The following is a 56096-nucleotide window of genomic DNA, read 5'->3' on the forward strand; positions in this document are numbered from 1 at the left end:
ACGCCTCCTGAGGCTCACCCTGAACCCAGTCCCTTCCCCGCCAGGGGAAGGGACGATGCCCCGGAGCTTGCTGATGTCTGAACATGCTTCCAAAGCGGTAGAGCCGGCCCGGCCGATACTGTCGGTCAACAACATCGAGGTGATCTATGATCACGTCATCCTGGTCCTCAAGGGCGTGTCTCTTGATGTGCCGCAAGGCGGCATCGTCGCCATCCTCGGTGCCAACGGCGCCGGCAAGACGACGACGCTGAAGGCGATCTCAAATCTTCTGCATGCGGAACGCGGCGAGGTGACCAAGGGCTCGATCGAGTTCGACGGTGACCGTGTCGACCGGCTCAGCCCGAACGAATTGGTGCGGCGCGGCTGCATCCAGGTGATGGAGGGGCGGCACTGCTTCGGCCACCTCAGCATCGAGGAAAACCTGCTCACCGGTGCCTTCACGCGGCGCGATGGCAACCGTGCCATCCGCGCCGACCTGGACATGATCTACGACTATTTCCCCCGGCTGAGGCAGCGCCGGTCGTCGATGGCCGGCTACACCTCCGGCGGCGAGCAGCAGATGTGCGCCATCGGCCGCGCGATGATGAGCCGCCCGAAGATGATCCTGCTCGACGAACCGTCGATGGGGCTGGCGCCGCAGGTCGTCGACGAGATCTTCGAGATCGTCAAGGACCTGAACAATAAGCAAGGCGTGTCGTTCCTGGTGGCCGAGCAGAACACCAACATGGCGCTGAAATATGCCACCTACGGCTACATCATGGAAACCGGCCGCATCGTCATGGATGGCGACGCCGCTTCATTGCGCGACAACGAGGACGTCAAGGAATTCTACCTCGGCATCGGCGGCGAAGGCCGCAAGTCGTTCCGCGAGGTCAAGAGCTACAAGCGCCGCAAGCGCTGGCTGGCGTGAAGCGCCTCATTCGCAGGGCCGGGCGCGGTCACACCCGACACGTGAGCCCCATTGTCGAGAACTTAGGTGAACCATGGTCACGAACGCACATTACGATGCCGGGGAAACCCAGGATCCGGCCGCCCGCGAGGCAGCGCTTTTTGCCCGGCTGCGTTCGCTTCTCGAGAGCGCACAGGCCGGCGCGCCGGCGCTGCGGCAGCAGCTCGAGGGCGTTGCCATAGACAGCCTCATCGACCGTGCGGCGCTGCAGCAGGCTCCTGTCATCCGCAAGGGCGACCTGTTGGCTCTCCAGGCCCAGAACCCGCCTTTCGCCGGTTTGTCGCCCGTCAAATCAGGCGCGCTGAAACGCCTGCTTGTTTCGCCAGGGCCGATCTTCGATCCCGAGGGCCGCGCCGAGGACTGGTGGGGGGCGGCGCGCGCCCTGTTCGCAGCCGGGATGCGCAAGGAAGACATTGTCCACAATGCCTTCAGCTACCACCTGACGCCGGGCGGGCACATGATGGAATCGGGTGCGCATGCGCTTGGCTGCGCGGTCATCCCCGCAGGGGTCGGCAACACCGACCAGCAGGTCGAGGCGATCACGGTGCTGAAGCCATCAGGCTATATCGGCACGCCGGATTTCCTCAAGATCCTGCTCGACCGCATGGTCGCCACGGGCGCCGCCAGCCCCTTCCGCCACGCCCTGGTTTCGGGCGCAGCGTTCCCGGCCTCGCTGCAGCAGGCGCTCGCCAGCGCCGGCATCGATGCCTATCAGGCCTACGCGACGGCCGAACTCGGTGTCGCCGCCTATGAGACTTCGGCGCGCTCGGGCCTTGTCGTCAATGAGGGGCTGATCGTCGAGATCGTGCGACCCGGCACAGGTGAGGCCATCACCGACGGCGAGGTTGGCGAAGTTGTCGTGACCCGGCTCAGCCCCGAATATCCATTGCTGCGCTTCGGCACCGGCGACCTGTCGCGTGTCCTGCCCGGCCTCAGCACCTGCGGCCGCACCAACATGCGGCTCGCTGGCTGGATGGGCCGTGCCGACCAGCGCACCAAGGTCAAGGGCATGTTCGTCGATCCCGCCCAGATCGCCGCGATCGGACGCCGGTTTCCAGGGCTCGGCCGGCTTCGCCTCGTCGTCAGCCGCGAGGCCGAGCAGGACGTGATGTCGCTGAAGGCCGAAGCCGGCACAGCCGGCGACGGATTGCAGGCCGAACTCGAGGCCGCGTTGCAGGCGGCTACCAAGATGAAGGGTGGCGTCGAGATCGTGGCGCCCGGCAGCTTGCCCAACGACGGCAAGGTCATCGCCGACGAAAGGCCGGTCGAGTAGGTTTGACCGAATTGCTGACAAGGCATGCCAGTTCACGGCAACAAAAAAGCCCGGTTTGCACCGGGCTTTTGTTTGTCGTGGTGGTGGTTGGCTGAGCTCCTTGGCTCAGTGATCCATGGCCTTGACGATCTCTTCGGTCATCTTCTTGGCATCGCCGAGCAGCATCATGGTGCCGTCCTTGTAAAACAGCGTGTTGTCGATGCCGGCATAACCCGATCCGAGCGAGCGCTTGACGAACAGGCAGGTGCGCGCCTTGTCGACGTCGAGGATCGGCATGCCGTAGATCGGGCTGTTCTTGTCGTCGCGCGCCGACGGGTTGGTGACGTCGTTGGCGCCGATGACGTAAGCGACGTCGGCCTGGGCGAACTCGGAGTTGATGTCTTCGAGCTCGAACACCTCGTCATAAGGCACGTTGGCCTCGGCGAGCAGCACGTTCATGTGGCCGGGCATGCGGCCGGCGACCGGATGGATGGCGTATTTGACCTCGACGCCATTGGCCTTGAGCTTGTCGACCATCTCGCGCAGCGCATGCTGGGCCTGCGCCACCGCCATGCCGTAGCCCGGCACGATGATGACCTTCTGGGCGTTCATCATCAGATAGGCGGCGTCGTCGGCGGCGCCTGTCTTGACCGTGCGCTGGATGCCGTCGTCGACCGCGGCAGTCGTCTCGCCGCCGAAGCCGCCGAGGATGACCGAGATGAACGAACGGTTCATGCCCTTGCACATGATGTAAGACAAGATCGCACCCGAGGAGCCGACCAAAGCGCCGGTGATGATCAGCGCCAGGTTGCCGAGCGTGAAGCCGAGAGCCGCTGCCGCCCAACCCGAATAGGAGTTGAGCATCGACACCACCACCGGCATGTCGGCGCCGCCGATCGGCACGATCAGCAGCACGCCGAGCACCAAGGACACCGCCACGATCAGCCAGAACACCGTCGTCGACTGGGTCGTCACCAGCATGACGATGAGCACGACAAGGGCGATGCCAAGGGCCGCGTTGATGACGTGGCGGCCGGGCAGCATGATCGGCTTGCCCGACATGCGGCCGTCGAGCTTGAGGAAGGCGATGACCGAGCCGGTGAAGGTGATGGCGCCGATGGCAACACCCAGGCTCATCTCGACAAGCGCCTGGCCGTGGATGGCACCGACGGTGCCGATGCCAAAACTTTCCGGCGCATAGACGGCGGCTGCTGCGACCATCACCGCGGCCATGCCGACGAGACTGTGGAAGGCAGCGACCAGCTGCGGCATCGAGGTCATGGCGATGCGCCGTGCGGTGACCGCACCGACACCACCGCCAATGGCCAGGCCAAGCACGATCAGGCCGAGGCCCGTCACCGACGGCTTGGCCAGCGCCAGCGTGGTGACAATGGCAATGCCCATGCCGATCATGCCGTAGGTATTGCCCTTGCGGGACGTGGTCGGATGCGACAGGCCGCGCAGCGCCAGGATGAACAGGATGCCGGAGACCAGGTAGAGGAAGGAAGCGAGGTTAATGGTCACGTCACTTGTCCTTCTTCTTGTACATCGCCAGCATGCGCTGGGTGACGAGGAAGCCGCCGAAGATGTTGACCGAGGCGAGCACCAGGGCAACGAAGCCGAAGCCGGTGGCAAGCCCGGAAGCGGCGATGCCGACGGCCAGCAGCGCACCGACAACGATCACCGAAGAGATCGCGTTGGTCACCGCCATCAACGGCGTGTGCAGGGCCGGAGTCACCGACCACACGACGTAATAACCGACGAAGATCGCCAGAACGAAGATGGCGAAGCGGAACACGAACGGGTCGATCGCTCCACCCGTAACCGCATGCGCGGCATTGCCGGCGGCTTCCGCAGCACCCTGGCTGGTGGCGAGATCCTGGACGCCGAGCCGGACGGCGGCGACCGCCTGGTCGAGCTGGTCGAGGGCTTTTTGAAGACCTTCCATCACGCGTCTCCCTGAGATGACTTCTTCGGCTGGGCGGCCGGCTTCTTGGCAGCGGCTGGTTTTTCCGATTTGGCAGCCGCCGGTTTGTCAGCCTTGGCGGCCTTCTTCGGCGCGGCCTTGGCGGCACCGTCGCTTGCCGGGTCGTCGCCGCGGTTGTGGCCCGCAACGATCGGCTTGGGCTTTTCCACGGCAGCCGCTGCAGCCGCATTGGCGAAGTTGGGGTGCACCACGCGGCCAGCGTCGGTCAGCATCGTTGCCTTGACCAGCTCGTCGTCGCGGTTGATGGCGATCTGCTTGGAGGCCTTGTCGACCATGGTCTCGAGGAAGGCGAACAGGTTCCTGGCATAAAGCAGCGAGGCCGACGCCGCGACCCGGCCCGGCACGTTGAGATGGCCGACGATCTTGACCCCGTTGGCGGTGGTCACCACCTTGCCGGCTTGCGCGCCCTCGACATTGCCGCCGCGCTCGACGGCGAGATCGACAAGCACCGAACCCGGCTTCATCGAAGCGACCATCTGGGCCGACACCAGCTTCGGCGCCGGACGGCCCGGGATCAAAGCGGTGGTGATGACGATGTCTTGCTTGGCGATGTGCTCGGCGGTCAATGCCGCCTGCTTGGCCTGGTATTCCCTGGACATCTCCTTGGCGTAGCCGCCGGCGGTTTCGGCGGCCTTGAACTCCTCGTCCTCGACGGCGAGGAATTTGGCGCCAAGCGAGGCGACCTGTTCCTTGACCGCCGGACGCACGTCGGTGGCGGTGACGATCGCACCCATGCGGCGTGCCGTGGCGATCGCCTGCAGGCCGGCAACGCCGACACCCATGATGAACACCTTGGCTGCCGGCACCGTGCCGGCCGCGGTCATCATCATCGGCAAGGCGCGGTCATATTCGGCGGCACCGTCGATGACCGCCTGGTAGCCGGCCAAATTGGCCTGCGACGACAACACGTCCATCACCTGGGCCCGGGTGATGCGCGGCATGAACTCCATGGCAAACGCCGTCACACCCGCCTTGGCCATCGCTGCGACCGCAGCGTCGTTGCCATAAGGGTCCATGGTGGCGAGCACCGCAGCACCTGGCTTGTAGCCCTTGACCTCGGCCTCCGAGGGACGGCGCACTTTCAGCACGACATCGGCCTTGGCCGCATCCGACGCCTTGCCGATCCGGCCACCGACCGCCGCAAAATCGGCGTCGGGAATGCGCGACAAGGTCCCTGCCCCGGTCTCGACAACCACCTCGAAACCAAGCCCGACAAGGCGTTTCACCGTGTCCGGCGAAGCCCCAACACGGGTCTCAATCGCATCAAGCTCTCTGGGTATGAATATCGTCCCGGACATCCGAGGTCTCCGCGCAAATGTTCGTCCGCCGGGTGGAAATCCCGGCGGCGTTGATGCCGTTACTGCAGTATTTGCCGATTTGACGGATCGGCCGAACCGACTAGAGAGCCGCGCGTCCACATGGAGGCGCCAAGAACGCTGCACATCTTGAAGACGGGCTTGATGCTTGCCGAAAAATCGATGCCGATTTTCAGGCTGCTGGCCTAGTGGGCGACGAGGATGCCCTTGGCCTCGAAGATCGCGCGGATCTGCCGGACATAGCCGTGATAGTCCTTGTCCTCATGGGTCTTGCTCCACTGGCGCGGACGCGGCAGGTCGATCTTGAGGTCGAGGTCGACACGGCCGGGACGCGGCGACATCACCAGCACGCGGTCGGCGAGGAAAACCGCCTCGTCGATGCCATGGGTAATGAACAGCACCGTGTTGCGCAAACGGAGCCACATCGACTGCAGGTCCATGATCATCTGTTCGCGGGTCAGCGCGTCGAGCGCGCCGAACGGTTCGTCCATCAGAAGCAGACCCGGTTCCTGGATAAGCGCTCGGCAGATCGCCACGCGCTGGCGCATGCCGCCGGACAGCTCCGAGGGATATTTGTTGCCGAAGCCTTTGAGTCCGACTTGGGCCAGAAGTTCCTCCGCGCGAGGACGGTACTTCGCGACGTCGAGCTTCTTGATCTCGATCGGCAGCAGGATGTTTTCGAGCACCGTGCGCCAGTAGAGCAGAAGATCGGACTGAAAGACCACGCCGGTCTTCGGATGCGGCCGGCTGACACCGTCGCCGTCGATGGCGATGCTGCCCGTTGAGGCCGGTGTCAGGCCGGCAAGAAGCGAAAGCAGCGTGCTCTTGCCGCAACCGCTGGGGCCGACGACGGCAACAAAGCTGCCGGGTTCGATCTTGAGATCGATCTCGTCGAGGGCGAGGACGTCATCGTCCTCGCGAGTCTTGTAGATCTTAGAAAGCCGCGAAATGTCGACCGCCGCGCCCATCTGGGTAGTGGCACTCATGGGATTGCCTCACTGAACCTGTTGTCGTTGCTCGGCCGCACTGGCGGCCGGCTGATTACTTGCCGGCGTGACTACTTGGCGGCGTCGCGCTTGTAGGTGACGCGGGCCTCGATCGTGTCGATGATGAAGTAGAGCATCACGCCGAGCCCGGAGATCGTCACCACGGTGGCGAAATTGAGCGTCGTGTCGAACAGCGAGTTGGCTTGCAGCTGCAGGTAGCCGAGGCCGCGTTCGGCGGCGACATATTCGCCGATGACTGCACCGATGACCGCCAGCGACACCGCAACCTTGAAGCCGCCGAAGATGTTGGGCAGAGCCGCCGGCAGACGGATCTTGAAGAAGGTCTGCCACTCGCTGGCGCCCATCGAGCGGACGAGATTGACCAGGTTCTTGTCCAGCGACTGCAATCCCACGACGGTCGAGATGACGATCGGGAAGAACGAGATCAGGAAGGCGAGCGTGATCTTGGGCGCCCAGCCATAACCGAGATAGAGCACCAGCAGCGGCGCCAGCGCCACCTTGGGCACCGTCTGCAGCGCCACCAGGATCGGATAGATGGCGCGTTCGAAAGCCCTGGAATAGAAGATCGCCAGCGCCAGCGGCATGCCGACCAGCACGCCCATGGCAAAACCTGCAACCACTTCGAACAGCGTGACATAGGCGTGGGAGGCGAGCAACGGCAGCTCGTTGACGATCCGCTTGGCAATTGCCAGCGGCGTCGGCAGGACAAACTCCGAGAGCCCAGACCAGGGAACCAGAACCTGCCATGCGCCGAGCAGCACAACCGCCAGGATCAGCGCCGAATAACGCTCCAGCCATGGCCCTCGTGATTTTTTCTTGCTGCTCATGCTCTTGCCTTGCTTTTTCTGCGCCTGAGCGGCGCCGATTACATCCGTGCTCGCCACCGTAGCCTCACTGCGTCAGAAGTTCATTGGTATAAAAGGACGAAATCGGCTTGGCATCGCCGATCTCCTCGACGCTGCCGATCAGCTTGATCGCATCGGCGATCGCCTTCTCGTCGATATGGCCGATTGGCGTGCCATCAGGTGAGTGGATAGATGCCGAGGTCGCCTCGATCTGCTGCTGGACGACCTTGTCGGACGGACCACCCTGCCACACAGCCTTCAGTGCTGCGGTTGCCGCGGCTGGATCGGCGCGCGTCATCTCGATCGCCTTGGCATTGGCGGCCAGGAAGCTCTTGAGCGCCGGGCCCTTCTTGGCGATGCCGTCATCGCTGGCGACAACCGCCATGCCGGGCACTGCAAGGCCGAACTCGGTCAGATCAAGTGTCGGGAACTTCTGGCCGGTCTTGTCTTCAAGGACCGGAAGGTCATTGGTCTTGTAGACGCTGACGACGTCGACCTGTTTCTGCAGGAACTGCGGCACGCGCGATTGCGAGTCCATCTGGACCTTGCTGACCTTGTTGCAGTCGATCTTGTTGATCTCGCAGAAGGCGCCGAGATAGGACGTGCCGGTTTCGCCAACGGCGTGCGCGATGGTCTTGCCCTCGAGATCCTTGGGCGTGTTCACCGCCTTGTCGGGATGCGAGATCAGCGCGATCGGCGACTCCGGCTGATAGAGCGCAATGATCTTGACAGGCATGCCCTTCTGGATTGCCGAAATGGCGAAAATGCCAGGCAGGATGACGGCGTCTTCCTGGCCCTGGATCAGCGAGCCGAGGGCTGCCTGGGCACCGGCGCCTTCGCCGAGCTTCAGCGTCACGCCGGCATCCTTGTAGAGCCCCTTCTGCTCGCCGAGATAGAAGAAGCCGTATTCGCCCTTCAGCTTCCAGCTGAAGCGGACGTTGACGTCTTCTGCCATGGCGCTCTGGCTGGCAAGAACGGTAGCGACTGCAGCTGTGGCAATGAGCGCCGTGCTGCGAATGAGACCTGTGGCGTACAACATTTCTCTCCTCCCTGATCGAGCACCGCGTTGGCGCCCCTATGGCCCGAAGGCCTGCCTCTCTCCCCCGAACAAGGCGCGACAGCTCACGCTCTCAATCCTCATTCTTGATCTCATAGTGTGATCACATTTGGTCTTTGTCAAGCGGCGAATCTAAGCTCGCCTCTAACAAATGTCGGTCCGCCTTATGACCCGCATCTGCTCTGCCAAGTATTGGAAATCGCTTCGGGATTCGCCACACGTCGTGACGTTGCGACCGGGCACCAGCCTGGCGACGCGTGCGCTGCCGCCATGGCCAACACAAAAATGTTAGGACAAAGATCCGATAGCCATCAGGTTTTGGGCTGTCAGTGCGCCGTCGCGAATGTGCTCGGCAGCGAGCTTGTGATGGCCGCGCGGCTCAGATCGCGCGCGATGAAAACCAGCCAGCCACGCGGCATTCCTTCGGGCCAGCGCGGCAGATGTTCAGGCGGATAGACGACGTGCTGGACGCCGTGGATGACCACCGGTCGCGGATCGCCCCTGACCGGCAACAGGCCCTTGACCCGCAGGATGGACTGCCCACGGCCGGCCAGCAACAGTTCGAGCCAGTCGACGAAGGCCGGCCAGTCGACTTCCCTGTCGATCTCGACCGTAAAGGTCTCGATGCCGAGGCTATGCCTGCCAGCCACCGGCGTGTCGGCCATTTCGAAATGGCGCGGCTCCCAGGTCTCATCATAGTCGAAGACGTCGGCAGCACGCGGCATGCTTGCGCGGCTTGAAACAAGCTGCCTGACCTGCGGATTCACCTTGCCGACTTCCTGACCAAGGGCGTCGAGCCGCCATGGTTCGACAAGATCCGACTTGGTGATCACCACGCAATCAGCCAGCGCCACTTGCTGGACGGCTTCGGCGAAGTTGCCGATGGAGTTGGCGCCGCTGACCCCGTCGACGGTGGCAACGATACTGCCTGCCCGGTAGCCGCGGCGAAGCTTGAGGTCGCTCATCACCGCCTGCATGATCGGAGCGGGGTCGGCGAGGCCCGTGGTCTCAACCACGACCCGGCGGAAAGGCGCCACCTCGCCACGGCGGACCATCGCCAGAAGGTCCGCCAGAGTGGAAACGAGATCATCGCGCACGGCGCAGCACAGACAGCCAGACGACAGCAGAACCGCGTCTTCGGATACTTCCCGCACCAGCAGATGGTCGAGCCCGACTTCGCCAAACTCGTTGATGATCACGGCCGTATCGGCGAGATCAGGCTCGCCAAGCAAGTACCTGAGAAATGTCGTCTTGCCGCTGCCGAGGAACCCGGTCAGCACGTGGACCGGAATTCTGTCGTCGGTCGCGGAAGCGGCAGGCAGCACGGTCAGTTGACCTCGAAGATTGCGTCTACCTCGACGGGCACGTTGCGCGGCAGCGAATAGCAGCCGACGGCGGCGCGGGCATGGCGGCCAGCCTCCCCGAACACCTCGACCATCAAATCGGAAGCGCCGTTGATGACCTTGGGATGATCCTTGAAGTCGGGCTCGGCATTGACGAAGCCGCCAAGGCGGATGACGCCGATGACACGGTCGAGATCGCCATCGAGCGCCTGCTTGAGCTGTGCCAGGATGTTGACGGCGCAGAGCCGCGCCGCGGCCTGGCCTTCCTCGACGGTGAAATCGGAGCCGAGCTTGCCTGTGAACTTGTCCTTGCCGCCCTCGGCTGGAACCTGTCCCGAAACATAGATCTGGTTGCCCAGGCGGCGAGCCGGCAGGTAGTTGGCGGCTGGCGCCACGGTCGCCGGCAGGCTGATGCCCAGGCGCGTCAGGTTCTGTTCAACTTTCCCCACCATGGCGGGATCCTCCCAGATCGTGATGTCAGTAATCGAATTGAATATCCGCCCCCTGCGCGAAAGGCAGTTCGATGCCTTGCGAGCCGGCGACGCTGAGCAGCGCCTTGCAGGTGGTGCGGATGTCGTGGACGATGCCTTTCTTGGCGGCGCTGGCATTGCCTTCCTTCAAGGCGGCAAGGATGTCCTCGTGGTCCGAGGCATTCCACGGCATCGAGGGGATCAGCAGCGACATGTACATGGTCGGGCCGAACTGCAACCACAGCGACTCGATCAGCGGCATCAGCACGTCGGACGCAGCCGCCTCATAGAGCGTGAAATGGAATTTCTGGTTGGACGACAGGCAGTTCAGGATGTCGCGCTTTTCGATCGCCACCAGCAGCTGCTTGTTGATCGCGGCAAGTTCGCTGATCAACGCCGGGGTCGCCTTCTTGGCGGCAAGCTCGGCCGCCATGCCTTCGAGCATCTCGCGTACTGCAAAAAGGTCGCTGAGCTTTTCCGGGCTCAGCCTTGGCACGCGCACCGAACCACCTTTGGTTTCTTCGAGCGCATTGGCGGCCACCAGACGGCTCAGAACTTCGCGAACCGGCATCGGGCTGGTGCCGAAACCGGCAGCCAGCTTGCGCAGGCTCATCACCTGGCCGGGCAGGAATGCGCCGACCATCAGGCCGCGACGCATATAGCGCAGCACATGCCCGTGGACATGGCCGCGCTCCTTCTTGGGCGCTTCATTGCCGCCGTTGCCGGCGTCCTCAGTCTTGTCTATCCGCACTCTGCTTCTCCGCCTGTCGCAAGTTCCTCAACAATTGCGCTGTACGAGGAACGGCGTCTGGCGGCGACCTGCCGCATACAGTCGCCGGCCGGGGGCAGAAGTTGACAGGCCGCAATCTGTGATCTCATATTGTGATCAATAAATGATCTTTACCAGAACGGCAACCTTTAACTGCCCTGCCGTTTGACCGAGAACACCGTGACAGCCCGACGCGCCGTCACACCCGCCCATCAGGAGACCCGTCCATGAACGCACCTGCCTTCGACCAGCCTGCCCTGCGCGACCAGATCGCCAAAGGCGCCAGGCTGGGCCGGTACATTTTGCGCAACGTGCGTCTCGACAGTGCAGTGACAAGAACAGGTGCCATGGATGTCGCAGGGTACTTTCTTGCTGACGTGACAGTAGAGCACGGCAGGATACTGGCAACAACTGCTGCGCGCAGCCGTTCCATCGAAACCAGCGACAACAACGCGATTTCCATCGATGCCGGCGGCCGGGTTGCGCTGCCCACCTTCGTCGACTGCCACACCCATCTCGACAAGGGTCATATCCTGCCGCGAACGCCGGCAGCCAACGGCACGTTCGACGGGGCGTTGGCGGCCACGCGCGCCGATCGCGTGGCCAACTGGTCGGCCAGCGATGTCACCAGGCGCATGGACTTCGCGCTCCGTTCGGCTTTCCACTACGGCACGGCGGCCATGCGCACGCATATCGACTCACAACCACCGCAGGGCGACATTTCCTGGCCTGCCTTCATGGAGCTCAAACAACACTGGCGCGGCCGCATCGATTTGCAGGCATCGAGCCTGTTTCCCATCGACATGGCTCGCGACGATGCATTTCTCGACAGCATCACGCAGCATGTCGTCAACGCCGGCGGCACGTTCGGGGCGGTCGCCTATCCCGCTCCCGACATCGACCAGTTGCTCGACCGGGTGTTCCGGAAAGCCGCGCAACATGGCCTGAACCTCGACTTTCATGCCGACGAGACCGCGGATCCCGCAGCGGACGGACTGCGTCGCATCGCCGAGGCCTCACTGCGGTCGTCCTTTGCCGGCCAGGTTCTGGTCGGCCATTGCTGTTCGCTGGCCATGCAGGAAGAGGCCGATGTCGACGCCACGCTCGACAGGGTCGCTGCGGCTGGCGTTGCCGTCGTGTCGCTGCCGACCTGCAATCTCTATCTTCAGGACCGCCGCCAGAACGGCACAACGCCGAAGTGGCGCGGCGTGACCCTGCTGCACGAGATGAAAAAGCGTGGCATCCCGGTGGCGCTTGCCTCAGACAACACGCGCGACCCGTTCCATTCCTATGGCGATCTCGACATGCTGGACACCTACCGGCTCGGCACCCGCGTCCTGCATCTCGACCACCCCGCCGGCGACTGGATCAGGGCTGTGACCACGACCCCGGCCGCGATCATGGGGCTCGATGGCAGAGGCAGCTTCGCCGAGGGCCAGGTCGCCGACTTCATGCTGTTCGAAGGCCGGTCCTGGTCGGAAGTGCTGTCGCGCGCCGAAAGCACTCGCATCGTCGTTCGCAACGGTGCGCCCATCATGACGTCGCTGCCCGCCTATGCCGAGCTCGACGGGCTTGAAGGCATGGCCTCCGATTGAGCTGAAGCCAAGTCGAGCGAGCCACAAATCAAAAGGCCGCCGGAAATGGCGGCCTTTTCGCATCGATATCACCCAGCGGATCAGGCGGTGGCGCCGACCTGATAGAGCTCGACCTTGGTGCCGTCGGGGTCGGCGATGTAGATCGTCAAGCCATAGGGTCCGTCATGCAGGTCGGTGAAGTACTTCACGCCGGCCTTCTTCAGCCTGGCATCCATGGCGCGGACATCATTGACTTCAAATGCGATGTGGTCGAGCTGGCGATGATCAGCCGCCTTGCCATGGATCAGTGCGATGCCCTGGTGGAAGGCGGTGAACGGACGACCGTCGGCCAGCGGCTTGGCCGGACGGATCGTGAAGCCGAGCTGGTTGGTGTAGAAGGCAACCGACGTGTCGATGTCGTTGACCATGATCAGCTGGTGGCCGTAGTTGGTGACCCGCGGCTTGACCTGCTCGCCGATCCAGTCGAGCACCTCGGACGAGTGGGCGATCTCGCAGAAATACTGCTTCCACACCTGCTTGGCGGTTGCTTCCCACTCAGCGTTGACGCCCGACACGCAATCATCGACGGCAACCACGTCGAGGTCGCGCAGATAGGCTTCGCGGATCGAGGTCTCGACGCAGGCATTGGTGGTGGCGCCGGTGACAAACAGATGCTGGGTGCCAAGCATCTTCAGCATCATTTCGAGACGCGTCTCGTAGAAGGCGCCGAAGCGATGCTTGCGGATGACGAAGGCCGGATCGAAGTCGGCCAGCGGCTTCAGCTCGTCGACGATCTGTTCGTCCCAGCTGCCGGCCAGCGCCGACACCTGCTTGCGGCGGGCGGTGTGGCCGAGCAGCTTCTTCTTGGCGCGGTTGTGGTCGATCGCGAAGTGTTCCTGCATCGTCCAGATGACCGGGATGCCCGTATCCTGGCAACGCTTGATCAGCTTGGCCAGCGGCGGCACGATCGCCGACAGGCGCTTGGTGTCGACGCCCGAAACACCGAGCGTGCCCTTCTCGTGAATGAAGGCGTTCTGCAGGTCGATGACCAGCAGGGCCGACTTGCGGTAGTCGAGAACGTCCAGACCCATCACTTGTGCTCCACCATGTCGATGCCGAGCACGCCGCCACGGCCCCAGCTGTCCTTGGGCGTCTCATGGATCACCACGTGCAGGTGATCGGGCTTGCAGGCAGCCTCTTCGACCATGGCCTTGGTGATGGCCTTCACGAGGTTGCGCTTCTGCTCGACAGTGCGCCCCTCCCACATCTCGACGACGACGAATGGCATATTATTTCTCCTCTCTTTCGCTGGGCATGGCGCCGGAGGCCCAGACGGGCACGGCGGGCGCGAAACCCGAAACCAGATCGTTGTTTGCCCGGTCGGCGCCCGAAAGCAGCCACAGCGGGCGGTTCGCATAATTGACCAGCACCTGCTCTTCCATGCAGGCGCGGTTGGCCGGATGGTCAGCGTCGCGCTCGAAACGGCTCGTCGCTGGCATCAGCCTGACGACATAGAGCGGCTCGGCCGCATCGAAGCCAGCGAGCGCGTCGGGTCCAAGGCTCTCCAGCCCGACGGCCCTCACCGACGGCTCGCCGCTACCGAATGCCACCAGAACGACAGCACCTGCGAGCGGCGTCACCGGCCAGTAGCGGCCTTCTCCCACGGCCTTCAGAAACGCCGTGTAGCTACCCGCTTCGGCGAACAGCTCGCTGTCCCACAAGACGATGTCGGGTCCGATGACGCTTCGCGCGGCGTCGATGACAAGATCACTCTCGCACAGGTCGAGGAAGCTCCACGGATCGGTCAGGCCGATGCAATGGCCCCATGGATTATGGATCCCCGACAGCCTTTCCTGGCGGATCGTCGCCTTGCGGGCGACGATCCTGGCAACCGCCTCGCGCACCGGCAGACGCACCGGTGTCAGCGAAATGCGGCCGGCCAGGTCGAGATGGTCTGAACCCCCTTGGGTCATGACGGCAGCGTCACGCAGCGGCCGCGGCCGTAGCTGGTGTCGGCGACGACGCCGTTTTCGTAGACCACGTCACCGCGCGCGATCGTCATCACCGGCCATCCCCTGAGCTTCCAGCCTTCATAGATGCAGGTGCCCTTGCCGGTGTGGGTGACCGTACGTTCTTCATCGAGGTCGACCAGCACGAGGTCGGCGTCAAAGCCGACATCGATGTGGCCCTTGCGCGGCCACAGGCCGAAGCGCCGCGCCGGATTGAACGAGTTGAGCTCGACCAGGCGGCTGAGCGGCATGCCGCGCTGGTGGACACCGAAATGCAGCATCAGCGACAGTTCCCACGGGAAGCTGACGACGCCGGGGAATTCGGTCCACAGATCCTCGAGCTTCTTGGGCAGGAACGGCACATGGTCGGTGCCGAGGCTGTAGACCGAGCCGTTGAGCATGCCGGCCCACAGGCCTTCGAGCTCGTTGCGGTCGCGCAGCGGCGGCGAGATCTTGGCACGCATGTCGAGATCTTCGTCATAGCAGGTGCGCGTCAGGTAGTGCGGGCAGGTCTCGACGGTGACATGAACGCCGCGCGCCTGCGCTTCGGCGGCAAGCACCGGGCCCATGCCGACCGAGGTGTGGACCAGATGCAGCGAGCAGCCGGTCTTCTCGGCCAGGAAGATCATGCGCCGGATGGTTTCGACCTCGCAGAAGGCGGGGCGCGATTCCGTGTATGCGCCGAGATCCTGGCGGCCGGTGGCGGCGATTTCCTTCTTGATCCACGAGGCGATCTGGGTGTTTTCGCAATGCACATTGATGACGCCGCCGGGAACCTTGGCGAGGATGCGCATAGCCGCATAAACCCAGCCGTCGGTCGCCGGCACGATGCCGATCGGATTGTCGGGCTCATAGCCGAAATAGCACTTGAACGACTTCACGCCGGTCTTGGCGATGATCTCGGGGATCTCGGCGATGTGCTCTTCGCGCTGGATGCCGAAGTGGAAGCCGAAGTCGATGACCGAGTTCTCCTCGCCCAGCGCCTTCCGCTCCTCGTAGAACGGCAAGTAGGATTCCTTGAGGTTGCGGATGTAGAGCAGCGCGGTGGTCACACCACCCGAAGCGGCAGCTGCCGTTTCGGTGCGCATGTCCTCGGCGAAGGGAAATTTCACGCCGAGATGGCAGTGCGGATCGATCAGGCCCGGCATCAGCACCCGGCCTTCGGCATCGATGGTGCGGGTCGCATCGGGCAGCGACTCGTCCGATCCGGTCAGGACGATCTTGCCGTCCTTGACTGCGACGCCGCCGTGGAATTCGCCGTCGTGGCGAACCACCCGTGCGTTCTTGATGACCAGATCCGCTTTCATCATTTCTGCTCCAGTATGCCTTCAATGCGTCTGACGATGCCGCTCCACTGGCTGCGTCCGACGGTAATCGGTGCGCGTGCGCCCATGCCGCGCGCCCAGACGGTCTTCAGCCCAAGTTCGGCCGCGGCCTCCCTGTCGATGGTGCCGGGCGGCGCCGCGACATCGACCAGCAGCGCATGCTTGGGCAGCAGCTTGAGCTGGTCGCGTTCGAGCAGCCGCTTCGGCACGCTGCCGATGATGATGTCCATCTTCGGCAGGTAATCAGGCAATTGTTCGAGCGTCAGCGATTCCGCACCCGCCGCATAGGCGGCAGCGCGCTGAACCGGGTTGCGCGCGGCGATATGGACATGAGCGCCGAGCGCCACCAGCGTGTTGGTCAAAAGCGAGCCGATGGTACCCTGCCCGACAAGACAGATGTTGGATTTGTGGATGGTAATCTCAGTGTTTTCGATGATCACCTTGAGCACGCCCTCGACGATCGCCGGGCCGCGCAGCAGCATCAGGTCGACGTCCCATTCATACTCGTGCAACGTGATGCCGAGTTCCGCACAGTGGCCCTTGAGATTGGCATCGGCCCAGCCGAGAATGATGTGACCGGGCTTGCGCATGCCCTCCAGCATCTGGCGCGTCGGGATGATCTTGTCCGGGCATTTCGGCGCAAACAAAGCCCCTTCGGCGGTGATGCCGGGGATCGGGAACAGCGCGATATCAGCACCTTTCAGCGCATCGGCGGCATCGCTGGCGTGATAGACGCCGTCGATGCCGCCGTCCGGCCAGGGAAAACCATAAGCACGGACGGTGGCGCCAGCGCGGACGGCGCAGCGGGCAATCTCCTGTTCGCGGGCGTCGCCAGCGACGACGGCGATGACTGTGTTGTTCCAGCTCATTTCGCCCTTACCTTCTGAATGACCTGATCCCTGGACATGCCGCCGATGCCCATCGCCTCGGCGGTGCGGCCGCCCTTGCGATAGTCGGTGCCGACGGCAATTTGCGCCAGGCTGTAGAGCGAATGCGCCACAGGCGTGTCGATGCCTGCGATCTTCGCGAATTCGAGGAAAGGCAGCAGGCCGTGGCCGAAGTCTTCCTTGTAGTAGCGGTACTCGAGCGAGTCTGGACCCTTGATGCGCTTGTTGGCTTCGCCACCGGCAATCGCCGCACGGAAATCGCTGGTGTCGGTGACATCGGCCTCGACCGTGCCGAGCAGCTTCATCTCTTCGACGAGGTTAGGCAGATCATGCCCGAAGGCCTTGGCGACTGCCAGCCGCTCGTCGTCGAGCTGCTTCATGACACGGGCAACACCAGGGGTCATGGCATCGACGTAGAAGGTGAAGTTGCCGCCAGTCGCCTCGACCCAGGCGGCGGCCAGGACAGCCGCCGGCGGATGCAGGACCATATTGACGTTGGAGAGGTCGGAAGCGATCACGTCAGCCACCGGCGTCAGGCCCGGGTAGAGTTTTCCTGCGATCTCCAGCACTTCGGAGCCCCCCTTCAGTGCGGCGGCCTTGAGTTGCTTGGCGCGGCCGGAAACGGTGACACCATCGGGACGATACTTGCGCGCGACATAGGTCAGCGTCGAGAACTCGACGACCGGGGGTGCCGCGCGGCCAGTGCGCGAAAAAGTCTCGGCAAACTCCAGCGCGCCGCCGGTGTGGCCGGGATTGAGCACGACGGGCCGGCTAGACGACCAGCCGGCAGTGGCCAGGGCACTCGCGATCGCCGAATGCGAGAAGGTCGGCAAAACCACGACAGCGACATCGACGCCTGAAATCGCCGCCTTGAGATCGGTGGTGATCAGCGCGGGCTTCGCCACGCCCTCACCAAGCTTGCCTTCGTAAGCGACGCCGCCGAGCTTGACATGCGGCTCCAATGTCTCGGCCGACCGCGCCCAGAAATGGACGTCGTGCCCGGCTTGGACCAATTCGGCGACCGAGGCTGCACCGCCCGCGCCGGCTCCTAATACTGCAACTTTCATTCTCTCCTCCGGGGGTCGAAGTACGACTATGCTGGCCGCACGACCTCATGCTCGAAACGGGTACTCCTCCCCGCCCCTCGCGCCAATTGATTGTCATCAATCAGTTTGATCACACTTTATGATCACACTGGAAATTGTCAAGCGGAAGAATGCGCTTCCGCCGTTCAGGCAGCCTGATGCTTCAGCCCTGCCGCTTCGATCCCGGCGAGGGCTGCGAGTTCGTCATTGTCTGATGTGTCGCCTGATATGCCGACAGCGCCGAGCAGCTTGCCGGATGCGTCGCGGACCAGTACGCCGCCTGGCACCGGGACGATCCTGCCGCCGGAGACGGCGTTGAGCCCTTCCATGAAGTGCGGGCGCTCCTTGGCGGTCTGGTCGAGCCAGCGCGACCCCATGCCGACAGCAAGCGCGCCATAAGCCTTGCCTGAGGCGATCTCGTAACGCAGCATCGAGGCGCCATCCTGCTTCTGGAACGCCTTGAGATGGCCACCGGCGTCGAGCACGGCAACCGTCAGCGGCTTCATCTTCGCGTCGGTGCCCTTGGCGAGGGCTGCCGTGATGATGATGTTGGCGGCGGTGAGTGTCAGTTCGGTCATTTTGGTCTCCTTGGGTGGTCATGTCTGGTTGGTCGCCGCCGCTGGAGTACGAAGGCTCGGCGACCAGCTTTCGAAACGATGGCTGTTAAGGTGGGGGTATCCTTCTTATTGCCTGCTCAGTGCCGCCTTCCCGTGAAGAACGGGGAGAAGGACACAGCTCCGCCGTTGCGCCTCCTTTTGTGAGGAACGAGGAAGGGCCCGAGACACTCTCCCCTAGGGCAAAGACGACGAGCCAAACGCGGACGCCCCCCTCTCCCAGTCATTCACGGGGTAAGGGTGAGGGGCAATCACACGGGCACAAATCTCCGCGATCAGCCGGCGCGTTTGCTCATCTTCGCCTTCAACTCGAGCCTGCGCTTGTGGAGGACCGGTTCGGTGTAGCCATTGGGCTGGGCGCGGCCTTCGAAGACGAGGTCGCAGGCGGCACGGAAGGCGGTCGACTGGTCGAACTCGGGTGCCATCGGTCTGTAGAGCGGATCACCGACATTCTGTCGGTCGACGATCGCTGCCATGCGCTGCAGCGAATCCATCACCTGGATATGCGAGCAGACATCGTGGCGCAGCCAGTTGGCGATGTGCTGGGAGGAAATGCGCAAGGTGGCGCGGTCTTCCATCAGCCCGACGTCGTTGATGTCGGGAACCTTCGAGCAGCCGACGCCCTGGTCGATCCAGCGCACGACATAGCCGAGGATGCCTTGCGCGTTGTTGTCGAGCTCGCGCTGAACCTCGTCAGGCGTCCAGTTGGGACGGACAACGACCGGCACCGACAGGATGTCGTCGAGCCGCGCCTTGGGACGAGACTTCAGCTCGGCCTGGACGGCGTGCACGTCGACCTTGTGGTAGTGGGTGGCATGAAGGGTGGCTGCCGTCGGCGACGGCACCCAGGCGGTGTTGGCGCCGGCCTTGGGGTGGGCGATCTTCTGTTCCAGCATCGCTGCCATCAGATCGGGCATCGCCCACATGCCCTTGCCGATCTGGGCATGGCCCGACAGACCACATTCCAGCCCGGTGTCGACATTCCAGGCTTCATAGGCATTGATCCACGGCGCCTGCTTCATGTCGCCCTTGCGCACCATCGGGCCGGCTTCCATCGAGCTGTGGATCTCGTCGCCGGTGCGGTCGAGGAAGCCGGTGTTGATGAACACCACACGTTCCTTGGCAGCACGGATGCACTCCTTGAGGTTGATCGTGGTGCGCCGCTCCTCGTCCATGATGCCCATCTTGATGGTCTTCCTGGGCATGCCGACCAGGCGCTCGACACGGTCGAAGATCTCGACGGCAAAGGCCACTTCCTCGGGGCCATGCATCTTCGGCTTGACGACATACATCGAGCCCGCGCGGGAGTTCATGCGACGGCCATTGGTGCCGACGTCGTGCAGCGCAATCAAGGCGGTGATCGCCGCATCCATGATGCCTTCGGGCACCTGGTTGCCGTCGCGGTCGATGATCGCTGGATTGGTCATCAGGTGGCCGACATTGCGCACCAGCATCAAAGAGCGGCCGGGCAGCTTGACCACGCCGCCATCGGGAGCGGTGTAGGAACGATCGGCGTTGAGCTTGCGGGTGACCGGCTTGCCGCCCTTGTCGAAGGTCTCGGACAGGTCGCCGCGCATCAGGCCGAGCCAGTTGCGGTAGACCACGACCTTGTCTTCGGCATCGACCGCGGCAACCGAATCCTCGCAGTCCTGGATGGTGGTCAGGGCCGACTCCAGCACCATGTCGGAGATGCCGGCCGGATCGGTCTTGCCGATCGCACTTTCCCTGTTGACCACCACTTCGACATGCAGGCCGTTCTTGGACAGCAGCACGGCGTCGGGATTCTTGGCCTCACCGCGATAGCCGGCGAATTGTCTTGCGTCGCCCAGCGAAACTGCACCGGAAGCAGCGGCAAGCACCAGCTTGCCATCAACAACCGCAAGCCCGCTGACATCGCTCCAGCTACCAGAGGCCAAAGGTGCCGACTGATCGAGGAACGCCTTGGCCCAGGCGATGACCTTTTGGCCACGCTTGGGATTATAGCCCTTGGTCTTTTCGGCACCATCGGCATCGGAGATCGCGTCGGTGCCGTAAAGCGCATCATAGAGCGAACCCCAGCGCGCATTGGCGGCGTTGAGCGCGTAACGCGCATTCATCACCGGCACCACCAGCTGCGGCCCGGCGACGGTGGCGATCTCGGCATCGACATTGTCGGTGGTGACGGCAAAGGCCGGGCCTTCCGCCACGAGATAACCGATCTCGGACAAAAACGCCTTGTAGGCGGCCATGTCGTGCGGCGCGCCATGCTTGCGGTACCAGGCATCGAGCTTGAGCTGGAAGTCGTCGCGCTTTTCCAAAAGCGCCCGGTTCTTCGGGCCAAGATCATGCACGATATCAGCAAACCCCGCCCAGAACGCATCGACCTCGACACCAGTCCCCGGCAAAGCCTCCGCAACAACAAAGTCGTGAAGATCGCGCGCAATCGAGAGGCCGTGAACGTAGATGCTGTCGTCAATCCGGTTCATCATGTTCATCGTCATAACTCCCGGGTCAGGCTGCAATCGCAGCGTCGGTGCGGAACTCGCCTGAAATGGTCTCCGCGACCATCTGGGCGGTGGCGGCTGACAGCGTCCAACCGAGATGGCCGTGGCCGGTGTTGTAGAACACGCCGGGCTGGCGGCCCTTGCCGACCCTCGGCATCATGTTGGGCATCATCGGCCGGAGGCCAGCCCAAGGCACGACCCTGTTGGTGTCGACATCGGGGAACAGCATGCGCGTCCAGTCGACCAGCGGCCTGACGCGGTCATCGCGAATGTCGCGATTCATGCCATTGAACTCGGCCGTGCCGGCAACCCGGAAGCGCCCGGCGCCAAGACGGCTGGTGACGATCTTGGCGCGGTCGTCGAGCAGGCTGACCCAGGGCGCGGCAGCCTGGCTGCGCTCGTCGTCGAGATGCACGGTGATGGAATAGCCCTTGACCGGATAGACATTGACCCGGTCGCCGAGCATCGCTGCAAAATGGCGGCTGGCGGAACCGGCGCAGACGACGATGCCATCGGCCTCAACGACCCTGTAGTCGGGCTGGCCGTCAGCACCATCAGTCGTGTAGCCGATGCAGAACACGCCGTCCCGGGCGATGCGGTCGACATTGGCGTCGAAGACGAAACGCGCCCCACGCCGCTCGCAAGCGTTGGCGAGGCCAAAGGTGAACTTATGGATATCGCCGGTCGAATCCGACGGCGTGTAGAAGCCGCCGTGGAAATCGCCATGCAAGGTCGGCTCGATCGACTTCACTTCCTGTGCCGTCACCGGGCGACGGTCAAGACCGCCTTCGACCAGCATCGAGTTGACCTTCAGGGCATGCTGGAAACTCGGTCTATCCCAATAGAAGTGCAGGATGCCGCGCTGGACATGGTCGAAATCGATGTTTTCGCGCTCGGCAATCGCAAACAGATGCTTGCGCGCGGCGATCGCCAGCCGCGTCGTCTCCACGGTGTTGTCACGATAATTCGCGATGTTGGAGACGAACTCGGCGAGCCAGGCATATTTATGCCAGGTCGGCCTGGGATTCATCAACAGCGGCGCATCGCTGCGCAGCATCCACTTGATGCCCTTGAGCAAGGTCGACCAGTGGTTCCAGACTTCGGCATTGCTGGCCGAAAGCTGGCCGCCATTGGCGAACGACGTCTCCATGCCGGCATAACGCTGGCGGTCGATGACGGTGACGGAATAGCCGCGCTCCAGAAGCGCATAGGCAGTGGTAACGCCGGTGATACCGGCGCCGATAACGGCAATATGGGGCATTTCACTCTCCGCGAACAAAGTTGGGTGCGGGCCGAAACCCGCGGTTCTTCCCCAATCTGTCGCTGTACCTGAGAGCTTAACCGCGACAGCCCGGCCGCTGCGGCTTTCCCCTTCGGTGGACGCTCGAAGCGCCTCTCTCCAGATCGTTCAACTGCATGGTCACTTTTGCCTGAGAGTTTCCTGGGGGGTTGCTCCGTCGGCGTCGGCCGGTGTTGTCTAGCAGCGGCCGATCTCTCCCAATGCAGCCTGTTGAACGCAATTCTTCTTAGCTGGCACCAGGCCGTTCCGCAACGGTAGTCGCGGAACGGCCAAGGCGTCAGTTGCCTTCGTCGTAAAGCGTCGTGGTCGTTTCGACGCCGTGCTCGTGCAGGCCGGCGCGCACCACCGCAGCAGCCGCCAGTTCGCGTGCCTTGCGGCGGATCGATGGCTCGTCGACGCCCTGCACCTTGCCGTCCAGATAGACCGCCTTGCCGTCGACCCAGGTCTGGGTGATCGAGGCCGTCGAGGCCGAGAACACCAGCGCCTGCAGCGGATCGTAGAACGGCGTCCACTCGACATGGTCGAGGTCGAACAGGATGAAGTCGGCCTTCTTGCCGATCTCCAGCGAGCCGATCTCGTCGTCCCACATCAGCGCGCGCGCGCCTTCGATGGTGGCGGCACGCAGCGCATCGCGCGCAGTGAAGACGTCAGGCTTGAGCCGTGCATCCTTGAACATGCCGGCGACGACGAGCATCTGCCGCATCAGATTCATGTTGCCGGCAGCCGAGACACCGTCGGTGCCGAGACCGACCTTGACGCCGGCCCTGACCATCTCGGGATACTTGCCTATCGACGTCGCGCCCTTGCCGAGCTTGAACGACGAGCACGGGCAGAAGGCAACGCTGGCGCCGCGTTCGGCCAACAGCTTGACCTCCTCGTCCGACACGGCAGCGCCATGGGCGATGACCAGGTTCTTGCGGATGCCGCCGGCATTGTCGACGCGGGTGATCGGCCAGCAGCCATATTTGCTTTCGCAGACCTTGGCCTCCTCGATCGAGGTCGCCAGGTGATAGGTCGTGCCGACGCCGAGCTTTTCGGCCAGCGCCACCGCGCCGACATGCAGTTCGAGGCTGCAGGGTTCCTTGCCCTCGATGTTGACCCAGCAGCGGGCGCGGCCGTCGAGCGTGTTGTTGTAGCGCAGCACGTTTTCTTCCAGCACCTTCAGCGCCGACTGGGCATCGGGGAAGAAGTGATGCTCTGCCATCTCCTCGGTCCAGCCGCGCGGCAGCTCGGCCGGGCGGTTGTCGGCGGCGTGGCGGCCGGTGATGCCGCGGATGCCGGTCTTGTCCATCGCCCGGATGACGATGCCGGGATCATATTGCGAGCCCATGTCGAGGAAGCATGTGGTGCCGCAGCGCAGCATCTCGGTGATGCCGAGCAGCGCGCCCCAATACTCATCCTCCTCGGTGATGTGGGCATAGAATGGCTTGGCCCAGTGGAACACCCAGGCGCGGGTGTTGAGATTGTCGGGGAAGACCGCGCGCGACAGCGTCTCGGACAGATGCACGTGGCTGTCGACGAAGCCCGGGCAGATACCCAGCATCGTGCCGTCGATCAGCTTGTCGAAGCTTTTGCCCTTGTGGCGTGCCGCCACCTCATTCGCCTGGCCGATATCGGCGATGCGGTCGTTTTCGACGACCACGCTGGCATTACGCAGCACCGTGTCGTTCTTGTCGACCGTGAAGGCGAAGTTCAAATTTTCGATCAGCGTGCGCATGTGTCTCCACCCCATACTCAACTCACGGACCTTCACTCTCGTCCCGCCGGTCCGTGACGGCAGGCGACATCTCGCTATGCAGCCGGGCCACAAAGCACCCCGGCTGCCAATTCACAAGGCAAGTTCGCTCAGGCGACTGCCTTGACCTTGCCACCACTCCTGGCGGTGCCGCAGAGGATCAGCTTGTCGGTGTCGGCATAGTCGGAAAGCAGTTCCGAACCATTCGAGGTGACCAGCAACATGTCCTTGTTCTGCATGCCATAGCCGTAGCCGGTGTCGTAGCAGAGCGGCTCGAAGCCAAGCACCATGTTTTCCTCCAACGGTGCGTCGCTGCCCGGTTTGCCGAGCACCGGCGTCAGGCCGAGATAGGGGTCCTCGTGCAGATGCAGGCCGATGCCGTGGCCAACGAATGAGATCGGGGGCAGGTTGAGCCTGGCGAGCTTGGCGATGAAGGCATCGTAGATCTCGCGGCAGCTGGCGCCCGGCTTCACCTTCTCCATGATCTCATATTTGCACTCAGCCAGGTGCGCCCAGATCTTGTCGGCCATGGGTGGCGCCTCGCCGACGATCGCCGTGCGGCAAACGCCGGCCTGGTAGCCGTTGATGACCGAGAAGATCTCGACGCGGCAGACGTCACCGCGCTTGAGGATGCGGTCGGACGGGCCGACATTGGGCAGCACCGAGCGTTCGCCGGTGGCGACGATCAAAAGCTTGAAATGCTCTGCGCCGAGCGAATAGACGTTGCGGGTCAGGTGGCCGGCAATGTCCATCTCGGAATCGCCGGCATCGACGACGGCCAGCGCGTCGGTGATCGCCTGGTCGGCGATGCGCGACAGCTTGCTGAGCAGCGCGATCTCTTCCGACGTCTTGATCTGGCGCAGCCGTGCCAGGATCGGCTCGGCGTGCTCGAAGCGGGCGCTTGGCATCGCCGCGATCAGGCGGGCGAAGTCGCCGGCCGGCAGGTAGTCCATCTCGAGGCCGATGCGCGCCTTGGCAAGGCCGAGACCAGCGAGCTGGTCAGCCAGCACCAGCATCGGATCGTCGGAGAATTCGGCCCAGATGCGGGCCGGCATATCAGGCAGGTGGCGTTTGATGGTCGACGCTTCCATGTCGACGCCAAAGATCGCGGTGCGTCCGTCTGCCGTGACGATGGTCATTGCATGGCGGTGGCGGATCAGCGGCTGCGACGGCACGACGAAGCCAGCGGTGTAGGCGAAGTTTTCAGGCGACGAGCAGATGATGGCGTCGAGCCCATGCTCCGCCATTGCCCCGACCTGCTTGGCTATGATTTCTGCCCGCATGATTTGTTCCTCTCCTTGAGTTTCTTGACCGGCGCTCAGTCACGCACGCGGTATTTCTCGACCTTGGCGAGGTCGACATCGATGCCCATGCCTGGCCCGGACGGCACGACGACCGCGCCGTCGACGACCTGCATCGGTGCGACCAAAAGGTCGTCCTTGTAGTAGATGCCGCCGACCTGGCCGTGCTGTGCTTCGGCCGGCGTCGAGATCGGGATGACGCAGGACAGCGTCGCCGCCGGTGAGGCGGCCGCGACCTGGACGTTGGCAAGGTTGCCGATGCCTGTTTCAATCGAGCCATTGACATTGCAGATGATGCCGGCGGCGCGGCAGACCGCACCGACCTCCATCGCCTTGTAGAGGCCACCGGCCTTGGTGGTGTAGATCGAGATGATCTGGATGCCGCCATTCTGGATGATCTGGATGGCGTCGTGGGCATTCCATGCCGACTCGTCGGCCATGACGGGTGCGTCGATGCGGCGGCCGACCTCGGCGATGCGCTCGATACCCATCACCGGCTGCTCGACATATTTGAGCCGGTACTTTTCCATCTGGCGCACGGTCTGCACCGCCTCTCCAGGCGTCTTGTAGCCTTCGTTGGCGTCGACGCAGAGTTCCATCGCCTCGCCTGCGGCTTCGCGGACCGCCGCGACCATCTTGACGTCGCGTGCCGGATCGACGCCGATCTTGACCTTGATCGTCCTGATGCCTTCGGCAGCGAGCTTGGCTGCCTCGACCTTGGCCTCCTCGATCGAGATCAGGCCGATCGAATGGGTGATGGCGACCTTGTCACGCGCCTTGCCACCGAGCAGCGTGTGGACGGGAACGTCCAGCCAGCGGCCAGTGAGGTCATAGGCCGCGAACTCGACCGCTGCCTTGGAATAGGGATAGCCGCGGATGATGGCATCCATGCGGGCATGAAGCTCGGCAAAGTTGCCAAGCTCGAGGCCGATGACGGCGGGCGCCAGGTAGGTTTCGATGACGGCACGGGTGATCAGCGCGGATTCACCGAAATAGCGGCCGAACTCGCCGCCCCAGTCCTTGAGCGCCGGCGCCTCGCCCCAGCCGACACGGCCGTCGCTGTCGGTCATCTTGACCATGACGTAGCGGCCGATGACCTCGGTCAGGCCGGCCCATTTGTGCTCGCGCCGAGTCGGCAGTTGGACAACAAGCGTTTCGATGGACTTGATCGTGGGCAACGTTTTGTACCTTCTTCATTGTCACTGGCGATGCGTCGCGCTACATTTGCGATCATCTAGTGTGATCACACTTTATGATCATATTTTCGGAGCGTCAAGCACCTCGCCACACCGAATTTTTCAGATGCGCATGGCAGCTTCCAACACTGCATAGGGAGAGGAAAAAACGATGATCGTCGAAGCAACCAACTACTTCGCCAGGGAAGGCCTGGCCGCGGCCGTGCTGGAGCAGCGCCACAAGGCGACCGAGATCCGGCGTGAATTGGGAACTCGATCCCGGCCGCACCCTGATCCGGCTCGAAGGAACCGGCCCCGATGTCAGGTGGGAATGCAGCTTCGCCTCGCGCGAAGCCTACGAGGCCGACATGGCGGCCAGGGGCGGATCGCAAGCCTTTGCCGACGCGCGCAAGGCGATGCACACGCTGCTCGAACGCTTCGAGCGCCATGTGTTTGACGTGGAAGACTGAGGCGCTACCGTCGAATAGGCCAAGGCAGATTATCGCTGGCGTGCCACAAGCCTGGCTCGTTCGCCAAGTGGTGGCGCTATCCCAACAGCTTCTTCATGCGTGCCGCCGTCCGCGACACGCCCTCGGCAATATTGGCGCGGGCGATCGATGAATAGCCCATGCGGAAAAACCGGCATGGGCCGTCCGCATCGGGAAAAAAGGGCGAGCCGGATTCGATCAACACGCCATCCTGCTTGAGCTCGTTCATCAAGAGATCGGCGTCCAGCCCCTCGGGCCCTTCGACCCAGAAGGAGGTGCCACCGAAAGCCGACGAGCCGGCGATGATGAAGCCTTCGCGCTGCAATGCCTCGGCCATGACGATGTGGCGCTTGTGATATTCACCGCGCATGCGATGCAGTACCGCATCGTGGTGGCCAAGCGCGAGGAAGTAGGCTGCCGTGCGCTGAAGGTGTCCCGGCGGATGGCGCAGCATCAATGCCCTGAGGGCACGAGCCTCGCGGATGACCGGTGCCGGCGCCACGAGATAGCCCAACCGCAGGCCGGGAAACAGCGACTTCGAGAAGCTGCCGATGTAGAATACCCGGCCGCTGCGGTCGAAGGATTTCAGCGCCGGCGACGGCGGCGCCAGGAAGCTCATCTCGAACTCGTAGTCGTCCTCAACGATGATGAAATCCTGTTCCGCGGCGGCGGCCAGCAGTGCCGCGCGCCGGTCGACCGGCATGGTGGCACCGGTCGGCGAATGATGGCTTGGGGTGACGAAAACCGCGTCGACCCTGGCCGGCAGCGCCTCGGGTGGCAGGCCTTCCTTGTCGACGTCGATGGCCGTGACATCAGCACCGCTCAGCCTCAGCGACGCGCTCATGTCGGGATGACAAGGGTTCTCGCACACTGCATGCGCGCCCTGGCGAAGCAACAGCTGGGTGACGATCCACAATGCGTTCTGTGCGCCCACCGTCACCAGGATTTCGTCCGGCGTGGCGCGGATCCCGCGGCTCGGCAGCGTGCGCGAACAGATGTAGCTGACCAGTTGCACGTCATCGGCGGCGGCGAAATCGCCGGCCATCAACTCGAAATCCTCGCGCGCCAGGGCACGTCGGGCGCAGTCGCGCCAGGCGCCGAGATCGAACAGTGAGGGATCCATCTGGCCGTAGAGAAACGGATAGGGATAACGCCGCCAGTCCAGCGGCTTGCGCATCTGCTTGGCAACGATGAAACTCCTGCGCAGCTTCGCAGACCAATCGATCTCGTCGGCGCCGCTATCGGATGCCGTGGCTTCAAGCCCGCTTGTCGGCGGATTGCCGGCAACGCGATACGAGCTTCGGCTGGCGGTTTCGACATAACCTTGCGACGCCAGTTCCTGATAGGCCAGCGTCACGGTGATGCGCGAGATGTTCAGATAATCGGCCAGCTTGCGCGTCGAAGGCAGCTGTGCGCCGGGCTGGAGGCGGCCAGACAACACGGCGGAGACCACCGTTTCGCGGATCTGCGCCTGCAGGCCGATGCGGCTCGTCCGGTCGAGGAAGAAGATCGTCTCCGAGACAGTCGCCTGCGCCATGGTCTCCCCGCTCGCGCACTCAATCTGGATTCATTCAACTTCCAATCTGGATATAAGGCAATCGGTGTGTCTCATTTAACCCTGTTAGTCAGAACCAAGACCGGCATCAAAGCCGGCAAGTTCCCGGAACAACCGGTGGCTAACAAAACAAGAGGGTAACGATGATACACTTTAAGCATTTCAAACATTTGGCTGGTGCCGCAACCGTCGCGGCAGGCGTCTTCACCTCCTGCCTCGCCTATGCAGAAACGACTGTCGTGGTCGGCTACCAGCAGATCGTCGGGCCGTTCGTCACGGCGATCGCCGACGGCCGTTTCGACGCCGCCGCCAAGGAAGCCGGTTACACAGTCGACTGGCGCCAGTTCAGCTCGGGCGGCGACATATCGACGGCACTCGCCTCCGGCAGCGTGCCGATCGGCGTGATCGGCTCGACCGGCACCACCGCCGCCGCCACCCGCGGCGTCAATCTCGAATTGTTCTGGATCCTCGACAACATCGGCAAGTCGGAAGCACTTGTCGTGCGCAACGGCTCGGGCATCGAAAAGCCGGAAGACCTCAAGGGCAAGAATGTCGGCGTGCCGTTCGTTTCGACCTCGCACTTCCATCTGCTCGTCGGCCTCGAGCAGGTCTGGAAGGTCGATCCGCGCGAGGTCAACATCCTCAACATGAAGCCGCCGCAGATCATCGCTGCCTGGCAGCGCGGCGACATCGACGCGGCCTATGTCTGGCCGCCGGCATTGTCGGAACTGCTCAAGAACGGCAAGACGATCGCCGACTCCGAGACCATCGGTGCCGCATCGGTACCGACCTTCGACGGGCTTGTCGCCGACAAGAAATGGGCGGCCGAAAATCCGAAATTCATGGCGGCCTTCACCAAGGTGCTGGCCGAATCCTATGCCGACTACAACACCAACAAGGCGGCCTGGACGGCTGACTCGCCACAGGTGCAGGGCATCGTCAAGCTGATCGGCGGCGACGGCGCAGGGGCCGTCGAAGCACTCAACCTGCTGGCGTTCCCCAATGCTAACGAGCAGGCGTCGGACACCTGGCTAAGCGGCGGCGCCATCAAGGCGCTGACCGAAAGCGCCAAGTTCCTCGCCGCACAGAAGCAGATCGACAAAGCGCTCGACGACTATGCGCCCTTCGTCAACAGTAGCTACGCCAAGGAGGCGTCCAAGTAACATCGGGCGAGCCGCCGGCCGGATCGCTGCGCCGGCGGCACCCTCTCCACCACTCGATTGCATTTTCTTCGAAAGGCTCGGCGCGATGGAAACCCTCAACGTCAGCAATGTCAGCCTGACCTATCCAGGCCTCTACACCGACCAGGCGGTCATTGCGCTCAAGGGCGTGAACCTCGAGGTCAAAAGCGGTGACTTTGTCGTTGCGCTCGGCGCCTCGGGCTGCGGCAAGACCACCTTGCTCAACCTGATGGCCGGCTTCATGACGCCAACCGACGGCGACATCACACTCGGTGGCCGGCAGGTCGTCGGACCCGGCGCTGACCGCGGCGTCGTCTTCCAGAAGCACGCGCTGCTGCCCTGGCTCAACGTCATCGACAATACCGAATTCGGGCTCAAGCTGCGCGGCGTCGACAAAGCGACCCGGCGCGAGCTCGCCACCAAAAACCTGGCCCTTGTCGGGCTGCAGGACTTTCACCGCCACATGATCTACCACCTGTCTGGCGGCATGCAGCAGCGCGTCGGCATTGCCCGTGCGCTGACCTGCGACCCGGCCATGCTTTTGATGGACGAGCCGATGGCGGCCCTCGACGCGCTGACCCGCGAGACCATCCAGGAGCTTCTGCTCAAGGTCTGGCAGCTCACCAACAAGATGTTCTTCTTCATCACCCACAGCGTCGAAGAAGCACTGTTCCTCGGCTCCCGGCTGATCGTCATGTCGCCGCGTCCGGGCCGGATCACCCACACCTATGAGCTCGATTTCAATCGGCGCTTCCTCGAGGAGGGCAACGCACGTGCAATCAAATCCAGCCGCGATTTCATCGAGATGCGCGAGCAAATCCTCGGCATCATCTATGGTGACGAGCGCCAGTCGGGCAACCCGGAACTTCTCCATGCTTGAGCGCCTCTCCCGAGCCAAGTCCGTTCGCCCCGGCAAGATCTATGGCGCACCCGGCGACGGCATGAGCGGCCATATCAGCCTGATCACCGCCCTGGTTCTGTTCGGCCTGTGGCTGCTGATCACCGAGATGGGCTGGGTCAAGCCGCTGTTCCTGCCCTCGCCGCTCGCCGTCTGGGACAAGTTCGTCATCGCCATGACCGAAGGCGTCTCCAATTCGACGCTCATCCAGCACACGCTGGCAAGCCTCGGCCGCGTCCTCGGCGCCTTCTTCCTGGCTTTGTTGACCGCCGTGCCGATCGGCATCCTGATGGGCGTCAACCGCGTGGTGCGCGGCTTGTTCGACCCGATCATCGAATTCTACCGGCCGCTGCCGCCACTTGCCTACCTGCCGCTGATCATCATCTGGCTCGGCATTGGCGAGTTTCCAAAGGTGTTCCTGATCTATCTTGCGATCTTCGCACCGATGGCGATCGCCGCCCGGGCCGGTGTCCGCTCGGTCTCGACAGAACAGATCCACGCCGCCTACGCCATGGGCGCCACCCGTGCCCAGGTCATTTCCCAAGTGATCCTCAAGGCAGCCCTGCCCGAGATATTCACCGGCATGCGCATCGGCATCGGTGTTGGCTGGACCACGCTGGTGGCCGCAGAAATGGTCGCCGCCCACAGAGGTCTCGGCTTCATGGTGCTCAACGCCGCCGAATACCTCGCCAGCGACACCGTCATCATGGGCATCATCGTGATCGGCATCTTCGCCTTCGCCTTCGACCTGATGCTGCGTTACCTGGAAAAGGCGCTGATCCCCTGGAAGGGCAAGATCTGATGGCAAAGCATATGGCAACTTCGCCGCCCGGCTGATCTCAGCCGCCCCGTAACGACCAACAGACCAGAACCAGTTTGCCGGCTTGTCCGGCCACGGCAAAGCCATGCCCAACGGCAGCGCCGCACAGAGACGAGGACCACGAGATGTCGATCACAGCCGACGACCTTGCCCGACTGTTCGATGCCTTCAACCGGCACGACATCGATGGCGTGATGCGCTTCTTCGCCGAGGAATGCGTGTTCAACGGCATCGCCGGCTCGGAGGCGTACGGCACGCGATTTGTCGGCGCCGAGCCGATCGCTGCAGCCTTCAGTGGTGTGTGGAAGGCAATGCCCAACGCTCACTGGGCTCACCACGGCCACTTCGTCCATGGCGAGCGCGCCGTCTCGGAATGGACCTTCTCCGGCACCAACGCCGACGGTAGCCGCATCGAAGCCGAAGGCTGCGACCTGTTCACGCTCAGCGGCGGCAAGATCGTGCGCAAGCAGGCATTCCGCAAGAACCGGCCGCTGATCCCGGCGCCGGCCAGGGGCTGAGCACGGGTCGAAAGGATCGCCAGATGGAACATCAGCTCACCCGACCCACGGCAGCCACAAAGCCCTTCGATCCGGCATACGATCCGGTTCATGCCGCCAATCCGGGCGACGGCAAGGACTATGCGCCGACCTACTGGATCGCCACTGCCGGCCCGCAGCCGGAAGATGACGGCCCGGTCACGCAGGACATCGACGTTGACGTCGCCATCATCGGCTCGGGCTACACCGGCCTGTCCTGTGCCATCCATCTGGCCAAGGAGCACGGCATCAAAGCGACCGTGCTGGAAGCCAATGGCGTTGCGTGGGGCTGCAGCACCCGCAATGGCGGTCAGGCACAGATTTCGGCAGGACGCCTGAAGCGGTCGCAATGGATCGAGCGTTGGGGCGTCGACGTCGCCAAGAAGATGCATGTCGAGATATCAGAGGCCTTCGACCTGTTCCGCGACCTGATCCGATCACCCGAGATCGACTGCGAGCCACAGGACGGCGGCCATCTCTACATCGCCCATCGCGACAAAGTGCTGCCGACGCTAGAAAAGGAAACGCGGCTGCTCAATGAGGTGTTCGGCTACCGCGCCCGCATGGTCGGACGCGACGAAGTCCACCGCGACTTCGTCCGCGATGCCGAGGCCAAGGGCGCGATGTACGAGCCCGATGGCATGGGCATCCATGCGGCGAAGCTTGCCTTCGGTTATCTCGGGCTAGCGCGCAAGCTTGGCGCCAAAGTGCATACGTCGAGCCCCGTACTCGGCAGCGAACTCAAGGGTGGCGTGCATCATCTGCACACGCCAGGCGGCATCGTCAGGGCGCGTGCGGTCTGCATCGCCACCGCCGGATACACCTCGCCCGGTTTGCACGACCTGACCCGGCACAGGCTGATGCCGATCCTGTCCAATTCGATCGTCACCCGGCCGCTGACATCAGGCGAACGGCAGGAGCTGAACTTCCAGACAAACATTCCGCTGACCGACACGCGGACCTTGCGCCACTACTACCGCTTGCTGCCCGACGGTCGCATGCAGATCGGCAGCCGCAGCGCCGTCACCGGCCGCGACGCAGTCAACGCCAGGCACCTCGATCGGTTGCTCGAAGGGCTCTACCGCAAGTTCCCGATCCTGCGCGGCATCGAGGTCGACTACTCCTGGTGGGGCTGGGTCGATGTCAGCCACGACATGATGCCGCGCGTCTTCCGCCCAGACCCGAAGCAGCAGCTGTTTTACGCCATGGGCTATGGCGGCAACGGCGTCATGTACTCGGCCCAGGCCGGCCGCCGCATGGCCCAGATGGTCGCCGGCAAGGGCGGCGAACTCGACCTGCCGATCTTCACCTCGCCGCTGCCGAGCCACGGGCTGCTGACGCCGTTCAGGCGTCTCGGCCAGTGGGGCATGTACCGCTGGTATTACCTCAAGGACGAAATCCTCTAACCCTCCCAAGGCCCGACCTGCCCCCATCGAAAGGAACCAAGAAATGAAGATGACCACCGAAGAAGCATTCATCAAAGTCCTCCAGATGCATGGCATCGAGCACGCGTTCGGCATCATCGGCTCGGCCATGATGCCGGTCTCCGACCTGTTCCCCAAGGCAGGCATCAAGTTCTGGGACTGCGCCCACGAGACCAACGCCGGCATGATGTGCGACGGCTTCAGCCGCGCCACCGGCACCATGGCGATGGCCATCGGCCAGAACGGCCCCGGCGTCACCGGTTTCATCACCGCCATGAAGACCGCCTACTGGAACCACACGCCGATGCTGATGGTGACCCCGCAGGCATCCAACAAGACCATCGGCCAGGGCGGCTTCCAAGAGGTCGACCAGATGGCGATGTTCGAAGAGATGGTCTGCTACCAGGAAGAGGTGCGCGACCCCTCCCGTATTCCCGAAGTGCTCAATCGGGTGATCGAGAAGGCCTGGCGTGGCTGTGCGCCAGCGCAGATCAACATCCCGCGCGACTACTGGACCCATGTCATCGACGTCGACCTGCCGAGCATCGTCCGGCTCGAACGGCCGTCGGGCGGACAGCAGGCCATCGCCCAGGCGGCCAAGCTGCTTTCCGAGGCGAAGTTCCCGGTCATCCTCAACGGTGCCGGCGTTGTCATCGGCGAAGCCATCCCGGCATCGATGGCGCTTGCCGAGCGGCTCGATGCGCCGGTCTGCTGCGGCTACCAGCACAATGACGCATTCCCCGGCAACCACCGGCTTGCAGCCGGCCCGCTCGGATACAATGGTTCCAAGGCTGCGATGGAGTTGATCGCCAAGGCTGATGTCGTGCTGGCGCTTGGCACGCGGCTCAACCCGTTTTCGACCCTGCCGGGCTACGGCATCGACTACTGGCCGAAGACCGCAGCGATCATCCAGGTCGACATCAACGCCGACCGCATCGGCCTGACCAAGAAGGTGTCCGTCGGCATTTGCGGCGACGCCAAGCAGGTCGCCCGCCAGATCCTCGAGCAGCTCACACCGTCGGCCGGCAACGAGGGCCGCGAGCAGCGCAAGGCGGTGATCCACCAGACCCGCTCGGCCTGGCTGCAGCAGCTGTCGTCGATGGACCACGAGGACGACGACGTCGGCACCGAGTGGAACGCCACCGCGCGTCTCCGCGAGGCCGACCGCATGTCGCCGCGCCAGGCCTGGCGCGCAATCCAGGCAGCCCTGCCCAAGGAAGCGATCATCTCCACCGACATCGGCAACAACTGCGCCATCGGCAACGCCTATCCAAGCTTCGAACAGGGCCGCAAATATCTGGCACCGGGCATGTTCGGCCCCTGCGGCTATGGCTTCCCGTCCATCGTCGGCGCCAAGATCGGCCGTCCCGACGTGCCGGTGGTCGGTTTTGCCGGCGATGGCGCCTTCGGCATCTCGATGAACGAGATGGGAGCGATCGGCCGCGAAGGTTGGCCGGCAATCACCATGGTGATCTTCCGCAACTACCAGTGGGGTGCCGAAAAGCGCAACACGACGCTGTGGTACGACAACAACTTCGTCGGCACCGAGCTCAACCCCAACCTCAGCTACGCCAAGATCGCCGACGGCTGCGGGCTGAAGGGCGTGGTTGCAGACACGCCGGCGGCGCTAACGGCCGCCCTTCACAAGGCAATCGAGGACCAGGCCAGGGGGGTAACCACCTTCGTCGAGGTCATCCTCAACCAGGAGCTCGGCGAGCCTTTCCGCCGCGACGCGATGAAAAAGCCCGTGCCGGTTGCCGGCATCGAGCGTTCCGACATGCGCCCGCAACAGCTCGCCTGACCTGGCGACAACCCCGCCTGCCCGGTCTGCCGGGCGGGCGAGCCACCGCAGCACCATGACCGGGAATGAACTGATGAACACCGCCGCCGCAACCCAACGCTTCAACGGCCTGCCTTCGGTGGTGCAGACCTACTGGCCCGGCCTCGCAGTCACCGGTGCGGTGGCGATTGCCGCCCAGTTCCTGTCCGACCATTACGGGGCGCCGGCCATGTTGATGGCGCTGCTGCTCGGCATCGCCTTCCACTTCCTGTCCGAGGAAGGCCGCTGCGTCGCCGGCATCGACTTCTGCGCCAAAAAGGTGCTGCGCATCGGCGTCGCCCTGCTCGGCATGCGCATCAGCGTCGACCTGCTCGTCGGGCTCGGCGCCGGCACCATCCTGCTGCTCGTCGCTGCCATTGCTGCCACCATCGTCTTCGGCCTGATCGCGGCAAAGCTGCTCGGTCGCGGCTGGCGGCTGGCACTGCTGACCAGTGGATCGGTCGCTATCTGCGGTGCTTCCGCTGCCATGGCGATTGCCGCGGTGCTGCCCAAGAACGAGTTCGCCGAACGTAATTTGATCTTCACCGTGCTGTCGGTGACGGTGCTGTCGACGCTCGCCATGATCGCCTATCCGATCATCGCCCAGACCATCGGGCTCGACGCCCGCGCCACCGGCATCTTCTTCGGCGGCACCATCCATGACGTCGCGCAAGTCGTCGGCGCCGGGTTCTCGGTGTCGCCGGAAGCCGGCGAAACGGCAACGCTGGTCAAGCTGATACGCGTCACCATGCTCGCGCCTGTGGTGCTGATCTTCTCCATCGCCACGCGCAACGTGCCCCAGCCGGCCGGCGAGACCGGCAAGCGTCCACCGCTGCTGCCCGGCTTCGTCATCGCCTTCCTGATCCTTGCCGCTGCCAACTCCTTCGGCCTCGTTCCCGAAGCCGTCTCGAAGGTCGGCATGGAAGCCTCGCGCTGGGCCCTGCTCGCCGGCATCGTCGCCGTCGGCATGAAGACCTCGCTGCGCCGTGTGCTCGAGGTCGGCGGCGACGCGGTTGCCCTGATCGTCGCCGAGACCATCTTCATCGGCCTCTTCATCCTCGGCGGCATTTATTATCTGGGGCACGCCTGATGAAACCGCTGGAACGCATCATTGCAACCGCGCAACAGGCGCCCAGGCGCATCGTGCTCGCCGAAGGCGAGGACCCGCGCATCATAGAGGCGGCGGTTCGGGCCAAACGCGAAGGCATCGCCACAATCACGCTGGTCGGGAACCGCGACATCATTGAGCAGCGGCTGACCGACGCAGGGGCAGACCGACAGGAATTCCGCATCGAGGACCCTGCATCCTCGCCGCTCGCATTTCGCCTCGCGACTGCCTATTTCGAGCTCCGCAAGGCCAAGGGCGTCGATGCAGCGGCAGCGGCCGAAGCGCTACGCTCGCCGCTCATCTTCGCGGCCATGATGGTGCGCGAAGGTGAAGCCGACGGCACTGTCGGCGGCGCGGTCGCCACCACCGCCGATACCGTGCGGGCAGCCCTGCAAACCATCGGTCGCGCCCCCGGCGTCGGCCTGGTGTCTAGCTTCTTTCTGATGATGCTGTGCCAGCCGCATCACGCCAAGAAGGGCGCCTTCGTCTTCGCTGATTGCGGTCTCGTCGTCGACCCTGACGCCGCTGGCCTGGCCGACATCGCGCGCATGTCAGCCCGCTCCTATCAGGCGCTGGCGGGTGGTGCTGCCAAAGTTGCAATGCTGTCGTTCTCGACCAATGGCAGCGCAGCCCACGAGCGCGTCTCGAAGGTGGTCGAAGCGACGCGGCTGGCGCATGCCGCCGACCCCGATCTCGTCATCGACGGCGAATTGCAGTTCGACACTGCCTTCGTCGAAGCTGTCAGCGCCTCAAAGGCCCCCCAATTCGGCATTGCATGGCGAAGCCAACGTCTTCGTCTTCCCCAACCTCGACGCCGCCAACATCGGCTACAAGATCGCCCAGCGCATTGGCGGGGCCGATGCCATCGGCCCGATCCTGCAGGGCCTGGCCAAGCCGGCCAACGACCTCTCGCGCGGCTGCACCGCCGAGGACGCCTTCCACATGATTGCAGTGACGGTGGTGCAGGCGCAACGGCAGTAGTGCGCTTGCGACTGCAGCCGTCGACGTTGCATGAAATCTCTGTCCGCGAATTGAGATTCGGCGAACCTATCTGAAACCAGATGCCGTTCACGCTCTTGCCGCAGCGCAGGCCGCCTGGGTCTGACACCACTGGCTCGTGTCAGACCCAGGTAGCGGCTTATCGATAAAGTTGGCGATAACCCTTTTCTGGCCAGCATGCGGGACCGTTCGTAAGGTCAGCCAATCGCAGGGCCTTGGGCCCATAACAACATCAGCATTGGCCGGCTAAAGGGGCGCTCCGATGGACATCCGCTCGAGCGATTTCACGCGACCTGTACTTGAGCATCAGGGCACGACGCCGGTGTGGTGGCTGGTGCCACCGCGCGAGATGCGGGACGAGACGCTGGGCGGCCATCTCGAGCTGATCAGCGAGTTCGAAATCCGTGCTGGCGGCGAGGTCCACACCCACAGCCACCCGACATACGAATTCTACTTCATGCTCTCCGGCCGGGCGCTGATGACCATCGAGGACGAAACCAGAGAGATCGGCCCCGGCGACCTGGTCAAGATCCCGCCCAATGCGCGGCATTCGATCAAGCCGGCGCATGTGCACAACGGCATCCGGGCACTCGCCATGGCCTTCGGCATCAAGGATGCGCCCGTCGTCGACTACTCGAGCGACCCCGAGAGCTACTGACCCTTCACTCTGGCTGCGGCTACGATCATGACCACCACCCTTTATGCGGGGCTTGCCGGCGACACCGATCCCGGCCGCTTCATGAGTTCCGGCCTGTTGCGCAGCCGCGACGGCGGCCCTTGGGAGCGGGTTGAATCGGGCTTTCCCAACGTGCCGCAGACATTTGCGCTGCTCGCCGATCCCAGGCGTCCTGGCGAGGTGTTCGCCGCCACACAGGACGGCATTTTTGCAAGCGCCGACCATGGCGGCAGCTGGACCCGGCTCGACGCGCCGAAGCCGGAGTTCGCCGTGTGGTCGCTGACCCGCCATCCGCACGACCCCGACACCCTTTTCGCTGGCTACGAGCCGACGGCGATCTTCAAGTCGATCGACAATGGCCGGACCTGGCGGGACCTCGGCGTCGCGGTCGGCTATCCCGCCATTACCGCCGGCATGCCAAGGCGCATCACCTGCATCTCGGTCGACCCCACCAACGCCTCCCGCATCTACGCCAGTATAGAGATTGGCGGCCTGATCATGACGGAGGATAGCGGCCACAGCTGGCGCCAGGCGCTCGACGGCCTCTATGTCGCCGAGGATGCCGTCGACCTGCATTCGGTGCTGGTAGGCGGTGACGGCAAGGTGTCGGTGACGACCCGCGTCGGCGCTTTCCAGAGCAGCGACAATGGTCGTCGCTGGAAGAAGCTGCCGGTGCCGGCGCTGCGCGAAAAAGGCTCCTATTGCCGTGTCCTCGGCCAAGGCCCCGCTGATACAATCTATCTCGGCGCCGGCAACGACTTCGACGGTGACCTCGGCGGCTTCTTCCGCTCGACCGACGGCGGCGCGAACTTCGTCAGGCTCGACCTGGGCGCGCCCTTGAAAAGCACGGTCTTCGCCATGGCCGTCGATCCGGTCGACCCGCGGCGGCTCGTCTGTTCGGACAAGTTTGGCCATGTCTTCCTGAGCGACGATGCCGGCGACAGCTGGCACTCGCAACCGCTTCCCCGTGGCATCGGCCATGTCTTTTCCATCGCCATCGGCTGAGGGGCGCATCATGCCAAATCCGTTCAAGCAGCGTCTGCAACGAGACGAACCGGTTGTCGTCGTCAATCCCGACCACCCTTCTCCAGCTTTGACCGAGTTTCTCGGCCGGCTTGGGGTCGACGGCGTATTCATCGATTGCGAGCATGGCACGGCCTCGATCCAGACCGTGCAGGACATGTGCCGCGCCGCGCGCGCCGCCGGCCTGCAGTCCATCGTCCGGCCCGAGGCCAATCTCGATCATCTGCTGACCCGCTATCTCGACGCCGGCGCCGGCGGCCTGATCGTGCCGCATGTCGATGATGCCGACGGCGCCCGCAGCATCGTTGCCGCCGTGCGCCGTGCCCGACCGCAGAACCATGAAGACACTGTTGTCGTGGCGATGATCGAGTCGCTCGAGGCAGTCGCCAATCTCGACGACATCGTCGCCGTCGACGGCATCGATGTGTTTTTCATGGGCCCCAACGACCTGTCGCATTCGATGGGTCTGAACGGCCAAACCCACCACCCCGACGTCAAGCGCCTCGTGCTTTCCTGCGCCACAAGGATCCGCGCCGCCGGCAAGGTACCGGGCACGCTGGTGACGCGCGACACTGTCGCGGCCTTCGTCAGCGGCGGCTGCCGTTTCCTCTACGAGCACGCCAACAATTTCCTGATCACCGGAGCCAATGACTTCCGGCAATTGATGAAAGAGAGCAAGACATGAGCAACATTGAACGGCTGCGGCAGGGCGAACGGATGTCGCAGATCGTCATCCACGGCGACACGGTCTATCTCGCCGGCCAGACGGCAACCGATCCGGTGCCTTCGGTTGCCGAGCAGACCCGGCAGATCCTCGACAAGATCGACGCCTATCTCGCCGAAGCCGGCACCGACAAGTCGAAGATCCTGTCAGCCAACATCTGGCTGACCGATGTCGCGACCTTCGAGGAGATGAACGCCGTCTGGGACGCCTGGGTCGCCAAAGGCAACACGCCGGCCCGCGCGACCGTCGGCTCGCCACTGGCACGGCCGAAGAACCTGGTCGAAATCGCCGTCATCGCGGCGCGCTGAGCGCCACGCCAAACCTCAACTGAAAGCCTGGTCCAAACCGGCACGCAGTTGCTCGACCTGTCGGGCGGGAACGCCGGCCTGTGGCCAAAGAAAGCGGAAGGACTGCCATGTCACGTCAATTGGGAGTAGGCCTCTACGGGGCCGGAAATATTGTCCACGACGGCCATGCGCCGGCCGTGGCGGCTGGTGCCTCTACCAGGCTCGCCGCGGTGTGCGACATCGATGAGTCGCGCGCCAGGGCACTGGCCGATGCCTATGGTGGAGCCAACGTCTACACCGCGCTCGATCAGATGCTTGCCGACCCATCCGTTGACATCGTCATCATGGCGACGCCCAACAACCTGCATCGCCGCGATTTCGAAGCCTGCGCCCGCGCCGGCAAGCATGTGCTGTGCGAGAAGCCGCTGGCGGTCACCTATCCCGACGCGCTCGCCATGGCCAGGATCGCCGACGAGCACAAGATCGTGCTCAAGACCGGCTTCAACCAGCGCTACCTCAACCAGATCCGCGTGGCCAAGCTCGCCATCGACACCGGCCTGATCGGCGAAGTGTTCTCCTTCCGCACCGTGTTCTCGGCCAAGTGGGACAACTGGGTCGACGGCAGCAACTTCCGCTGGGATCTCGAAAAGTCGGGTGGCGCCACTACCAACGACAACCTGATCCACCGCTTCGACATGCTGCGCTACCTGCTCAGCGACGACTATGCCGAGGTCGTCGCCGATGTCAGCCATTGCGTCATCCCGCCTGTCGTCGACGACAACGTCCACCTGCTGGTCCGCACCAACAAGGGCGCGCGCGGCTCGTTCATCGCCGACCGTTACTCGCCGGTGCTCGGTGACGCGACCGAACTCTACGGCACCAAGGGTTCGCTGTCGTTCTGGACCAATGCCGGCTCGCCGTTCTTCGACGTGCCGCTCGCCATCAACACCACCGTACCGATGAACGAGCTGCCGGAAGCGATCCGCAAGGCCGTCTATCCCACCGCGCGTTCCAAGCAGAACCGCCACGTCTGGGACGGCTGGCTGTCGATCTGGCCGCCGCGCAACGAGTGGGACACCTATGCCGAACAGCTCGCCGGCATGGCCGAGGAAATCCTGAGCGGCACGTGCGACGGCATTGGCGCCACTGGCCATGACGGCGCCCGCGCCACCGAACTGGTCCATGCCGCCTACAGCTCGCAGATCGCCCGCTCCTGGGTGGCGCTGCCGCTCGCCGACGATGCGCCCTTCGCATTCCCCGACTTCGAGGCCAAGGCAGGCCGGCCATGATCACGGCCGGCTTCTACAGCACCTTCCTGCATCAGCTGCCCGTCACTGAGATGGCGGGCCGGCTGTCGCAGGCGGGATACAAGTCGGTCGAACTCAACGGCGACCTGTGGAGCAACGGTTTCGTGCCGCATGTGACGCCAGCGCTTGATGCGGCCGGCCGGGCGGACGTCGCCCGCGCCATCGCTGACGCCGGTATGAGCATCTCGGCACTGAGCGCCTGCCTGCATCTCGCCAAGGAGACACCGGAGGAGCGGCGCGCTGGCATCGACTACCTCAAGGCCTCCATCGACCTGGCGCGCGACATTGGCGCGCCAGTGGTCTGGGTCTTCACCGGCCGCGCCTTCGGCGGCATGGATGTCGCCACCGCGCGCAAACATCTGGCGGCGGCGCTGGAAGAGGTCTGCGACTACGCCAAGGACCGGGGCGTCAAATTCGGCATCGAAGGCTGCTCGATGCATATCGTCGCCAAGGCGGGCGAGTATCTCGACCTGTTCCGGGCGATATCAGGCTCCGATGTCCGCGTCGCGTTCGACCCGACCCATTTCCAGCTCCGCGGCGAGGATCCGGTCAGGGCGGCGGAACTGCTGTTCGACCGCATCAGCAACTTCCACGTCAAGGATTCGGTCGGCCGCTATCCCGATTTCAAATGCGTGCCGCTCGGCACTGGCGAGGTCGACCTCAAGGCCGTCACGGATACCTTGCGGCGGCTCGGCTATGACGGTGCCGCCTCGGTCGAATATGAATCGCACCTGTTTGGCTGGGAGATCCCGGCCGACGACGTCATCCGCGACAGCCGCGCCTTCCTGCGCGGGCTTGGCATCTGAATGGAGAGACACTGATGTCACGTTCGCCTCTCGGTTCGTTCAAGGAGTTCGACGACTACGATGCGCTCGGCCTTGCCGACCTCGTGCGCCGCCGCGAGGTCAGTTCGCGCGAGCTGATCGAGACGTCGATCGCCCGCATCGAGGCGCTCGACGGCACGCTGAACGCCGTCGTCATCCGCTGCTTCGAACAGGCGCTTGCTATGGCCGAGACCACACCGCCCGCCGGCCCGTTCGCCGGCGTGCCTTATCTCGCCAAGGACCTCCATACATCGTGGGCCGGCGTTCCCTCGACAAACAGCGTCTCGTCCTTCGCCGGTAGCGTTTCTTCGACAGACTCTCTGCTTACCCAGCGGACGAAGAACGCCGGCTTCATCCTGCTTGGCAAGACCAATGCACCGGAATGGGGATGGTCGCTGACCACCGAGTCGCCGATGCATGGTCCGGCGCGCAATCCCTGGGCCTTCGACAGGACGCCCGGCGGCTCAAGCGGTGGCGCAGCGGTGGCGGTCGCGGCTGGATACCTTCCGCTCGCCGACGCCGGCGACGGTGCGGGCTCCACCCGCGTGCCGGCGGCGATCAACGGGTTGGTCGGCCTCAAGCCGTCGCGCGGCCGCATCTCGCCGGGCCCGGAGGCTGCCGACTTCTGGTTTGGTGGCGGCCAATCCTCATGCGTATCGAGGACGGTGCGCGACACCGCCGCCATGCTCGACGCGTTGCAGGGCGGCTATCCCGGGCGAGCCCTACTACATCCGCGAGCGCCCGTCGTTCCTCGACAGCACAGCCCCAGCCAATCGGCGGCTGCGTATAGGGTTCAGCCTGAACAACCCGCGCGGCGATGCCAACAGCGCGGTCGTGGACGAAGCTGTCTGCGATGCGGCGCGGCTGTGCGGGGCGCTTGGGCACGAGGTCGAGCCGTTCAATTTCGACTACGACTTCGAGGATCTTTGGCGCGCCTATACCGGCACGATCCGGGTCCAGACGGCGGCGCAGTTCGACGATCATGCCAAAGCGCGGGGCATTCCTAACAAGGCGAGTGAGATGTCGGCGACGATCTGGACGACGATCGAGCGCGGCAGGGCCACCAGCGCCATCCAGCACAGCCGCGACATCGAGGCAATGCGCCGGCATTCCCGCCATATCGCCACGCTGACTTCACGTTACGATGTGGTGCTGCTGCCGGTCCTGCCGCAAGGCACTCGTCCGCTTGGCTATTACGACATGTCCAAGGACATCGACGCCTACGACGCCTCGGCGATGGGCGAAGACACGGTCTATATGATGCCGTTCAACGTCTCCGGCCAGCCTGCCTTGTCGCTGCCGCTCGGCATGGACCGCTCTGGCCTGCCGCTCGGTGTCCAGCTGGTCGCCCGTCCCGCCGGTGAGCCGACGCTGATCGAGCTTGCGGCAGCGCTCGAACGGGCGCGCCCCTGGTACGACCGGCGCGCGCCGTTTCATGCCGCCAACGGTGCAAGCGGCAGGTTCTGAGATCAGTGCCGGACGCCATTCGCCATATGATGGGCGAACGGCCGGTCGAAATGCGCCGCGCACAGTTTGCCCAGGCGTTCGAGATCCTGATCGTCCAGCGCCTTGATCATCTCGTCATGCTCGGCGAGGGCCGGCTCGACAAGGCTGTCGGCCATCAGGCTGCCGGCGTCGATGCTGCGCATGCCGGCATCGCAGTCGTGAATGGAGCGGGCGATGAACTCGTTGCCGGTTGCCTCCAGCAGCAGGTCGTGGAAGACGCGATCCTGGACATAGGCCAGTTCGAGATCGCCGACCGCAATCGCCGAACGATGGATCTGCCTGGCTTGTTCGAGCTTGCCCATCAGCATCGGCGATACCGGCAGGCGGATGCGCTGAACGGCGGCGGCGATCAGCAATTGGCGCACGTCGTGCAGCTTGACCAGATCGTCGGGCGACAGGTGGCGAACCACCGCGCCGCGATAGGGCTCGAGCTTGACCAGGCCGGTGCGCGCCAGCTCTTGCAGCACGGCGCGCGCGACGTGGCGCTTGACGCCGAGCCCGTAGACCAGCTCGTCCTCCATGATGCGTTCCTTGGGCAGGATCCGGCCCAGAACGATGTCACGCTCGATCTTCTTGGCGACATTGCCGACGATCTCGGACGAGCGCGTCGTGCCCGATTGGCGGGCGCGCGCGCCGAGCGGCTTGAGCAGTTCCTCCAGCTTCCGGGCGGTTTCGGCCAAGTCGATCGCCGACGGGCGCCGTCTCATCCGCTCGGCCCGGTGCAGGCGTTCGACCGCGTTCGCAGATAGCGGCATGGCGGCATCGGCGACGCGCTGCATCTCGTCCATGTCGCCGCTGCCATGCAGGATGACGTCGCAGCCGGCGTCCAACGTGGCGCTGACCTGGGCATCGATCGGATGGGTGCGGCTGATATCTGAGACATCGTCGCTCATCAGCACGCCGTCGAAGCGGATCATGCCGCGGATGATCTCGTCGATGACGGTGCGCGACGCGGTGGCCGGCGCGTCGCGATCTATGGCGCGGTAGATGACGTGCGCCGCCATGGCGCAGGGCATGTCCTGCAGCGAGCGGAACGGCACGAAGTCGGCTGACTGCATCTCGTCGAGCGAAGCGTTGACCACCAGCAGCGCCTCGGACTTGTCCTGGCGGGCACGGCCGTGGCCGAGGATATGCTTGATGACGGGCAGGACCCCGCCAGCCAAAAGGCCCTCGCAGGTGGCACGGCCGAGAATGCTCGCCATTTCGGGCGTGTCGCCCAGCGCCCGATCGCCGATCACCAGGTCGCCCTTGCCGATCGGCAGGTCGAGCACGGGCGCGATGTTGATGTCGATGCCGAGGTCGAACAGCTCGGCAGCGACGAGGCGCGCGTTGAGGCGGACGGCGTCGAGGGCGCGCTTGATGTCGGTACGGGCGATCTGGGCGAACAGCGAGGCCGGCGGCGGGGCGCGCCAGTGCGGCGGCGCCAGCCGGGCGACCCGGCCGCCCTCCTGGTCGATCAGAACGCGGACATCGCTGCGGCCGACGCTTTCGCGCAGCTCGGCCACCAGCGTGCGCAGTTGCGCCGGATCGGCGCAATTGCGCTTGTGCAGGATGAAGCCCCAGGGCTGCGCAGCGCGGAAGAAGCTGCGCTCGGCGGCGTTCAGGCTGGTACCCGCGCAGCCAAACACCACGGCCTTCGGTTGCGTCCGGTCAATTGTCAGCGGCATGGTCATCATTCTCTTGGCTGGCAGCACAAGACCGACTTCTCGCCGCCTTGGCCATCAGCTTGGCAGAAAAGCTGCCGGCGCGGAAGGGTGCGCTGGTCGGCCGGAGCCTGATTGGGGACCGGTCATGAACGCTCCTGCCGCTGGCGCCCGAACACCACCGTCACAACAATGGCGACAAGCACGATCCAGATCGTCGAGATCACCGCAGCCTGTGGATCGACGCGGTCGCGCAGGCCCAGAAACATCACCTTGGTCAAGGTGGTATTGGCGCCACCGCCGACGAACATTGAGACGATGACCTCGTCGAGGGAGGTCAGGAAGGCCAGCAATGCCGCCGACAGCAGCGAGAAGCGCATCTGCGGGATGACGACCGACACCATTGACCGCCACCAACCGGCGCCGAGACTGCGGGCAGCCTTTTCCTGGGTGAAGTCAAAGCGTGCGAAGCCTGCCGACAGGATGACATAGGCGGTCGGGATCGCGATCACCGTATGCCCCAGCCACAGGCCCGGGAACGAACCGACGAGATGCATTCGGGCAAGCACGAAGAACAGGCCGATGGCGACCAGTATGGGCGGCACGGTGGCTGGCATCAGCAGCACGCCATAGAGCGGCAGCTTGGCCCAGCCGAGCGAACGGGTCGTGGCATAGGCGGCGGCGAAGGCGATCGGTACGGCGCCGGCGGCGGTGACGGTGGCCAGCAGCAGGCTGGTCTTGGTCGCCGGCATCCACAGGTCGGACTGCCAATACTCCTGCCACCAGCGCAGCGAAAATTCGGTCGGCGGAAACTGCAGCAGTTCGGACGCCGAAAAAGACATCGGCACCACGATCAGTGAAGGCGCCAGCAGAAACACCGCCACCAGCGCCATGAAGACGCCGATCGCCAGGCGCAGAGGCCATGCGATATCGAAACCGTCAAACATTGGCGGAGCCTCCCAGAGCCTTGATGCTGCGCCGGAGCAGAAAGGTAACAAGGAAAACCAGTCCGACCGACAACAGCAGCAGCACGCCGAGCGCGCTCGCCGCCGGCCAGTCCGAAAGCACCGAGACGTTCTGTTCGATGCGGGTCGAGATCATCGGCACGCGACCGCCACCGAGGATGGCCGGCGTGACGTAGAAGCCGAGGCTGAGCACGAACACCAGCACCGCACCGGCGAAGATGCCGTTGGCGGCCAGTGGCAGGATCACCGCCCGCAGGGTCAGAAGCTTGCTCGCGCCCAGGCTGGCAGCGGCGCGGATAAGGTTGTGGTCGATCTGCTTGATCGCCGCATAGACCGGCAGGATGAACATCGGCAGCATCACATGGGTCATGCCGACAATCGTGCCGAAGAAGTTGTTGATCAGCGGCAAGGGTTCGGAAACCAGCCCGGTGTCGATCAGGAAGCTGTTGACCAGACCGTTGCGCTGCAGCAGGACCGACAGCGCGTAGGTGCGCACCAGAAGCGCCGTCCAGAACGGCAGCATCACCACCAGAAGCAGAATCGAAGCAAGCCGTTGGCCGACAGCGGCCATGACCAGCGCGAACGGCGTGCCCAGCACGACACATGTCAGCACCGTCATGCCGCTGACCTGGAACGTCGTCAGCACCGAACGCGTATAGACAGGCGTGCTGAGGATCCTGACATAGGTGTCGAGAGACACGGAGCCGTCGGGCCGGGCGATCGAAATCCAGAACATCGCAGCAAGCGGCACGACGATGGCGATGGTGACCAGTAGTACCGCTGGAATCGCCAGGCCGAAGTAGCCGAGTTGCGCAAGTTTCTGGTCACGCCGCAGCGCGGCCGAATTGTCGAAGCTGCCGGCACAGGCCCGCAGGGTCAAAGTGGGCGCGCTCATGCGTCGGTCACCGCGATCAGTGCGTCGCGGCGCACATGCAGCTTGAGCGGCGCGCCGTCGGGCAATGCCACAAGGTTGAAATTCGCCGCCTCGGCCGCGGCAATGCGCGCCGAGACGGTTCCGCCGGTCGCCAGATCGACGGTGATGAGCCAGCTGTCGCCCTGGAACACCGAGCGGGCCAGCTTGCCGTCCAACGAAACCTGATCATGGCCGCTGGCGTCGGCAAGCGAAAAACCTTCGGCGCGGATCATCAGCTTCCAGTCCGGAGTGCCGGGGGTGCCTTTCGGTGCGACGAAACTCTCGACAGTATCGAGCTCGAGAATGTTGGCCTCGCCAAGGAACTCGGCGACGAAGCGCGACGTTGGCCGGTGGTACAGCGATGCCGGCGTGCCGAGCTGGCGGATGACGCCGTCGCGCATGACGGCGATGCGGTCCGACATGGTCAGAGCCTCGCGCTGGTCATGCGTGACATAGACGGTGGTCAGGCCAAGCCGATCGTGCAGCTTGCGGATCTCGTACTGCATCTGCTCGCGCAGGTTCTTGTCGAGCGCTGAAAGCGGCTCGTCCATCAACATCAGCCGCGGTTCGAACACCACCGCGCGGGCCAGTGCCACGCGCTGTTTCTGGCCGCCGGAGAGCGTGGCGATATCGCGATCGGCCATGCTGGCGAGATCGACGATATCGAGCGCCTTCCTGGCGCGTTCGGCTGCTTCTGCGCGGCCGACGCCGCGGACGCGCAGAGGAAACATCACATTGGCGGCGACATTCATGTGCGGGAACAGCGCGTAGTTCTGGAACACCACGCCGATGCCGCGCTTGTTGGCCGGCAGGCGGACAAGGTCGCGCCCATCGACACCAATGCGTCCGCGATCCGGCCTGACGAACCCGGCAAGCGCCATCAACAAGGTGGTCTTGCCGGAGCCCGAGGGCCCGAGAACGCTCAGGAACTCGCCGCGCCCGACGTCGAGATCGACGTCGTTGAGGGCGCGGAAAGCTCCGTAGGCTTTCGAAAGATTGCGGATTTCGATGAACGCAGCACTTGTCATGTCGCTCGAGCCGACCCGTTCCCTGTCGCTCAGCGCGACATCATTTCCTGGAAGCCGAGCTGGGCTTCGCCGACATGTTCAACCCACCATTCATTGCGCTGCGCGAGCTGGTGCGCGGCGTTGTCAGGATAGGTCGGCAGCTTCTTCGACACGTCATCGGGGATCAGGCCGGTCTCATAGGCGCGCTTGTTGGCGGCACCATACTTGACCCCGACCGAGAACTTCGCCTGGGCTTCCGGCTTGGACATCTCGTTGATCATCTTCATCGCTTCGGCGGCATGTGGTGCTCCGGCCGGTACGGCCCAGCAATCCATGCTCATGATGCCCTGGTTGAAGGTGTAGTCGATCGCCGCCCCGTCCTTCTTGGCCGCCTCGAAACGGGCGTTCCAGCCCACCGACATGTCGACTTCCTTGTCCTTCATCAGCTGCGCGTGCTGGGCACCCGAATTCCACCACACCGCGATATGCGGACGCAACTGTTCGATCTTGTCGAGCGCGCGTTGCATGCCGCCTTCGGATTGCAACACCTCGTAGACCTTGTCCATCGGCACGCCATCGGCGAGCAGAGCGATCTCGAGCTGAGCCTCGGCATCGTTGCGCATCGCCCGGCGACCGGGGAATTTCTCGACGTCCCAGAAGTCGGCCCAGGTCTGCGGCGCCTTGTCCTTGTACGCATCGGTGTTCCAGGCCATGACCCAGGAGAAGATCAGCGCCGAGATGCAGTATTTCTGCGCCGTGCCGTCGATGAAGTCCTTGGAGTCGATGACGCTGTAGTCGAGCGGCATGAACAGGCCTTCGCGACCGCCCTTTTCAGCCTGGAAGGCGTTGGTCTGGACGAGATCGAAGGTCACGGCATTGGCCGCTGCCTGCAATTTCACGGATGCATAGGCGTCGTTGATGGTTTCTTCGCGCACGGTGTCGCCGAGCGTCTTGGCGGCCGGGCCCCACAGCGTCTCGCGGCCGACTTCCTGGATCACGCCGCCGCCGACAGCGACGGTGACTTCGGCTGCCTGGGCTGCCGAAACCGCAATGCCGCACGCGGCGAACACGGCATAGGCTGAGAGAGAGTTCCTCACATTTTTCAGGATCATGACAATTCCCCACGGGCTGGCTTTTTCATCCAGCAGTTTTTGTTTTCCCTGAACAGCTCGGGACGACCTCTTTCCCAGTGTTCAGTGCCCGTTGGTATGTCGCCAGGGGCAGGTTCAGGATTACCGTAGGGCATGTCGGGCAGGTATCCGCGATTTATCGATGCGCTTATCGATAATTTTGTCCTCGCTATAGCCCCGGCTTGCGAGGCGCAGTTTTCCCGGCGAGCTCTGCCTCGCCGCTATCTCAATGGCTATGTGCCGCGCGCGACTATGCAACAGTCGAGGCTGGCCGGACCGCCGCCGAGGCGTGCTTCGCGCCGATCACATTGACACTGACCCCGCCCGAAGCGAGCGGCCGATCTTGGCCGCTCATACAGATCAATCTGCGAGGTGCGTTTCATCTGCGTTCCTTGCTTGCGATATCCTTTGGTTCGCTGCAAAGTCGCAATTCAAGGCAGAAGCCCCTCCTCGTTGTTAGCGTCCCGCAGCTATGGGCCAGCTTCGATGCCGAGCCGAGCGGCTTGTGCCAACAGCTTGTCGAACACGCCCTGATGCAGCGTCACGCCCTCGGCGAGCGCCTTGCGCTTGCGCATGGCAGCACTTTCGCCCGGCAGCCGGACGCGCTCGACGCCCGGGCGGGGGGGATTGCTGCGGCAGGCATCGGCCAGCCAGCCGGTCTGGCTGACGAAGGCCGCTTCGCCGGCGAAGGCGGTGGGGTCGATGACCTGCAGGAACACCGAAGCGTTGGTGCCCTCGGGCTTGTCGGCGCGGCCGAAACCCGCCAACCCCTGAGTCAGCGCCTCCACCAATATGGCAAGCGCGTAGCCCTTCTGGCCGTGGTCGAGGCCGCCGGCCGGCAAGATCGTTCCGCCGTCGTTGAGCACGTTGGGGTCGTTGGTCGGGTTGCCGTCTCGGTCGAGCAGCCACTGGTGCTCGAATGTCCGGCCTTCGGCGATCAGCCGAGAACTCATATTGTTGGTGGTGATCGAGGCGCTGACGTCGATCAGGATCGGGTCGCCGCCGGTCGGGATGCCGGCTGCGATGGGGTTGGGCGTGAAGACGCCGCGCGTGCCGCCAAAGGGGGCAACCGACGCGCCCGAGGGGCTGGAGCTTGCCAGCAACACCATGTAGCCGCGATCGGTGGCGCGGGTGAGATAGGCTGCGAGGCAACCGATGTGATGGCTATTGCCGATGGTGACGGTGACGGTGCCGTAGGTGGCGGCACGCTCGACGGCGAGGTCCATGGCGGTCGCCGTCAGCCAGGCGCCGGGCAGGCGCAAACCGTCCCAGGCAACGCAGGCGCCACGGTCCGAGATCACCCGAGGCGCGCCAGACTTGGTCATGACGCCGTTGCGGATGCTGTCGAGATACCATGGGGCAAGGGCCAACCCGTGGGTCGTGTGGCCCATCAGGTCGGCCTCGACAAGGATTTCGGCGACCGCATGGGCCTTGTCGGGCTCAAGGCCTGCCGCCTTGAAAAGGGCGAAAGCCAGATCGGTCAACGTGTCGACGTCGTGGCGCGTGTCATCTGAGGCCATTGTCATGCCCTTGCATAGAGGTTCTTGGCGAGTGGCTCACCGCGAAGGAAGGCCAGTAGGTTTTCGGCGGTCATGATCGAGACGGCGCGCCGCGCGTCCTCGGTGACGCCGGCGACATGCGGCGTCAGGATCACGTTGGGCAGCTGCCACAGCGGGCTTGCGACCGGCGGCTCCTCGGCGAAACTGTCGAGCCCGGCACCGGCGATGCGCCCGGCCTGGAGGGCGGCAATCAAGGCCGGCTCATCGACGACCTCACCACGTGCCGTATTGACGAGAAAGGCCGTCGGCCTCACCAGCGCGATCTCACGCGCGCCGATCAGCCCGCGCGTGCCGTCGGTCAGCGGACAGTGCAGGCTGACGACATCGCTCTCGGCCAAAAGCGCGTCGAGCGATGTCGCGCGGATAATGCCACCGGCAAAGGCCCCGTCCGGTGCGAACGGGTCGTAGGCCGAGACCTGCATGCCGATCGGAGCGACCATGCGGGCAAGGATCTGGCCGATCAGGCCAAAGCCGACGAGGCCGAGCTTTCGGCCGCGCAGCTCGCGCCCTCGATAGAGCGATTTGTCCCACCGACCGTTGCGGATGTGGCCATCCTGGCGCAGGAAATCCTTGGCCAGCGCCAAGATCAGCCCGAGCGCGTGTTCGGCAACGGAGTGGGCGTTGGCGCCGGTCGCCATGATAACGGGAATGCCGAGCCCAGCAGCGGCGGCGACGTCGATGTCATTGGTGCCGACGCCATGCTTGGCGACGATTTTCAGATTGCGTGATGCCGCCAACATATCGGCGTCGATCAGTTCCACGAGCCGCACCACCAGTGCCACCGGCTGGTGGCGTTCGACCAGCGCCATGATCTCCGGCTTTGTCGGATAGGGCTCTGTCGAGATGCACGCCACGCCTGCGTTTTCGAGCATGGCAAGGCCCTCGGCAGCCATACGGCCGCCGACCGTGACGATCGTCGTTGTCATCGTTCTTTCCTGTGGTGCCGCTGATGCAGCTGGAGTTCTGCCGACCAATGGTCAGCGCGAGAGGTCGAGCACCTTGTTTTCGAACAGGCGATTGCGTGAGCCCTCGAGGTGCTCGCGCATGCGGTCGCGCGCCAGCTCCGCCTCGCCTGCGGCGATGGCGTCGCAGATGCCGCGATGTTCGTCATAAACCTGTTCGAGCTTGGTCAGCGGACCCATCAAGGACAGGCCATGCAGGTTCATGCCGACGGCGATGTGCTGGCGCAGGGCGTCGAGACAAGCGGTGTAATAGTGGTTGTTGGCGGCCTCCGCCACCGAGCGGTGGAACAGGAAGTCGACGTCGGAACGGTGCGTCTGGTCGCGCGTCGCGTCGCGCAGTTCGGAGAGTGCAGCGCGCATCTTCTGCATCGCGGTGGCGTCGTGGCGGAGCGCGGCGAAATAGGCGGCTTCCGGCTCGATGGTCAGGCGAAATTCGTAGCAGCGCTGGATGTCGGCGATGGTCTTGACCGGGGAGAAACCGAGGTTGGTCTTCTGGGTGTCGAAGACGCGGACATAGGTGCCCGAGCCCTGACGAGAGTAAACCAGGCCGACGTCGCGCAGGCGGCCCAGCGCATCGCGCACCACCGGCCGGGAGACGCCGAGCAGCGTCGCCAGGTCGTGTTCGCCCGGCAGCTTCGAGCCGGAGGGGAATTCACCTGAGACGATGCGCTCCTGCAGCTGGTCGAACACCTTGTCGACCAGCTTGGGCGCCTTGGAGACGCCCTTGGTGCTACCGTTGGCCGACTTTTCGCCTGTTTCGGGCGCGTCCGGCTCGGTTCCGTCCTGCTGCAATTCGGTCGTCATGTGAATTCCGCCTGTTCTCCGGTCGGCGGTCCCAAGAGATCGGAAAGTACCGCGACCGTCCCGAATCCGCCGGATTTTACGACACAGCTCAGCCCCTCGCCATGGCGTGTCGCAATGGTGAACCAGGGCAAACCCGGCGCCACCTCGCCCCGCGGAAATAACACGTCCACCCCAAGCGCGCCAAGTATAGCCAATGCCGTGTCGCCGCCGCCCATGACCAGCGTCGAGGGGCGGAGCCGATGAACGGCATCCGCAACGGATTCCGCGAAGCGCGCGGCGATGCGGGCCGGCTCCTCGACCATCTCTCCGGTGCAGCGGACAACCGTCGGTAGGGTGTTCGCTACCGGCAAGGCGAAGCGACCGTTCAGGGCGTCGACAACACCGACGCTAGGGTTATTCTCGATCAACCGGGCAACCTGCTGGTCGGTGATGGGATCGCGCGAGCCGAAGGCGAACAGCACGTTCTGGTCGCCTGCCGACGAGGTGGCACGCTTCGAATTGTCGTTGGCCCGGAGATGACGGGCGAAGGCCAGACCCAGCCCCCGCGCCCCAACCGCAACGCTGTTGCTCCAGTCGGTACCAGTGACGACCTGATCGAGATCGGTATCGGTGGCGGCGTTGCGGACGGAAACGCGCCTGGCGATCCCGGAGAATATCGGCAAGACAGGCAAGGGGATATCGACACCGCGACCGACGACTGCACCGTCGCGTGTGGTGCGACCCTGGTCCGGAACGGCGGGTGCCACCACCAGCGCCTCGCGGCCGGAGACCTCGGCCAGCGCATCGGCCTCGGCGCCGACATGGCCTTTCAGCCGGGAGTCGATCTTCTTCATGACGATGCCAGGGGCATGCAGCATCAATCGACTCGCCACGTCGCGTACCCGGGCTGAAGCGACCTCCACCGGCAGCGCCCGCGAAGCCGTGCTGACGGCAAAGACGTCCGGCTCGCTCGCCAACGCCCTGGCGATCGCTTCAGAGGTCATCGCCACCGCCACCTTGAGGCCCGATGCCACGAAGGGCGCCGAGGTGTCGAGCGCTCCGGTCAGGTCGTCGGCGACGATGGCGAGCATCAGCGTCATCCCGCAGTTTCCATTCCGACGGCATGGCAGGCGACGTGGTGGCCGGGAACAACCTCCCGCCACGCCGGCACGACCGTCTTGCACCTGTCCATGGCAATCGGGCAGCGGGTGTGGAAGCGGCAGCCTGCCGGCGGGGCCAGCGGGCTCGGCACGTCGCCGACAAGGATCTGCCGCTGCCTTGTCTTTTCGAGCTCCGGATCCGCCTCCGGTACTGCCGAAAGCAGTGCCCTGGTGTAGGGGTGCAGCGGGTTGGAAAACAGCTGTTTGCGCGTCGCGAGTTCCGCAAGACGGCCGAGATACATGACCCCGACGCGGTCGCTGATATGTCGCACGACAGCAAGGTCGTGGGCGATGAACAGATAGGTCAGCCCGTATTTATCCTGCAGGTCGAGCAGCAGGTTGATAATCTGTGCCTGCACGGAGACGTCGAGCGCCGAAATCGCCTCGTCGCAGACGATGAACTTTGGCTGGCAAGCGAGCGCCCGGGCAATGGCGACGCGCTGGCGCTGGCCGCCCGACAGCTCGTGCGGGTAGCGGGAAGCAAAACGTGCGGGAAGGCCGACATCGGCCAGCAGGCGTGCCACCTTTTCCGGCAGTTCGGCCTTGGTCGCGAGCTTGTGGAACAAGATCGGCTCACCGACCACCTCGCCGATGGTCATGCGCGGGTTGAGCGTCGAATAGGGATCCTGGAAGACGATCTGAAGCTCGCGCCGATAAGGCCGCATGCGCTTTTCGTCGAGCGAGACGATGTTCTCGCCTTGGAATATCACCTTGCCGGACGTCGCCTTCTGCAGGTTCAGCAAGGTGAACCCGGTCGTCGACTTGCCGCAGCCGGATTCGCCGACCAGCGACAGCGTTTCGCCGGCGAAGATGTCGAAGTTGACGTCGTCCACCGCATAGACGGTTGCGCCGCGTTCGCCGAAGGCGCCGAGGCGGACGACGAAATGCTTGACGAGGTTCTCGACCTTGATCAGCGGTTCGGCAGCCATCACGCGGCCTCCCTCATCTGGCGCTGCGCTACGAAGCAGGCGACGCGATGGCCGCTTTGTCCAATGACGGGCTCGAGCACCGGCACGCTTTCATGACACACTTTTTCCGCAAGCGCGCAGCGCGGCGCGAACGGGCAGCCCTTCGGGCGACGGCCGGGCTCGGGCGGCGTACCCCCGATCGACGACAGGCGGCTTGCCTGCTCGTCGGAGAGTTTTGGGATCGAGGCGAGCAAGCCGCGTGTGTAGGGATGGGTCGGGCGAGCGAACAGTTCGCCAACCGGCGCGTCCTCGACCACGGTCCCGGCATAGAGCACGGCAACGCGGTCGACGAGACCGGCGATCAGCGCAAGGTCATGGGTGATCCATACCACCGACATGTTGAGCTTCTTGCGCAGGTCCTTCACCAGGTCGACGATCTGCGCCTGGATGGTAACGTCGAGCGCGGTCGTCGGTTCGTCGGCGATCAACAGCTCCGGGTCGCAGGCAAGGCCCATGGCGATCATCACGCGCTGGCGCATGCCGCCCGACAGTTCGTGCGGATAGGCGGTGATGCGTTGCTCGGGGCCGGGAATACCGACCAGCTTGAGCAGTTCGATGGCGCGCTTGCGGGCGTCGGCCTTGTTCATGTTGCGATGGTAGATCAGCGGCTCGCAGAGCTGGTCGCCGATGCGCATCACCGGGTTGAGCGAGGTCATCGGATCCTGGAAGACGAAGCCTATCTTGCCGCCGCGCACTTGGCGCAGCTCCGACTTCGACATTTTTAAGAGGTCGCGGCCGGCGAACTCGGCGGTGCCGCCCCTGACCTTGATCTTGTTGGGCAACAGCCGCACCAGGGAGAGCATGGTCAGGCTCTTGCCGCAGCCGGATTCGCCGACGACGCCCACCGTCTCGCCCTTGCCGACGGTCAAATTGATGCCGTCGACGATGATGGCCGGGCCACGGCGGGTTTCGATCTCGATGGTCAGGCCGCGAACATCGAGCAGCGGCTTGTGGATTTCGGGAGCGGTCATTTGCTGCCCCTCGGGTTAAGAGCGTCGTTGAGGCCGTCGCCGAGGAACGAGAAGGCGACGGTGGCGAGGCCGAGCACGGCTGCGGGTGCGGCGAGCAGGTGTGGGTAGTGCTGCCAGACGCGCAGGCCGTCGGAGATCATGTTGCCCCAGCTGGGCGTCGGAGGATTGACGCCAACGCCGAGGAAGGAGAAGGCGCTTTCAAGCACCATCGCCGTTCCCAGGCCGGCGCTGACCGAGACGATCAGCGGACCGATGGCGTTGGGAACGATGTAGCGCATCAGGATCAGGCGGTTGGTCAGGCCGAGCGCGCGTGCCGCCGTGACATAGGGCCGGCCGCGGATCGACAACACCTGGGCACGCACCAGGCGGGCATAAGG

Annotated in this window: 53 protein-coding genes, 2 pseudogenes and 1 riboswitch (2 of these 56 cut by a window edge); of the genes and pseudogenes, 21 read left to right on the forward strand and 34 right to left on the reverse strand. The window is 64.1% G+C overall.

Going from position 1 to position 56096, the window contains the following annotated elements:
- The 3 genes from ACHMW7_RS01310 to ACHMW7_RS01320 form a co-directional block, all read left to right on the forward strand.
- A protein-coding gene (locus ACHMW7_RS01310) for an ABC transporter substrate-binding protein (RefSeq protein ID WP_395446641.1) crosses the window boundary here: on the forward strand, positions 1-11 show its 3' portion. 1318 nt of this gene lie to the left of the window's left edge; 11 of the gene's 1329 nt are visible here — the last part of the coding sequence; its start codon lies off the left edge, out of view; its stop codon occupies positions 9-11.
- Between the two features lie 62 nt (positions 12-73).
- Complete coding sequence (locus ACHMW7_RS01315) at positions 74-910, forward strand: ABC transporter ATP-binding protein (protein ID WP_395446642.1); 837 nt, start codon at positions 74-76, stop codon at positions 908-910.
- A gap of 73 nt (positions 911-983) precedes the next feature.
- Positions 984-2222: a phenylacetate--CoA ligase family protein gene (locus tag ACHMW7_RS01320; RefSeq protein ID WP_395446643.1), complete on the forward strand. Its 1239-nt coding sequence runs from the start codon at positions 984-986 to the stop codon at positions 2220-2222.
- Between the two features lie 105 nt (positions 2223-2327).
- Here the strand turns inward: ACHMW7_RS01320 and ACHMW7_RS01325 are convergent, their stop codons facing one another.
- The 9 genes from ACHMW7_RS01325 to ACHMW7_RS01365 form a co-directional block, all read right to left on the reverse strand.
- Positions 2328-3725, reverse strand: coding sequence for an NAD(P)(+) transhydrogenase (Re/Si-specific) subunit beta (locus tag ACHMW7_RS01325; RefSeq protein WP_395446644.1), 1398 nt, complete (start codon positions 3723-3725; stop codon positions 2328-2330).
- A gap of 1 nt (position 3726) precedes the next feature.
- On the reverse strand, positions 3727-4149 hold the full coding sequence (locus ACHMW7_RS01330; protein ID WP_395446645.1) for an NAD(P) transhydrogenase subunit alpha: 423 nt from the start codon (positions 4147-4149) through the stop codon (positions 3727-3729).
- The gene (locus ACHMW7_RS01335; protein ID WP_395446646.1) at positions 4149-5486 is read right to left on the reverse strand and encodes a Re/Si-specific NAD(P)(+) transhydrogenase subunit alpha; all 1338 of its coding nucleotides are present in this window, start codon (positions 5484-5486) and stop codon (positions 4149-4151) included. Before ACHMW7_RS01335 ends, ACHMW7_RS01330 begins: the two co-directional genes overlap by 1 nt.
- A gap of 203 nt (positions 5487-5689) precedes the next feature.
- The gene (locus ACHMW7_RS01340; protein WP_395446647.1) at positions 5690-6490 is read right to left on the reverse strand and encodes an ABC transporter ATP-binding protein; all 801 of its coding nucleotides are present in this window, start codon (positions 6488-6490) and stop codon (positions 5690-5692) included.
- A gap of 71 nt (positions 6491-6561) precedes the next feature.
- Positions 6562-7338, reverse strand: a complete 777-nt coding sequence (locus ACHMW7_RS01345; RefSeq protein WP_395446648.1) for an ABC transporter permease — start codon at positions 7336-7338, stop codon at positions 6562-6564.
- 64 nt (positions 7339-7402) lie between these two features.
- Entirely contained in the window at positions 7403-8395 is a 993-nt protein-coding gene (locus ACHMW7_RS01350; RefSeq protein WP_395446649.1) for an ABC transporter substrate-binding protein, read from the reverse strand.
- A gap of 344 nt (positions 8396-8739) precedes the next feature.
- On the reverse strand, positions 8740-9738 hold the full coding sequence (locus ACHMW7_RS01355; protein ID WP_395446650.1) for a CobW family GTP-binding protein: 999 nt from the start codon (positions 9736-9738) through the stop codon (positions 8740-8742).
- Positions 9739-9740: 2 nt separating this feature from the next.
- A complete protein-coding gene (locus tag ACHMW7_RS01360) occupies positions 9741-10208 on the reverse strand; it encodes a RidA family protein (RefSeq protein WP_395446651.1) in 468 nt (155 codons plus the stop codon).
- Between the two features lie 25 nt (positions 10209-10233).
- The gene (locus ACHMW7_RS01365; protein WP_395446652.1) at positions 10234-10977 is read right to left on the reverse strand and encodes a GntR family transcriptional regulator; all 744 of its coding nucleotides are present in this window, start codon (positions 10975-10977) and stop codon (positions 10234-10236) included.
- Between the two features lie 245 nt (positions 10978-11222).
- Here ACHMW7_RS01365 and ACHMW7_RS01370 point away from each other — a divergent pair, with 245 nt between their 5' ends.
- Positions 11223-12590, forward strand: coding sequence for a cytosine deaminase (locus tag ACHMW7_RS01370; protein ID WP_395446653.1), 1368 nt, complete (start codon positions 11223-11225; stop codon positions 12588-12590).
- Positions 12591-12670: 80 nt separating this feature from the next.
- Here ACHMW7_RS01370 and ACHMW7_RS01375 read toward each other — a convergent pair whose 3' ends face one another.
- The 12 genes from ACHMW7_RS01375 to ACHMW7_RS01430 form a co-directional block, all read right to left on the reverse strand.
- Complete coding sequence (locus ACHMW7_RS01375; protein WP_395446654.1) at positions 12671-13660, reverse strand: isochorismatase family protein; 990 nt, start codon at positions 13658-13660, stop codon at positions 12671-12673.
- Positions 13660-13857, reverse strand: a complete 198-nt coding sequence (locus ACHMW7_RS01380) for a 2-hydroxymuconate tautomerase (RefSeq protein ID WP_018431063.1) — start codon at positions 13855-13857, stop codon at positions 13660-13662. Before ACHMW7_RS01380 ends, ACHMW7_RS01375 begins: the two co-directional genes overlap by 1 nt.
- Before the next feature lies 1 nt (position 13858).
- The gene (locus ACHMW7_RS01385) at positions 13859-14542 is read right to left on the reverse strand and encodes a resolvase (RefSeq protein WP_395446655.1); all 684 of its coding nucleotides are present in this window, start codon (positions 14540-14542) and stop codon (positions 13859-13861) included.
- A complete protein-coding gene (locus ACHMW7_RS01390; protein ID WP_395446656.1) occupies positions 14539-15888 on the reverse strand; it encodes a dihydroorotase family protein in 1350 nt (449 codons plus the stop codon). Before ACHMW7_RS01390 ends, ACHMW7_RS01385 begins: the two co-directional genes overlap by 4 nt.
- On the reverse strand, positions 15885-16772 hold the full coding sequence (locus tag ACHMW7_RS01395; protein ID WP_395446657.1) for a dipicolinate synthase subunit DpsA: 888 nt from the start codon (positions 16770-16772) through the stop codon (positions 15885-15887). Before ACHMW7_RS01395 ends, ACHMW7_RS01390 begins: the two co-directional genes overlap by 4 nt.
- Positions 16769-17857 carry an NAD/NADP octopine/nopaline dehydrogenase family protein gene (locus ACHMW7_RS01400; RefSeq protein ID WP_395446658.1) on the reverse strand — a complete coding sequence of 363 codons (1089 nt, stop codon included), beginning with the start codon at positions 17855-17857 and terminating at the stop codon, positions 16769-16771. Before ACHMW7_RS01400 ends, ACHMW7_RS01395 begins: the two co-directional genes overlap by 4 nt.
- Before the next feature lie 164 nt (positions 17858-18021).
- Positions 18022-18453: a heme-binding protein gene (locus ACHMW7_RS01405; RefSeq protein ID WP_395446659.1), complete on the reverse strand. Its 432-nt coding sequence runs from the start codon at positions 18451-18453 to the stop codon at positions 18022-18024.
- Positions 18454-18764: 311 nt separating this feature from the next.
- Positions 18765-20969, reverse strand: a complete 2205-nt coding sequence (locus ACHMW7_RS01410) for a malate synthase G (protein ID WP_395446660.1) — start codon at positions 20967-20969, stop codon at positions 18765-18767.
- A 10-nt stretch (positions 20970-20979) separates the two neighbouring features.
- The gene (locus tag ACHMW7_RS01415; protein ID WP_395446661.1) at positions 20980-22233 is read right to left on the reverse strand and encodes a D-amino acid dehydrogenase; all 1254 of its coding nucleotides are present in this window, start codon (positions 22231-22233) and stop codon (positions 20980-20982) included.
- Between the two features lie 46 nt (positions 22234-22279).
- Positions 22280-22385: riboswitch (glycine riboswitch) on the reverse strand.
- 164 nt (positions 22386-22549) lie between these two features.
- Positions 22550-23989 (reverse strand): amidohydrolase family protein, encoded by a 1440-nt coding sequence (locus tag ACHMW7_RS01420; protein ID WP_395446662.1) that lies wholly within the window; start codon positions 23987-23989, stop codon positions 22550-22552.
- A 128-nt stretch (positions 23990-24117) separates the two neighbouring features.
- Positions 24118-25290, reverse strand: coding sequence for a M24 family metallopeptidase (locus ACHMW7_RS01425; protein ID WP_395446663.1), 1173 nt, complete (start codon positions 25288-25290; stop codon positions 24118-24120).
- A 35-nt stretch (positions 25291-25325) separates the two neighbouring features.
- Positions 25326-26486: a mandelate racemase/muconate lactonizing enzyme family protein gene (locus ACHMW7_RS01430; protein ID WP_395446664.1), complete on the reverse strand. Its 1161-nt coding sequence runs from the start codon at positions 26484-26486 to the stop codon at positions 25326-25328.
- A gap of 257 nt (positions 26487-26743) precedes the next feature.
- On the opposite strand from ACHMW7_RS01430, the gene ACHMW7_RS01435 reads away from it, so the two are divergent.
- The gene (locus tag ACHMW7_RS01435) at positions 26744-26953 is read left to right on the forward strand and encodes a hypothetical protein (protein ID WP_395446665.1); all 210 of its coding nucleotides are present in this window, start codon (positions 26744-26746) and stop codon (positions 26951-26953) included.
- A 76-nt stretch (positions 26954-27029) separates the two neighbouring features.
- Here the strand turns inward: ACHMW7_RS01435 and ACHMW7_RS01440 are convergent, their stop codons facing one another.
- Positions 27030-28508: a PLP-dependent aminotransferase family protein gene (locus ACHMW7_RS01440; protein WP_395446666.1), complete on the reverse strand. Its 1479-nt coding sequence runs from the start codon at positions 28506-28508 to the stop codon at positions 27030-27032.
- A gap of 161 nt (positions 28509-28669) precedes the next feature.
- Here ACHMW7_RS01440 and tauA point away from each other — a divergent pair, with 161 nt between their 5' ends.
- The 16 genes and pseudogenes from tauA (at position 28670) to ACHMW7_RS01520 (ending at position 43619) form a co-directional block, all read left to right on the forward strand.
- The gene (tauA, locus tag ACHMW7_RS01445) at positions 28670-29689 is read left to right on the forward strand and encodes a taurine ABC transporter substrate-binding protein (protein ID WP_395446667.1); all 1020 of its coding nucleotides are present in this window, start codon (positions 28670-28672) and stop codon (positions 29687-29689) included.
- An 85-nt stretch (positions 29690-29774) separates the two neighbouring features.
- Entirely contained in the window at positions 29775-30587 is an 813-nt protein-coding gene (locus ACHMW7_RS01450) for a taurine ABC transporter ATP-binding protein (protein WP_395446668.1), read from the forward strand.
- Positions 30580-31407: an ABC transporter permease subunit gene (locus ACHMW7_RS01455; protein WP_395446669.1), complete on the forward strand. Its 828-nt coding sequence runs from the start codon at positions 30580-30582 to the stop codon at positions 31405-31407. Before ACHMW7_RS01450 ends, ACHMW7_RS01455 begins: the two co-directional genes overlap by 8 nt.
- 149 nt (positions 31408-31556) lie before the next feature.
- Positions 31557-31943 carry a nuclear transport factor 2 family protein gene (locus ACHMW7_RS01460; RefSeq protein WP_395446696.1) on the forward strand — a complete coding sequence of 129 codons (387 nt, stop codon included), beginning with the start codon at positions 31557-31559 and terminating at the stop codon, positions 31941-31943.
- 23 nt (positions 31944-31966) lie between these two features.
- The gene (locus ACHMW7_RS01465) at positions 31967-33367 is read left to right on the forward strand and encodes an NAD(P)/FAD-dependent oxidoreductase (protein ID WP_395446670.1); all 1401 of its coding nucleotides are present in this window, start codon (positions 31967-31969) and stop codon (positions 33365-33367) included.
- A 43-nt stretch (positions 33368-33410) separates the two neighbouring features.
- Positions 33411-35186, forward strand: coding sequence for a sulfoacetaldehyde acetyltransferase (gene xsc / locus ACHMW7_RS01470; RefSeq protein ID WP_395446671.1), 1776 nt, complete (start codon positions 33411-33413; stop codon positions 35184-35186).
- Positions 35187-35259: 73 nt separating this feature from the next.
- Complete coding sequence (locus tag ACHMW7_RS01475) at positions 35260-36294, forward strand: YeiH family protein (protein WP_395446672.1); 1035 nt, start codon at positions 35260-35262, stop codon at positions 36292-36294.
- A pseudogene (gene pta / locus ACHMW7_RS01480) lies at positions 36294-37293 on the forward strand (phosphate acetyltransferase). The gene ACHMW7_RS01475 and the pseudogene pta overlap by 1 nt, the downstream one beginning before the upstream one ends.
- A gap of 280 nt (positions 37294-37573) precedes the next feature.
- Positions 37574-37969, forward strand: a complete 396-nt coding sequence (locus ACHMW7_RS01485; RefSeq protein ID WP_395446673.1) for a cupin domain-containing protein — start codon at positions 37574-37576, stop codon at positions 37967-37969.
- Between the two features lie 27 nt (positions 37970-37996).
- Positions 37997-38992 carry a hypothetical protein gene (locus ACHMW7_RS01490; RefSeq protein WP_395446674.1) on the forward strand — a complete coding sequence of 332 codons (996 nt, stop codon included), beginning with the start codon at positions 37997-37999 and terminating at the stop codon, positions 38990-38992.
- 10 nt (positions 38993-39002) lie between these two features.
- Complete coding sequence (locus ACHMW7_RS01495) at positions 39003-39695, forward strand: HpcH/HpaI aldolase/citrate lyase family protein (RefSeq protein ID WP_395446675.1); 693 nt, start codon at positions 39003-39005, stop codon at positions 39693-39695.
- Positions 39692-40042 (forward strand): RidA family protein, encoded by a 351-nt coding sequence (locus tag ACHMW7_RS01500; protein WP_395446676.1) that lies wholly within the window; start codon positions 39692-39694, stop codon positions 40040-40042. The genes ACHMW7_RS01495 and ACHMW7_RS01500 overlap by 4 nt, the downstream gene beginning before the upstream one ends.
- Positions 40043-40149: 107 nt before the next feature.
- A complete protein-coding gene (locus ACHMW7_RS01505) occupies positions 40150-41310 on the forward strand; it encodes a Gfo/Idh/MocA family protein (RefSeq protein ID WP_395446677.1) in 1161 nt (386 codons plus the stop codon).
- The gene (locus ACHMW7_RS01510) at positions 41307-42134 is read left to right on the forward strand and encodes a sugar phosphate isomerase/epimerase family protein (protein ID WP_395446678.1); all 828 of its coding nucleotides are present in this window, start codon (positions 41307-41309) and stop codon (positions 42132-42134) included. Before ACHMW7_RS01505 ends, ACHMW7_RS01510 begins: the two co-directional genes overlap by 4 nt.
- Before the next feature lie 14 nt (positions 42135-42148).
- A pseudogene (locus tag ACHMW7_RS01515) lies at positions 42149-42856 on the forward strand (amidase); the annotation flags it as partial.
- Positions 42786-43619: an amidase family protein gene (locus ACHMW7_RS01520; protein ID WP_395446679.1), complete on the forward strand. Its 834-nt coding sequence runs from the start codon at positions 42786-42788 to the stop codon at positions 43617-43619. The pseudogene ACHMW7_RS01515 and the gene ACHMW7_RS01520, both read left to right, overlap by 71 nt.
- A 2-nt stretch (positions 43620-43621) precedes the next feature.
- Here the strand turns inward: ACHMW7_RS01520 and ACHMW7_RS01525 are convergent, their stop codons facing one another.
- From ACHMW7_RS01525 to ACHMW7_RS01580, 12 genes are all read right to left on the reverse strand, one after another.
- Positions 43622-45325, reverse strand: a complete 1704-nt coding sequence (locus tag ACHMW7_RS01525; RefSeq protein WP_395446680.1) for a glycoside hydrolase family 3 N-terminal domain-containing protein — start codon at positions 45323-45325, stop codon at positions 43622-43624.
- A gap of 122 nt (positions 45326-45447) precedes the next feature.
- Positions 45448-46248 carry an ABC transporter permease gene (locus ACHMW7_RS01530; RefSeq protein ID WP_395446681.1) on the reverse strand — a complete coding sequence of 267 codons (801 nt, stop codon included), beginning with the start codon at positions 46246-46248 and terminating at the stop codon, positions 45448-45450.
- Positions 46241-47161 (reverse strand): ABC transporter permease, encoded by a 921-nt coding sequence (locus ACHMW7_RS01535; protein ID WP_395446682.1) that lies wholly within the window; start codon positions 47159-47161, stop codon positions 46241-46243. The genes ACHMW7_RS01530 and ACHMW7_RS01535 overlap by 8 nt, the downstream gene beginning before the upstream one ends.
- Positions 47158-48207: an ABC transporter ATP-binding protein gene (locus ACHMW7_RS01540; protein WP_395446683.1), complete on the reverse strand. Its 1050-nt coding sequence runs from the start codon at positions 48205-48207 to the stop codon at positions 47158-47160. The genes ACHMW7_RS01535 and ACHMW7_RS01540 overlap by 4 nt, the downstream gene beginning before the upstream one ends.
- 29 nt (positions 48208-48236) lie before the next feature.
- Positions 48237-49298: an ABC transporter substrate-binding protein gene (locus ACHMW7_RS01545; RefSeq protein ID WP_395446684.1), complete on the reverse strand. Its 1062-nt coding sequence runs from the start codon at positions 49296-49298 to the stop codon at positions 48237-48239.
- 488 nt (positions 49299-49786) lie between these two features.
- Entirely contained in the window at positions 49787-50842 is a 1056-nt protein-coding gene (locus ACHMW7_RS01550; RefSeq protein WP_395446685.1) for an Ldh family oxidoreductase, read from the reverse strand.
- On the reverse strand, positions 50839-51801 hold the full coding sequence (locus ACHMW7_RS01555; protein ID WP_395446686.1) for a hydroxyacid dehydrogenase: 963 nt from the start codon (positions 51799-51801) through the stop codon (positions 50839-50841). Before ACHMW7_RS01555 ends, ACHMW7_RS01550 begins: the two co-directional genes overlap by 4 nt.
- A 51-nt stretch (positions 51802-51852) precedes the next feature.
- Complete coding sequence (locus ACHMW7_RS01560; RefSeq protein WP_395446687.1) at positions 51853-52641, reverse strand: FadR/GntR family transcriptional regulator; 789 nt, start codon at positions 52639-52641, stop codon at positions 51853-51855.
- Positions 52638-53720 (reverse strand): four-carbon acid sugar kinase family protein, encoded by a 1083-nt coding sequence (locus tag ACHMW7_RS01565; protein ID WP_395446688.1) that lies wholly within the window; start codon positions 53718-53720, stop codon positions 52638-52640. The genes ACHMW7_RS01560 and ACHMW7_RS01565 overlap by 4 nt, the downstream gene beginning before the upstream one ends.
- A complete protein-coding gene (locus ACHMW7_RS01570) occupies positions 53717-54709 on the reverse strand; it encodes an ABC transporter ATP-binding protein (protein WP_395446689.1) in 993 nt (330 codons plus the stop codon). The genes ACHMW7_RS01565 and ACHMW7_RS01570 overlap by 4 nt, the downstream gene beginning before the upstream one ends.
- Entirely contained in the window at positions 54709-55719 is a 1011-nt protein-coding gene (locus tag ACHMW7_RS01575; RefSeq protein WP_395446690.1) for an ABC transporter ATP-binding protein, read from the reverse strand. The genes ACHMW7_RS01570 and ACHMW7_RS01575 overlap by 1 nt, the downstream gene beginning before the upstream one ends.
- Positions 55716-56096: the 3' portion of an ABC transporter permease gene (locus ACHMW7_RS01580; RefSeq protein WP_395446697.1), read on the reverse strand. The gene runs 579 nt beyond the window's last position; the window shows 381 of its 960 coding nt (coding positions 580-960); the start codon falls outside the window, past its right edge — the gene reads right to left on this strand; the stop codon is at positions 55716-55718. Before ACHMW7_RS01580 ends, ACHMW7_RS01575 begins: the two co-directional genes overlap by 4 nt.

Origin of the sequence: Aminobacter sp. UC22_36 (assembly GCF_044056035.1) — a bacterium.
GTDB lineage: Bacteria > Pseudomonadota > Alphaproteobacteria > Rhizobiales > Rhizobiaceae > Aminobacter.

Excerpts from the sequence above, each read along its gene's own strand:
- ACHMW7_RS01315 (WP_395446642.1), top strand. The coding sequence starts at position 74 with ATGTCTGAACATGCTTCCAAAGCGGTAGAGCCGGCCCGGCCGATACTG.
- ACHMW7_RS01320 (WP_395446643.1), top strand. The coding sequence starts at position 984 with ATGGTCACGAACGCACATTACGATGCCGGGGAAACCCAGGATCCGGCC.
- ACHMW7_RS01330 (WP_395446645.1), bottom strand. The coding sequence starts at position 4,149 with ATGGAAGGTCTTCAAAAAGCCCTCGACCAGCTCGACCAGGCGGTCGCC.
- ACHMW7_RS01335 (WP_395446646.1), bottom strand. The coding sequence starts at position 5,486 with ATGTCCGGGACGATATTCATACCCAGAGAGCTTGATGCGATTGAGACC.
- ACHMW7_RS01340 (WP_395446647.1), bottom strand. The coding sequence starts at position 6,490 with ATGAGTGCCACTACCCAGATGGGCGCGGCGGTCGACATTTCGCGGCTT.
- ACHMW7_RS01345 (WP_395446648.1), bottom strand. The coding sequence starts at position 7,338 with ATGAGCAGCAAGAAAAAATCACGAGGGCCATGGCTGGAGCGTTATTCG.
- ACHMW7_RS01350 (WP_395446649.1), bottom strand. The coding sequence starts at position 8,395 with ATGTTGTACGCCACAGGTCTCATTCGCAGCACGGCGCTCATTGCCACA.
- ACHMW7_RS01360 (WP_395446651.1), bottom strand. The coding sequence starts at position 10,208 with ATGGTGGGGAAAGTTGAACAGAACCTGACGCGCCTGGGCATCAGCCTG.
- ACHMW7_RS01370 (WP_395446653.1), top strand. The coding sequence starts at position 11,223 with ATGAACGCACCTGCCTTCGACCAGCCTGCCCTGCGCGACCAGATCGCC.
- ACHMW7_RS01375 (WP_395446654.1), bottom strand. The coding sequence starts at position 13,660 with ATGGGTCTGGACGTTCTCGACTACCGCAAGTCGGCCCTGCTGGTCATC.
- ACHMW7_RS01380 (WP_018431063.1), bottom strand. The coding sequence starts at position 13,857 with ATGCCATTCGTCGTCGTCGAGATGTGGGAGGGGCGCACTGTCGAGCAG.
- ACHMW7_RS01385 (WP_395446655.1), bottom strand. The coding sequence starts at position 14,542 with ATGACCCAAGGGGGTTCAGACCATCTCGACCTGGCCGGCCGCATTTCG.
- ACHMW7_RS01390 (WP_395446656.1), bottom strand. The coding sequence starts at position 15,888 with ATGATGAAAGCGGATCTGGTCATCAAGAACGCACGGGTGGTTCGCCAC.
- ACHMW7_RS01395 (WP_395446657.1), bottom strand. The coding sequence starts at position 16,772 with ATGAGCTGGAACAACACAGTCATCGCCGTCGTCGCTGGCGACGCCCGC.
- ACHMW7_RS01400 (WP_395446658.1), bottom strand. The coding sequence starts at position 17,857 with ATGAAAGTTGCAGTATTAGGAGCCGGCGCGGGCGGTGCAGCCTCGGTC.
- ACHMW7_RS01405 (WP_395446659.1), bottom strand. The coding sequence starts at position 18,453 with ATGACCGAACTGACACTCACCGCCGCCAACATCATCATCACGGCAGCC.
- ACHMW7_RS01410 (WP_395446660.1), bottom strand. The coding sequence starts at position 20,969 with ATGACGATGAACATGATGAACCGGATTGACGACAGCATCTACGTTCAC.
- ACHMW7_RS01415 (WP_395446661.1), bottom strand. The coding sequence starts at position 22,233 with ATGCCCCATATTGCCGTTATCGGCGCCGGTATCACCGGCGTTACCACT.
- ACHMW7_RS01420 (WP_395446662.1), bottom strand. The coding sequence starts at position 23,989 with ATGCGCACGCTGATCGAAAATTTGAACTTCGCCTTCACGGTCGACAAG.
- ACHMW7_RS01425 (WP_395446663.1), bottom strand. The coding sequence starts at position 25,290 with ATGCGGGCAGAAATCATAGCCAAGCAGGTCGGGGCAATGGCGGAGCAT.
- ACHMW7_RS01440 (WP_395446666.1), bottom strand. The coding sequence starts at position 28,508 with ATGGCGCAGGCGACTGTCTCGGAGACGATCTTCTTCCTCGACCGGACG.
- tauA (WP_395446667.1), top strand. The coding sequence starts at position 28,670 with ATGATACACTTTAAGCATTTCAAACATTTGGCTGGTGCCGCAACCGTC.
- ACHMW7_RS01450 (WP_395446668.1), top strand. The coding sequence starts at position 29,775 with ATGGAAACCCTCAACGTCAGCAATGTCAGCCTGACCTATCCAGGCCTC.
- ACHMW7_RS01455 (WP_395446669.1), top strand. The coding sequence starts at position 30,580 with ATGCTTGAGCGCCTCTCCCGAGCCAAGTCCGTTCGCCCCGGCAAGATC.
- ACHMW7_RS01465 (WP_395446670.1), top strand. The coding sequence starts at position 31,967 with ATGGAACATCAGCTCACCCGACCCACGGCAGCCACAAAGCCCTTCGAT.
- xsc (WP_395446671.1), top strand. The coding sequence starts at position 33,411 with ATGAAGATGACCACCGAAGAAGCATTCATCAAAGTCCTCCAGATGCAT.
- ACHMW7_RS01475 (WP_395446672.1), top strand. The coding sequence starts at position 35,260 with ATGAACACCGCCGCCGCAACCCAACGCTTCAACGGCCTGCCTTCGGTG.
- ACHMW7_RS01485 (WP_395446673.1), top strand. The coding sequence starts at position 37,574 with ATGGACATCCGCTCGAGCGATTTCACGCGACCTGTACTTGAGCATCAG.
- ACHMW7_RS01490 (WP_395446674.1), top strand. The coding sequence starts at position 37,997 with ATGACCACCACCCTTTATGCGGGGCTTGCCGGCGACACCGATCCCGGC.
- ACHMW7_RS01495 (WP_395446675.1), top strand. The coding sequence starts at position 39,003 with ATGCCAAATCCGTTCAAGCAGCGTCTGCAACGAGACGAACCGGTTGTC.
- ACHMW7_RS01500 (WP_395446676.1), top strand. The coding sequence starts at position 39,692 with ATGAGCAACATTGAACGGCTGCGGCAGGGCGAACGGATGTCGCAGATC.
- ACHMW7_RS01505 (WP_395446677.1), top strand. The coding sequence starts at position 40,150 with ATGTCACGTCAATTGGGAGTAGGCCTCTACGGGGCCGGAAATATTGTC.
- ACHMW7_RS01510 (WP_395446678.1), top strand. The coding sequence starts at position 41,307 with ATGATCACGGCCGGCTTCTACAGCACCTTCCTGCATCAGCTGCCCGTC.
- ACHMW7_RS01525 (WP_395446680.1), bottom strand. The coding sequence starts at position 45,325 with ATGCCGCTGACAATTGACCGGACGCAACCGAAGGCCGTGGTGTTTGGC.
- ACHMW7_RS01530 (WP_395446681.1), bottom strand. The coding sequence starts at position 46,248 with ATGTTTGACGGTTTCGATATCGCATGGCCTCTGCGCCTGGCGATCGGC.
- ACHMW7_RS01535 (WP_395446682.1), bottom strand. The coding sequence starts at position 47,161 with ATGAGCGCGCCCACTTTGACCCTGCGGGCCTGTGCCGGCAGCTTCGAC.
- ACHMW7_RS01540 (WP_395446683.1), bottom strand. The coding sequence starts at position 48,207 with ATGACAAGTGCTGCGTTCATCGAAATCCGCAATCTTTCGAAAGCCTAC.
- ACHMW7_RS01545 (WP_395446684.1), bottom strand. The coding sequence starts at position 49,298 with ATGATCCTGAAAAATGTGAGGAACTCTCTCTCAGCCTATGCCGTGTTC.
- ACHMW7_RS01550 (WP_395446685.1), bottom strand. The coding sequence starts at position 50,842 with ATGACAATGGCCTCAGATGACACGCGCCACGACGTCGACACGTTGACC.
- ACHMW7_RS01555 (WP_395446686.1), bottom strand. The coding sequence starts at position 51,801 with ATGACAACGACGATCGTCACGGTCGGCGGCCGTATGGCTGCCGAGGGC.
- ACHMW7_RS01560 (WP_395446687.1), bottom strand. The coding sequence starts at position 52,641 with ATGACGACCGAATTGCAGCAGGACGGAACCGAGCCGGACGCGCCCGAA.
- ACHMW7_RS01565 (WP_395446688.1), bottom strand. The coding sequence starts at position 53,720 with ATGACGCTGATGCTCGCCATCGTCGCCGACGACCTGACCGGAGCGCTC.
- ACHMW7_RS01570 (WP_395446689.1), bottom strand. The coding sequence starts at position 54,709 with ATGGCTGCCGAACCGCTGATCAAGGTCGAGAACCTCGTCAAGCATTTC.
- ACHMW7_RS01575 (WP_395446690.1), bottom strand. The coding sequence starts at position 55,719 with ATGACCGCTCCCGAAATCCACAAGCCGCTGCTCGATGTTCGCGGCCTG.